The organism is Macrococcus equipercicus (assembly GCF_004359525.2).
Classification (GTDB): Bacteria; Bacillota; Bacilli; order Staphylococcales; family Staphylococcaceae; genus Macrococcus; species Macrococcus equipercicus.
Window position 1 is genome coordinate 173015 of the sequence record NZ_SCWC02000002.1, and the last position, 56761, is coordinate 229775.

A 56761-nucleotide genomic window follows, 5' to 3' on the forward strand; every position below is an offset into this window, starting at 1 on the left:
TCAAACGAACGAAAGTGCTGATACTCGGAGCAGGCGGTGCTAGCCGGGCCATCACCTATGCACTGCAGCAGGCGGGGGCAGAAGTCACTGTCGCTAATCGCTCGCTCGACCGCTTCAGTGACTGGCCATTTACTGTGAATGCCATTCAGCTGGCGCATGTCAATGAAGTGATTGGCACTATGGATTTAATCATCAATACAACACCTATCGGTATGACCGGCTTTGCGGCAGAAGAGCTCTGTGACTTAAATCGTGCTAATAACACCGCGCACGTGGCTGATATCATTTATACGCCGGCGGTCACACCGTTTCTCGCTGAAGCCGCACGTCATCAGCTGCCAGTGATGAATGGATTAGATATGTTTGTCAATCAAGGGGCGCAGAGCTTTGAAATCTGGACGGGTGAGCCGGCTGATAGAAGTGTCATGAAAGAACGCGTTATCCAGGAACTATGAGGAGGTTACTATGTTAACAGGAAAACAGAAACGTTATTTAAGAGCAAAAGCCCATCACATTGACCCGATTTTTCAAGTCGGTAAAGGTGGTATCAACGGTAATTTAATCGACCAGCTGAACGATGCACTGGAGAAACGCGAACTGATTAAAGTGAGTGTGCTTCAGAACAATATGGACGAAAAAGAAGTGCTTGCTGAAGAGTTGGCACGACGCGTCTACGGTGAACTTGTGCAGGTCATCGGGTCAACGATCATTCTCTACAAACCGTCCCGGAACCACAAGCAGCTAGAATTACCGCGATGATTATACTTTACGGCGGATCGTTTGATCCTATTCATATCGGTCATATGATCGTTGCTCATGAAGTGTATCAGTCTTTTCGACCGGACCGGTTCATACTGATGCCTGCGCGTCAAAACCCTTTGAAAGTAAAGCGCACAGTAGCAACGAACCAGGAAAGACTGGATATGCTTAAACTGGCGGCTGCTGTTCTGGAATTCGGCGAAGTGTCTGACATGGAAATCAACCGGACGGGTGACAGCTATACGTATGATACTGTGCTTGAATTAAGCCGTTATGATGAGGATATTGCGGTCATCATCGGCACCGATCAATACGTCCAGCTTAATCGGTGGCACCGCATTGATGAACTTAAGAAGCTCTGCCGTTTTATCGTCGTCAATCGCGAGACAGAAGAAAATCAAGTAACGGCACCGGATATGTCGTTTCATATCCCGAGAATCGACATCAGCGCTACAGAAATTAGAAGAAGGCTGACTGAAGGAGCAACCGTCAAATTCTGGCTGCATCCTGAGATTGAAGCCTTTGTCCGAAAGGAACAGATCTATGAAAAAGAAAAGAGCCATTAAACTAGTAGAAGAGAAGCTGCCGAAAAAACGATTCGAACATTCTATGCGTGTTGCAGAGACAGCGGTCAAAATGGCTGATTTATTCAACGGTGACGCAGAGAAAGTAGAGCTTGCAGGCATTCTGCATGACTACGCGAAGTACGATGATTTAGCGCTCATGTATCAGCTGGTGACGAAGTATGAACTTGACCGGGAACTGCTTGCCTATAATTCTGAAATACTGCACGGACCGGTTGCTGCAGCTCTCATGAAATATGAACACGGCATAGAAGACGTAGAAGTGCTGCAGGCGATATTTAATCATACAACCGGTCGCAAGCAGATGACATTGACAGAGAAAATTATTTTTGTCGCTGACTATATCGAACCCGGACGAAATCAGCCGGGTGTCGATGAGATGAGAACAATGATATTTGACGAGAAAAAACTTGATAAAGCGATTTACGACATTTCGAAGCGGACCGTCAAATTTCTGCTTGAAAATGATAAATGCATTTATCCCAGAACAATTGAGTGTTTAAATTACTATAACTTAGAAAAATAGGAAAAGGATTGAGTGAATGGATTCAAAACAATTATTGGAAGTAGCAGCAAAAGCATGTGATGACAAACGTGCAGAAGAAATTTTAGCAATTGATGTCAAAACAATCAGCGGGATCACAGATTATTTTTTAATCTGTCATGCCAATTCAGATAGACAAGTACAGGCGATTGCCCGCGAAGTAAAAGATCAGGCCCACAAAAACGGGCTGGATGTCAACCGCCTGGAGGGCTTCAATGAAGCGCGCTGGGTACTGATTGACCTCGGTGATGTCGTCGTCCATGTCTTCCATAAAGAAGAACGGGGCTACTATAATCTGGAGCGTCTATACCGTGACGCTGAGTTCATTGAGTTTGAACAGGTAGACTAAGATGGCCTATGAAGCATTTGCGGCGTTATATGACAGGCTGATGTATGATCAGCCTTATGATAAGTGGCTGGCAGTGACCGCACCTTATTTAACTGATGCAAAGACAGTGCTCGATCTCGGCTGCGGCACCGGCAGTTTCACGACGCTGCTGCCCACGTCTCTGACCCGTGTCGGTGTTGACTTAAGTGCAGATATGCTTGCTGTCGCAGCTCAGAAGGATCCGTCAGTCAACTGGCTTGTTCAGGACATCACTGAGCTGGACCTCGGCATGACGTTTGATTTAATCACATGTTACTGTGACAGTCTGAATTATATCGCAGCGGCAGATTTGCCGGCACTGTTCAGCCGGGTGAAGGCGCATCTTGCTGAAAAAGGGACCTTTCTGTTTGATGTTCACTCACAGTGGAAGATGGCACATTTGTTTGATGGTCAGACTTACACGGATGAGACGGAGGATGTCACTTATATATGGCAGACGTTTGCCGGTGAACAAGCGGACAGTGTCTGGCATGAACTGTCGTTTTTCGTCAGAGATGACCAGGGTAAGTATGATCGCTATGATGAAACGCACTTTCAGCAGACGTTAAGTGTGCCGGATTATACACGGCTGCTTGCTGAGGCGGAATTGAAAGCAGTACGTGTGTTTGCTGACTTTCTGCCGGATGAGCCGGTCGGCAATGAACCGGAACGGCTGTTCTTCGTCGTGACACATCAATGATGAAATTAAATTTTATTTGTGACAGAAAAAAGTGAAAATGACACTTCCACCGATAATTAGGTGGAGGTGTTTTTATATGGATGATTTTCTTCTGCTGCTGCAGAAACATAAGGCCAAGCTGGGTATTATAGTGGTGCTGCTGATGGCAGGTTTTCTCATCTTCAACTTCTTTAAGAATGAGCCCGGACAGACTACGGATGAAGTCGTGAAAGTGCCGGCGCAGCCCGTGAAAGCTCTTGAACCCGTGCATGATAAGACAGTCAGTGATTCAATCATGGTGGATGTTAAAGGAGCAGTGAAATTCGCTGGTGTCTACCCCGCAAAAAAGACGCAGCGGGTGAATGATGTGATCAAGTTAGCAGTGCCGCTGAAAAATGCAGATATTCAGGCAGTGAATCTGGCGATGACATTGACCGATCAAATGGTCATCTATATTCCTGTTAAAGGAGAAGTAGCAGCGGGCAAGTATGAAATGTACCATCAGGCTGCCGGCCGTTCTGCTGCACAGCAGACAGTGAACATCAATACTGCCACGGAAGGAGAGCTGCAGGAAATTCCCGGCATCGGTCCGAAGAAAGCGCAGGACATTCTCATGTACCGCGAGCAGCACGGCGGCTTCAAGACGAAAGAGGAGCTGAAAGAGATTAAAGGTATCGGCGAGAAGACATATGTCACCCTCGAACCATTTGTCGAATTGTAATTCCCGCTGTTATTGCTTAAAATAAAAGTGATAAGGGGGAATAACAATGGAACGAATGAAATGGCAGGATTACTTTATGGCGCAGAGTCAGCTGCTGGCTTTAAGGTCAACGTGCACGAGACTGAGCGTCGGCGCGACGATTGTCAGGGAAAACCGCATTATTGCCGGCGGCTATAACGGTTCGGTGTCAGGCGATGCCCATTGTATCGATGTCGGCTGCTATGTAGAGGAAGGACATTGCATCCGCACGGTCCATGCTGAGATGAACGCCTTTTTGCAGTGCGCCAAAATGGGCGTGTCGACAGAAGGAGCAGAGCTGTATGTGACACATTTTCCTTGCCTGCACTGTACAAAATCCATCATCCAGGCAGGCGTCAAAAAAATTTACTACGCTCAGGATTATAAAAATCATCCATACGCGATAGAACTGCTGTTAAAGGCAGGCATCCAGGCTGAAAAAATTCCATTTGACGCAGAGAAAACCGCTTCATATTTTATGACTATCCAGTAAAGGGGGATACATGTGTGGCTGAATAGCGCATTAAGTGCATTGATCGGTATTCTGCTGACCGAATCTCCGGTAAGCGCATGTATCCTTGTGATAGTTCTGACTATCCATCTTTACGTTAAAAAGCAACTGATGTTTTTACTGATGTACAGTGCAGTCATCGCTGCTTTTTTGATGCTGAGCAGCAGCGGTCATACGGTCCTCAGTGACTTTGACTGGACTGATAATGAAGCCGGGTCGTACAAAGGGCCCGTGCTTTTTGAGGACGACGTTCAAGTGGACGGAGATTTACTGTCCGGTACACTGACAGCCGGAGAGAAAAAACTGCGTTTCAACTACTATATCGGCAGTGAAGAAGAACAGCGCTTCATCAAAGCACATATGCCTTATTATACGCGCTGTCCGGTTGATTTGAGGCTGCAGCGGGTACTGCCGAACACGAACGGCCTGAAGTTCAACTATGATGAGTACCTCAGCTTTCAAGGAATTCATTATACCGCCAAGGTAACGACATTTGACAGGACAAGCTGTCAGCCGCTCAAACCGGTCGGCATAGACTGGCTGAAGAAATACCGGCTGCAGCTTGCTGACTGGCTGATGACGCTGCCTCATGAACGCATGGCGTATGTCGTGGCGCTGACACTTGGTGATACACGCTATTTATCCACAGATGAATTGACAGCGCTGAAAGCACTGGGCATCTATCATCTGTATGCCATCAGCGGCTCACATGTGGCATTATTATCGGTACAGCTCTTCTACGTCCTAAAGCGACTGTATGTTCCGCTGTTATACAGCCGGATGGTAATATTGGTATTGATTCCGCTCTATGCACTGCTCACCGGCTGTTCACCTTCTGTCCTGCGTGCATCTCTGTTCATTTTTCTCTATATACTGCTGAAACCGTTCGGAATGACCCTGCTGGACAGTCTCGCGCTGTCGTTTCTGTTATTCCTGCTTTATGATATCCAGCTGATAATGGACATCGGCTTCCAGTTATCCTATATCATTTCGTTTGTGCTGATCTTTACCGGAAGGTTATTTGACGGAAAGCCGGCGCCTGCTGTTTTTATAATGACTACTTTTTTTGCGCAGATGGCGAGTCTGCCGGTCCTGCTGCTCCATTTTAACACTATTCAGTGGAGCGGTTTTATTACGAATCTGCTGTTTGTCCCGTTTTTCACTTTCCTGCTGTTCCCGTTATGTACGCTTATTCTTCTCGCAGCGATGTTTTTTCATGTTGTACCGTCAGTGCTTCTCGATATGCTGACCGTGCTCTTTAAAATCAATGATGCACTGATTGCGCTCTTTAATGGGCTGCATCTGCCGGAGACAGTCATCAGCAACCAGTGGGCTGTCTTCTATATAATGATCGCAGCTGTCGTCTGCTACGGCATATACTGCTGCTACCGCTCGACATCAGCAGGGCTGAGCGTCATGGCTTCTCTCTGCCTGCTCCTCATGTGCTGGCCCTGGCCGAAAGAGGCAGATCGTGTGACTTTTGTAGACGTCGGACAGGGCGATAGTACGATTGTCGAAAGTATGGGCAAAGTGATGGTCATTGATACCGGCGGTCAGCTGACGTTTGACAGCGCGCCGTGGAAAGAGCGGAGGAAAGCGTCTTCAACGGCTGATTTCTCGGTGATTCCGCTGTTGACTGAACGCGGCTATGACACGATTGATTACTTGCTGTTAACACATCCGGATCAGGATCATTTCGGGGAGGCGGTACAGCTGCTGCATCACTTTGACATTAATTATTTAATCATCAATCCGGTATCGTTCGGGGCGGAGAAATATAAGGAAACTTTGGCTGCGGCAGCAGAAAATCATACGAAGGTGATAGACAGCAGACGGCTGCCGGCCATGAAGCTTGGACATGCCCAGCTGCACTTGATGAATATAGATTCCTCAGCCGGAGACGAAAACGACAGCAGTATTGTGACGTTCGTCAAGCTTAAGCAGCTGACTTATTTGCTGATGGCAGATCTGCCTGCTGACAAAGAGCAGCAGATTACATCACAGCTCAGCGGCATCACGGTGAATGTACTGAAAATAGGCCATCACGGCAGCGAGACGAGTACTTCAGATGCGCTGCTCGATAGGCTGAAGCCGAACTATGCGGTGATTTCGGCCGGCCGTAACAACCGCTTCGGACATCCGCACTCAAGTGTCATCCGGCGGCTTGAGACACGGGGCATCAGTATACTGAACACCCAGCGCGACGGGAAAGTGGAGTTTGAGGACAACGCGCTCATCACAGGTAAAAAGGCCATAAAAAAAACCAGACAGTAACGTCTGGTTTCTTGCTTATTTCGGCAGTAAGTCAAAAATCTGGGCGATGATATAGATGGCCGAAAATGTACCTAAGCCAATTCCAAATGCCAGCATTGAGTCTTTAACATCGTTATTTTTAGACTGTACATCGTGTTCAAAATGATTCATTTCATCAACCTCCAATTCTTCTTTAGTATATGATAACTGGGAAAAAAAAGCTATAATGAAATTAAGATTTAATAAGGGAGCAGTTATTTTGAAAGCTATAACTTTAAACTATGGTGTCGTGCCTGAACTGGTAGCAGAAAAAACACGGGAAATCGTAGACGAACTGCTGCCTGACCAGGACGATTTTAACTTTGCCAAATATGATCTGCATGAAGTGCCGGTGCAGCAGATCATCGAAGATGCCATGACGATACCATTTTTAAGCGATTATAAAGTCATCGTCGTTAAAAACAGCTATATCTTCACCGGTGACCGGGGGAAAACAGCAGTGGAGCATTCGCTGGAGGCACTTGTTGAGTTCATCACCCGTTTCGATGGGCCGAACTATGTCATTTTTGAAGTGAATCATGACAAGCTGGATGAGCGCAAAAAAATCGTGAAATTGATGAAGCAGCAGCATCAAGTCAATAAGATCGAAGCCATGGATGAACATGCGCTCCGCCAGTGGATTAAAAAATCGCTGAACGAGCAGTTCAAAGATATCAAGCAGGATGCCCTTGATGAACTGATTCAGCTGACAGGGGCTGACTATAAACTGATCACAAATGAGCTTGAGAAGCTGCTGCTCTATGTCGGTGACGAACCGATCATCGTCCTCAGCCATGTGAAGCTGATTGTCTCGCGCAGCCTTGAGCAGAACGTCTTTCTGCTGACCGATTATATTACGACGAACCGCAAGAAAGAAGCAGTCCAGCTGCTGCATGACCTGATCAACATGAAGGAAGAGCCGATCAAACTGCTGGCACTGATCAGCGGGCAGTATAGACTGTACTACCAGACGAAAATTTTAAATCAGAAAGGGTTCAGTGAAGCGCAGATCGCTAAAAGCCTGAAAATACATCCTTACCGGGTGAAACTCGCCCTGAGAAAAGTAGGTCGCCTGGATCTCTCACATATACTAGGTATCATGGAGAAATGCACGGAAACGGATTATCAGCTGAAGTCCTCTTACATGGATAAAGTGCTGATACTTGAATTGTTTATACTGAGCATATAAAAAAGCCCCGCGAATAATCGCGGGGCTGCGTGTTATGATTAGTTAGAACGCATAACTTGTGATTTTAAACGTCCAGCTTTGTTAGCATGGATTAAGTTGTTTTTAGCAGCTTTGTCAATTTTCTTAACAGCTAAAGTCACTAATTCTTGTTTGTTATCTGTGTTGTTTTCAACAGCAGCTTTTGCGTTTTTCACAGCAGTACGCATATCGTTCTTTTGAGAGATATTAGCGTCTTGAGCTTTTTGACTTGTAGTCACGCGTTTAATAGCAGATTTAATGTTTGGCATGATGTCACCTCCTAATAATGAGTAACAGGTACAATTTGTTTGCAACAAGAAATATTTTATCAAAATTAACGCCTATATGCAATCGTTATTTTAAAATGGATTGAAGTCGTTGTTTTATCTTGCTATAATCAATTGTATTGACTAAGAAAGAAAGTTGGTTCTATAGATGAACAATGAAGCGCGCCTGAAGAGACAGGAAAAGATAAGAAACTTCTCGATTATCGCCCATATTGACCACGGCAAATCGACATTAGCAGATAGAATTCTCGAGAACACAAAATCGGTAGCAAGCCGTGAGATGAAAGCTCAGTTGCTGGATTCAATGGATCTTGAACGCGAACGCGGTATCACCATCAAGCTGAACGCCGTGCAGTTAAATTATACAGCAAAAGACGGCGAAACCTACATCTTTCATTTAATTGATACACCAGGACACGTCGATTTCACTTATGAAGTGTCACGGAGCCTGGCAGCATGTGAAGGCGCCATCCTTGTAGTAGACGCAGCACAGGGTATTGAAGCGCAGACGCTCGCCAACGTTTATCTCGCGCTGGATAACAATCTGGAATTAATCCCCGTCATCAACAAGATTGACCTGCCGGCTGCAGAACCGGAGCGGGTCAAGCAGGAGATAGAAGATGTCATCGGCCTTGATGCTTCTGATGCAGTGCTCGCTTCGGCTAAAGCCAACATCGGTATCGACGAAATACTGGAACAGATTGTCGAGCTTGTGCCGCCGCCGGAAGGCGATCCTGAAGCACCGCTTAAAGCGCTGATTTTTGACAGTGCGTTCGATGCTTACCGCGGTGTGATTTCATCCATCCGTGTTATCGACGGCACAGTTAAAGCGGGCGATAGAATCCGTATGATGGCGACCGGTAAAGAATTTGAAGTGGTGGAAGTAGGTATCAATACACCGAAGCAGCTTCCGGTCGCAGAACTGACTGTCGGTGACGTCGGTTATATCACAGCTTCCATTAAAAACGTAGCTGATTCAAGTGTCGGCGATACAATCACGCTTGCCGGCAATCCGGCAGCTGAACCGCTGCAAGGTTACAAGAAGATGAATCCGATGGTCTTCTGCGGAATCTATCCGATAGAAACAGGGCGCTATAATGATCTGCGGGAAGCGCTGGAAAAACTGCAGTTGAATGATGCGTCACTTGAATTCGAAGCGGAGACGTCACAGGCGCTCGGCTTTGGTTTCCGGGTCGGTTTCCTTGGGCTGCTGCATATGGAGATCATTCAGGAGCGTATTGAGCGCGAGTTCGGCATTGAACTCATTGCGACTGCGCCGTCTGTTATTTATAAATGCGAGATGACAGATAAGTCCGAAGTCATCGTGGATAATCCATCAAAAATGCCGGATCCGCAGAAAATAGATAAAATCTTTGAACCGTATGTTAAAGCGAGCATCATGGTGCCGAATGACTATGTCGGTTCTGTCATGGAGCTGTGCCAGAAAAAACGTGGTAATTTCCAGACGATGGACTACATGGATGACATCCGTGTCAATATCATTTATGAGATTCCGCTGTCAGAGATTGTCTTTGATTTCTTTGACCAGCTGAAATCCAATACAAAAGGTTATGCGTCATTTGACTACGAACTGATCGGCTATAAAGAGAGCCGCCTTGTCAAGATGGACATTCTGCTGAACGGTGACACTGTCGATGCACTGAGCTTTATCGTTCACCGTGACTTCGCCTACGACCGCGGTAAAGTCATCGTCGAAAAACTGAAGACATTAATTCCGAGACAGCAGTTTGAAGTGCCTGTTCAGGCAGCCATCGGGCAGAAGATTGTGGCACGGACAAATATTAAGTCCATCGGGAAGAACGTTCTTGCGAAATGTTACGGCGGTGACATCAGCCGTAAACGTAAACTGCTGGAAAAACAGAAAGCAGGTAAAGCGAAGATGAAAGCGGTCGGCTCTGTGGAAATCCCGCAGGAAGCTTTCCTTGCTGTACTGAAAATGGATGAAGAATAAACAAGCAGCTGATGACGCCTTGGTCGTTCCCCGGAGGAAACGCCGGGGCGTTTTCCTGTGAAGCTGCCTGCGAAGAGGTGAGACAATGACGAGTTTATATATTCATATTCCATTCTGCAACCGGATCTGTACTTACTGTGACTTCAACAAGTTTCTGATCAAGAATCAGCCCGTCGATGCTTATATTGACTGTCTGATCCAGGAACTGGAAGGCATTGACACTTGTACTTTTAACACATTGTTCATCGGCGGCGGTACGCCGACTGCTTTATCTGTCACTCAGCTGGAGCGGCTGTTATCTTATATAGCGGACCGGTTCACAGTGACCGATGAATGGACAATGGAGGCGAATCCGGATGAACTGACAGCCGAGAAAATTGCCGTGATGAAGCAGTACGGGGTCAACCGGCTGAGTCTCGGCGTGCAGACCTTTGATAACAATCTGCTGAAGCTGCTCGGCCGGACGCATGAGGAAAGCGACATAAAAGCGGCTGTCGATGCCGCAAAATCGTTAGGTATCCAGTCGGTCAGCATTGACTTGATGTATCATCTGCCGACCCAGACGCTGGAGCAGGTGAAGCGTGACCTTGACAAGGCACTGGCGCTTAATATCGACCATATTTCGAGCTATTCGCTTATTCTGGAGCCGAAGACGCAGTTTTATAACCAGTACCGTAAAGGGATGCTGCAGCTGCCGGATGACACGCTTGCGGCTGAGATGTATGACTATACAATCCAGCGGCTCGCACAGTCTGATTTCAGTCAGTATGAGCTCTCTAATTTCGCTAAGCCGGGTCACGAGTCCCGCCATAACAAAGTATACTGGCAGAACAGTGAATACTACGGCGCCGGTGCCGGCAGTCACGGTTACATTAACGGCGCACGCTACTTCAATATCGCACCGGTCCCGCATTACATCAAGGCCATGCAGACGACAGGCAGTGCCGTTAAAGAGACGCACCAGGTGACAGTGGAAGAGTCGATGGAAGAATTCATGTTTTTAGGGCTGCGGCTGAACAGCGGTGTCTCAAAAGCCGTGTTCGCTGCGCGGTATAATATAACGCTTGATGACGTTTTCAAGGATGTGCTTGAAGATTTAGTGGCAGATGGTCTCCTCACTGAGGACAACAACTATATAGCGCTGACACCGGCCGGTCGGATGATCGGTAACAATGTCTTTGAGAAGTTCCTGCTTTCAGTGTAAAGCAGGGATTTTTTACGTTAGAAAAAATTTTTTGATAGGATGAATGCAAAAGATTGACATACTTTGACCAATTTGATAAATTAATATTAGCACTTGAGGTTAGTGAGTGCTAACGAGGTGGAATATGCTCACGAATAGACAACAATCACTGCTTAACACTATTGTTGAAGATTTTGTTGAAAGTGGGATGCCTGTTGGATCGAAGGCCCTGATGGCGAACCATCAGCTGACGATCAGCCCGGCGACAATCCGCGCTGAAATGAAGCGGCTGGAAGCACAGGGTTTTATTGAGAAGACCCACACGTCTTCCGGAAGAAGACCATCTGTCGAAGGTTATAAGCACTACATCAGAAGTCTGCAGCAGGAACTGCATTCAGATGCGGTGATTATTCATGCGAATAATCACCGGCAGCTGGCTGAACACATGGCGGAAGAGACGCAGTATGTCTCCGTCATCACTGGTTATCACCGTAATGCAGGTCTCTCTGATATTCATCTGACAGCATTTCACAACCATCTGCTGTTAATTGTGGTCTATCAGAATGGTGACATTGATCACCAGCAGATCATATGGCAGAAGCAGCTGACGCAGGAACAGCTGACACTGCTGAATCGTTATCTTTATGAACGGCTGGATGAGCTGAACAATCTCCAGCTGGAAGACGATTTTCAGCCTGTGGACGTGCCTGTTGAACAGCAGCTCCTAAAAACCATCATTTCCTGGATCATCAGGCGGATGACGACCCGTGATCCTGTCAAGTACATCGCAGGCAGAAAGTTTATCTTTGACTCTCTACCGTCGAATGATATCGATGCGATCAAGCATACATTGACTTTTATTGATTCATCTGCGCTGATCAAGAAGCTAAATAGTATGAATGATAATTTAGTTAATGTTAAGATAGGACAGGAAATCGATGATACTCTGCAGAATGTTTCTTTAATCACGGCACCGGTCGTATCAGAAGGCTTTCTTGGCCGGCTGGCAGTCATCGGTCCCGTGCAGATGAGCTACCGCAGAGTATTCGAAGAATTAAAAGCGCTTTAGGGCGAAGGAGGAACTTACTGTGACTGAGGAACAAAAAGAGCAGTCTTTAGAAACTGCAGAAGAACAGCAGAAAGCAGAAGAGCAGAATGTCAGTCAGGCACCTGTCGATGAAGAACCGATTGATGTGGATGAAGACAACTTTGAGCAAAAAGTAGCTGAGCTTGAGCAGGCCGCTGAAGCAAGTGAAGAAAAGTATCTGCGCCTCTATGCTGAATTTGAAAACTATAAAAAAAGAACACGTGCTGAGCTGGACACCGAACGCACATACCGCTCTCAGAGCGTACTGCGTGACATCATTCCTGCTCTTGACAACATTGAACGTGCATTAAGCCAGAAAGGCGAAGATCCGGCCTTCCAAAGTCTTTACAAAGGGCTTCAGATGATTCACGAAAATCTGGTGAGCGCGCTGAAAGACCATGGTCTGGAAGAAATTGAAGCGGAGAACCAGCCGTTTGACCCGAATCTTCACCAGGCAGTGATGCAGGATAAAGATGACAGCAAAGATTCCGGTGTCGTACTGGAAGAACTGCAAAAAGGCTATAAATTAAAAGAGCGCGTGCTTCGACCATCGATGGTCAAAGTCAACGAATAGACGCATTTTTAATCAAGTAATCAATCAAAACAATTATTATGGAGGAATTTAATCATGAGTAAAGTAATTGGTATTGACTTAGGAACAACGAACTCTTGCGTATCTGTATTAGAAGGCGGCGAACCAAAAGTCATCGCGAACCCTGAAGGTAACAGAACGACACCATCAGTTGTGGCATTCAAAAATGGTGAAACTCAAGTCGGTGAAGTCGCAAAACGTCAGGCGATCACTAACCCTAACACAATCATCTCAATCAAACGTCACATGGGTACTGACTATAAAGTAGATGTTGAAGGTAAAGAATATTCACCGCAGGAAATCTCAGCGATGATTCTGCAGAACTTAAAAGCGACAGCAGAAGCATATCTCGGTGAGAAAGTGACGAAAGCAGTTATCACGGTTCCTGCTTACTTCAACGATGCAGAACGTCAGGCGACAAAAGATGCCGGTAAAATCGCAGGTCTTGAAGTAGAACGTATTATTAACGAGCCGACTGCTGCAGCACTGGCATATGGTCTTGATAAAACAGATAAAGAACAAAAAGTACTTGTCTTCGACTTAGGCGGCGGTACATTTGACGTATCTATCCTTGAACTTGGTGACGGTGTCTTTGAAGTGTTGTCTACTTCAGGTGACAATCGTCTTGGCGGGGATGATTTTGACAATGTCATCATCAATTTCCTTGTTGAAGAATTCAAGAAAGAAAACGGCTTAGATTTATCTAAAGATAAAATGGCGATGCAGCGTCTGAAAGATGCAGCTGAAAAAGCGAAAAAAGATTTATCAGGTGTTTCTTCAACTCAAATCTCATTACCATTCATCTCTGCAGGAGAAGCGGGTCCATTACACTTAGAAGTGACATTATCACGTGCGAAGTTTGAAGACTTATCTCGTGCGCTTGTAGAACGCACAATGGGACCGACACGTCAAGCGATGAAAGATGCCGGTCTGTCTAATGCGGATATCGACGAAGTCATCCTTGTCGGTGGTTCAACGCGTATTCCTGCCGTACAGGAAGCTATCAAAAAAGAATTAGGCAAAGAGCCGAATAAAGGCGTTAACCCTGATGAAGTTGTTGCGATGGGTGCAGCGATTCAAGGCGGCGTGATCACAGGTGACGTTAAAGACGTTGTATTACTTGATGTAACACCATTATCACTTGGTATTGAAACAATGGGTGGTGTGTCTACAGTCTTAATCGAACGTAACACAACAATCCCGACTTCAAAATCACAAGTATTCTCTACAGCAGCTGACAATCAGCCGGCAGTAGACATCCATGTCCTGCAGGGTGAACGTCAAATGGCGGCAGACAACAAAACGCTCGGTCGTTTCCAGTTGACTGATATTCCGCCGGCACCACGCGGCGTGCCACAAATCGAAGTGACATTTGATATCGACAAAAATGGTATCGTCAACGTTACAGCGAAAGACTTAGGCACTCAAAAAGAACAGAAGATCACTATCCAGTCTACATCAGCGTTATCAGATGAAGAGATCGAACGCATGGTGAAAGATGCAGAAGCGAATGCAGAAGCGGATAAAAAACGCCGTGAAGAAGTAGACCTTCGCAACGAAGCAGATCAATTAGTGTTCACTGTAGAAAAAACATTGAAAGACTTAGAAGACAAAGTGGATGCGTCTGAAAAAGAAAAAGCTGAAAATGCCAAAGAAGAACTTAAAAAAGCATTGGAAGGCAATGACCTTGAAGACATCAGAACTAAGAAAGATGCATTGAATGAAATCGTTCAGGCATTATCAATGAAATTATATGAACAGATGGCACAGCAGCAGGCTGAAGGCGAAGCACCACAGGATGATGTAGTGGATGCGGATTTCACTGAAGTGAAAGACGACGATAAAAAATAATAGCTGAAGTCTTTAAAAGTCAAAGTCAATTTATTGGCTTTGGCTTTTTCTTCAGTTTCCTATATGATAGATGAGATAAATGATAAAGGAGCAATCTGACGTGGCAAAACGAGACTATTATGAAGTCCTTGGTGTATCTAAAGGCGCTTCTAAAGATGAGATTAAAAAAGCATACCGTAAGTTATCCAAACAGTATCACCCGGATATTAACAAAGAAGCAGGTGCAGATGAGAAGTTCAAGGAGATTTCTGAAGCTTATGAAGTGCTGAGTGATGACAACAAGAAAGCGCAGTATGATCAGTTCGGACATGCCGGTATGGGTCAGGGTGCCGGCTTCAGCGGCGGAGATTTCGGCGGTTTCGGCGGCTTTGAAGATATTTTCAGTTCTTTCTTCGGCGGCGGCGGTGCGAGACGGAACCCGAATGCACCACAGAAAGGTAATGATCTGCAGTATCAGATGACGATTAATTTTGAAGAGGCCATCTTCGGTGCAGAGCGTGAGATCACCGTGAAAAAAGAAGTGGCCTGTGACGTCTGTGAAGGGACAGGGGCAGAACCCGGCACTTCAGTCACGACGTGTCCAACATGCCACGGCCGCGGTCAGGTCGGCGTTGAACAGAACACACCGTTCGGCAGAATCCGTACAGAGCGTCCTTGTCCTGACTGTCAGGGCACAGGTAAGAAGATTGAAGAGCCCTGCCATGAATGTCACGGCGACGGTACGATCCTGAAAAATGTGACGATCAATGTGACGATTCCAGCAGGCGTTGACAACGGCCAGCAGATCAGAGTAGCGGGTCACGGAGAACCGGGCATTAACGGCGGTCCGGCAGGTGACTTATACGTCGTCTTCCGCGTGAACAGCCACGACTTGTTTGAACGTGACGGTGATGATATCTTCCATACGCTTGACTTGACGTTCGCTCAGGCTGCGCTCGGTGATGAGATCGAAATACCGACATTATACGGTAAAGTAAGGCTGACGATTCCTGCCGGGACACAGACAGGCAGACGCTTCAGACTACGGGATAAAGGTGTCGAAAATGTCCACGGCTACGGCAAAGGCGACCAGTTTGTGACAGTCAATGTGAAGACGCCGACAAATATGACAGAACAGCAGGTTGAACTGCTGAGAGAGTTTGCTGAGATTGACGGAGAAGAGATTGACGAGCAGCACGATAATTTCTTTGATAAGACACGTCGATTCTTCAGAGGTGAATAAGATGGATTATAAAGAAGTGACAATACTGACCAATCATGAAGTGGAACCGTTCATCGCGGACATCTTGGATGAACTTGGTGCCAATGGCGTCGTGATTGAAGACAGCGCGGAAGTATCAAAAGGTAGAGTCGATAGTTACGGTGAAATATATGATCTTAACCCGGCTGACTATCCTGAGACGGGAATACGCATTAGGTGTTACTTCAGCGCGTTTGATTATAAGGAATCACTGCTTGAAGATATTAAGCAGGCTGTACTGCAGCTGCATGATATTCCTGTCACAGACTTCGCTGTTTCAGCGGCGGATATAAAGGACGATGACTGGGAGAATGAATGGAAGAGGCATTTCCATGCCTTTCGCGCTTCAGAGACGTTCACCGTTGTACCGAGCTGGGAGACTTACGATGCAGCACCGGATGAGACGGTCATTACGCTTGACCCCGGCATGGCGTTCGGTACAGGTGATCATGCGACGACGTCTATGTGCCTCAAACTGATCGAGAAGTATGTGAAACCCGGCCGGTCAGTTATTGACGTCGGCACAGGGTCCGGCATATTAAGTATTGCAGCGCACAAGCTCGGCGCATCGCCGATCCGTGCAGTCGACCTTGACAAAGTGGCAGTGCGGGTAGCGGAAGAGAATTTTGAGATCAATGGCTGTGCGGCACACATTGCAGTTGATACAGGGAACCTGCTTGCCGGAGAGACTGAGAAGCGTGATGTGATATTAGCGAATATTCTTGCGCACATCGTTGACCTCATGATTGATGACAGCTACAAGCTGCTGAACGAGAACGGCATCTTCGTCACTTCCGGTATCATCACAGAGAAGGAAGACATGATTGTCACGCACCTCGAGAAAGCAGGCTACCGCATCCTTGAGATATCCCGTGACAGCGGCTGGATTGCGGTTGCGGCTGTTAAAGAGGTGGCATAATGCAGCGGTATTTCTTAGCGGAGGACGCTGGACTGAACGAGCGTTTTACTATTCAGTCAGCTGATGATGTCCATCATATAAAGAACGTCATGCGCAGCAGTGCCGGCGATCAGATCATTGTCAACTTCCGTAACGGGGTCTATGTCTGCCGCTTGACGGCCGTTGACAGCAGCGTTGAAGTCGAGGCGACTGAAGCACTGGACATTACGACTGAGCTGCCGGTTGATGTCACGATAGCAAGCGGTCTGCTGAAAAATGATAAGTACGAGTGGATGATTCAGAAGGCGACGGAGCTCGGAGCAGCCCATTTTATTCCGTTTGTCTCCGAACGGACGATTATTAAAGTCGACCAGAAGAAGATGGAGAAGCGCCTGGAACGTTTCAATAAGATTGTCAAGGAAGCGGCAGAACAGAGCTACCGCCGGCATGTTCCGACGGTGACATTCCAGCCGGGCAGTAAAGCACTTGCTGAATTGACAGTAGATTATGATCAAGTGCTTGTTGCCTACGAAGAAGAAGCGAAGGCAGGCGAGACGAAGAAGTTTCATGCAGCACTGAAGTCGATGGCGCCGGGTACGCGCGTGCTTATTATTTTCGGTCCGGAAGGAGGCTTATCAGCGGCTGAACTGGAAATTTTCGGCGGCCGGACGATCGGGCTCGGGCCGAGAATTTTAAGAGCAGAGACGGCACCACTGTATGCCTTAAGTGCGGTCAGTTATTTTTTCGAACTGATGGTATAATCATTCCTGCCAGGAAAACTCATTGAATATTTTATGCAAAAGTGTTATTTTTAAATAATGCATATGAAGAATCAATGAAGATTTAATGAGGTGAGAAAATGTCAACAGTTGCTTTTCATACATTAGGATGTAAAGTAAACCATTATGAGACTGAAGCGATCTGGCAGTTGTTCAAGGACGACGGTTATGAACGGGTCGACTTTGAACAGAACGCGGATGTGTATGTGATCAATACATGTACGGTGACGAACACTGGAGATAAAAAAAGCCGGCAGGTCATCCGGCGTGCAATCAGACGCAATCCTGAGGCAGTCATCTGTGTGACGGGCTGTTACGCGCAGACATCTTCTGCTGAAATCATGGATATTCCAGGCGTTGATGTCGTCGTCGGAACACAGGACAGAAACAAGCTGCTGCCTTACATCGAAGAATATAAAACTGTCCGTCAGCCGATCAATGGTGTCACGAACATCATGAAAAACCGGACTTATGAAGAACTCGATGTGCCGTATTTTACGGACCGTACACGTGCCTCACTGAAGATCCAGGAAGGGTGCAACAACTTCTGTACGTTCTGCATCATCCCGTGGGCACGGGGATTGATGCGTTCGCGTGACCCTAAGGAAGTCGTCAGACAGGCGGCGCAGTTAGTGGAAGCAGGCTACCAGGAGATTGTCCTGACCGGTATTCATACGGGCGGCTACGGCGAAGACTTAAAAGATTACAACCTGGCACAGCTGCTGCGCGACCTTGAGACCATTCACGGGCTGAAACGTATCCGCATCTCGTCCATTGAGGCGAGTCAGCTGACAGATGAAGTGATCGATGTAATTGACCAGAGCAATAAAGTCGTGCGCCATCTGCATATTCCGCTGCAGTCCGGCAGTGATACCGTCTTGAAACGCATGCGCCGTAAATACACGATGGCGCATTTCTCTGAACGTCTGCAGAAGCTCCATGCGATCATGCCGGGGCTTGCAGTGACGAGTGATGTCATCGTCGGCTTCCCGGGTGAGACAGCAGAAGAATTCATGGAGACCTATGACTTCATTGAAGCCCATAAATTCTCAGAGCTTCATGTCTTCCCGTACTCTATGCGGACGGGCACGCCTGCTGCCCGCATGACCGATCAGATTGATGAAGCGGTTAAAAATGAGCGTGTGCACCGGCTCATCAGCCTGTCAGACCAGCTGGCAAAAGAATATGCGAGTCAGTTTGATGGTGAAGTGCTGGAAGTTATTCCTGAGGAAAAAGGCTCAGAGGACGGCGTCTTAATCGGCTATACTGATAATTACTTGAAAGTACAGTTTGCAGGCAGCGAGCAGCTGATCGGTGAAATCGTCAAAGTGAAGATCACAGAGGCAGGCTATCCGCTCAACTACGGACAATTTGTCAAAGTCATGCCGAAAGAACAGCAGAAAGGTGCTGTGGCGCTGATAGCTGGTAAATAAATTCACTATTGACCGCTTACTGCAGTTATATTATAATACTTGAGTACATAGAGATATCTATGATTCATTAATGTTCCGTTGATATTTGGAGGGAGGGAAATATAATGTCTAAAACAGTCGTTCGTAAAAACGAATCTATCGAAGATGCACTGCGTCGCTTCAAACGTACGGTTTCTAAAAGCGGTACGATCCAAGAAGTTCGTAAACGTGAATTCTACGAAAAACCAAGTGTTAAACGTAAAAAGAAATCAGAAGCAGCACGTAAACGTAAATTCAAATAATATTTGAACTCCCTCAAATATTATGAATAGATCTATCTCATTCGTCGTGAGGACAATCTTTGAATAACGAAACTTGCAATCAATCGATTGCAGTTGCACCCCGGCAGCTGACTATTACAGTCAGCTGCCGGGGTGTTTTGCTATGCCGGTTTTCATGCTCAATCCTTAAAGTTTTCTTAATTTTTCATCAAATGTTATTACAGCTGTGGAAGTTAATGTATAATGACAGTAAGGAGGTGGCAAAATTGGCATGGACTTTATATGATGGCACTTTGTTCATATTGATGCTCATCATGTTCACAGCAGCTGTCTGGCAGCTTTATGACAGGCTCTACTGGTCAGGCGTGCTGGCAGTTCTTGCAGCACTTGGTTTTATTATAGTGACGGCGCTTAACGGAGACCTTGAAATGCTGTCCATTATTTTGTTTCTGACAGGCATCATTCTTGTCATTATGGAGCTCTTTGTCGTAGGACTCGTGCTCGGTATTGCTGGTCTTATCATGATCGCATCAAGTTTTCTATTGATCGGTGCGGATATCGGGAAAATGTCAGTGTTTGTTGCCTCGTGTATGATTATTGCGTTAATAGAATGGGTGATTATCGTGAAGTTTTTAAGTAGAAAAGTGCCCCTGTTCAGTAAAGTCATCTTAACAGATGCTACTTCAAAGGAAGCGGGCTATACGTCCCATGATGACAGAAGTCATCTGACAGGTCAGCTCGCTGTCACCGCTACAGCGCTCAGACCATCCGGGATTATCGCTCTTGGGCAGGAGCGGATTGATGCAGTCAGTGAAGGTGCTTTTATCGGACAGCACAAAGAAGTACGTATCATTTATGTTGAAGGAACGCGTGTCGTTGTACGAGAAATTATTTAAGGAGTGGTCAAGCACATGGAACTGATTATTTTAGGGATTATTATTGTTGTTGTTTTATTTCTGCTGATGCTGCTGTTCACCTTTGTTCCTGTAGGACTATGGATATCAGCACTAGCAGCAGGCGTCAAAGTCGGGATCGGCACACTGGTCGGTATGCGTCTGCGCCGTGTATCACCGCGACGTGTCATTGATCCGTTGATTAAAGCGCATAAAGCAGGCCTTCATTTAACGACGAACCAGCTGGAATCGCATTATCTGGCAGGCGGTAATGTCGATCGCGTCGTGGATGCGATTATCGCAGCACAGCGGGCGGACATCAATCTGCCGTTTGAACGTGGGGCGGCGATTGACCTTGCTGGACGTGACGTGCTGGAAGCAGTGCAGATGTCGGTCAATCCGAAAGTCATTGAAACACCATTTATCGCCGGTGTCGCAATGAACGGTATTGAAGTGAAAGCAAAGGCAAGAATTACGGTGCGTGCTAACATTGAGCGTCTTGTCGGTGGTGCGGGTGAAGAAACAATCGTTGCCCGTGTCGGTGAAGGGATTGTCTCGACGATTGGTTCAAGCCGGTCACATACTTCCGTCCTTGAGAATCCGGATATGATCTCACAGACCGTTCTTGGCAAAGGTCTTGACTCAGGGACGGCCTTTGAAATTCTGTCGATTGATATCGCGGATGTAGATATCGGCAAGAACATCGGGGCAGATCTCCAGACAGAGCAGGCGATGGCAGATAAAAACATTGCACAGGCGAAAGCGGAAGAACGCCGTGCGATGGCCGTCGCCCAGGAGCAGGAAATGAAAGCCCGCGTCCAGGAAATGAGAGCGAAAGTCGTCGAATCAGAAGCCGAAGTACCGCTTGCGATGGCGAGAGCGCTGCAGGAAGGCAACATTGGTGTGATGGACTACTATAACTTGAAGAATATCGAATCAGATACAGGCATGAGAAATGCCATCAATAAAATGACGGATACAAACGACAATACACCGCCACAAAGAAAGTAAGGTGCTGTAAATGGAAACAGGCGTTATTTTATTTATCATCGGGATTATCTTCTCGGTCTTTCAGTCAATGAGCGAGAAGAAGCACAAGACGAAAGAAAAACCGGTAAGCACACCTCAGATCAGGACGCTGGATGACTTCAAAAGAAACGTGATTGAACGCACCCATCCAGTGGTGGAATCATCACAGCCGGTCATTCAGGCACAGGCAGAAAAACGTCCCCGCCCTGATAAGAGCAAGGAAGCCCGGATGCAGGCCATCATGGCGGATACACATCTGTCTGAAAAACAGAAGGCACAGCGGATCAGCAGTATTACTGAAGGTGATCTGACTGTCAGTTCGGAGCCGCTGCTTGATTTCTCAAAACATCATCTCGTGCAGGGCATCGTGTTGTCAGAAGTGCTGGCACCACCTAAAAGCAGAAGATAACAGTAAAGCCGGACCCAGTGACTATGGGCCCCGGCTTTTTTGTTGGATTCAAGGCAAATGTCCGCGGATTCCTGCTGACATTTGGTAAAATAGAGATAACTATTAATCGGAAAATTAATATGGATTTTTGACACAGAACGCATTAATCGTCGCTGAAGCTGTAACTGCTAGATGAAACTATTCAGCCACTATGTTAAATTTAACTTAAACTGATAATAAGGAGTTTTTGAATGCCACAGACAATCACAATAGAGAATGTTAATGAAGCACAGGCAATCCTCGGTAATGGTGATGAACACATCACTTATCTGGAAGAAGCTTTCAATGTAGAGATACATACACGGGGCGGGCAGGTGACTGTCTCGGGAGACGACAAAGATGTCGATAAAGCAGAGGCTGTCCTTCTTAACTTACTAAAGGTAGTTCAAAAAGGGATGAACATATCCTTGAAAGACGTTCAGTCAGCGGCCCAGATGGCTGATAAAGGAACCATCCACTATTTAAGTGATCTTTATGATGAAGAAATCACAAAAGATGCTTACGGTAAGTCCATCCGGGCGAAGACGATGGGGCAGCGGCTCTATATTCACGAGATGAAGAAGAGTGACCTTGTCTTCGGTATCGGGCCGGCAGGAACCGGCAAGACGTTTCTCGCGGTTGTCATGGCAGCTAAAGCTTTGCGTGCCGGTCAGGTGAAACGGATCGTGCTGACGCGTCCTGCGGTTGAAGCCGGGGAATCGCTCGGGTTTCTGCCCGGTGACTTAAAGGAGAAAGTCGATCCTTATTTACGGCCGCTCTATGACGGGCTGCATCATGTGCTCGGCGCAGAGCATACCGCACGGCTGATTGAGCGCGGCGTCATTGAAGTGGCACCGCTTGCCTATATGCGGGGCAGAACGCTTGAGGATGCGTTCGTCATTCTCGACGAGGCGCAGAATACAACGCATGCACAGATGAAGATGTTTTTGACCCGTCTTGGATTCGGTTCAAAGATGGTCATCACCGGTGATAAGACGCAGATTGACCTGCCGAAAGGTGTTAAAAGCGGCCTTGTGGAAGCGGAGCGTCGTCTGTACGATGTCCCGGGCATCGGCATGCAGACGTTCGAGTCGTCAGATGTCGTCCGTCACCCGCTGGTGAGTAAAATAATCAGAGCCTATTCGGAGGAAGAATAATGCTGACAGTAGAATTTATTGATGATGAGAATTATTTGGCTGCTGCTTATTTGCCGAAGATTGAAGAACTGCTTCAATTTGCAGCAGCTGAAGAAGGAATAGCAGAAGAAGCGGAAGTCGCTGTATCGTTTGTTTCCAGTGAAGAGATCCAGTCGATCAACGCAGAGTACAGAAATAAGGACAGCGTGACAGATGTCATCAGCTTTGCCATGGAAGAAGGAGAAGACGACTTTGAAGATCCGTCAATGATCCGTGTGCTCGGTGACATCATCATCTGTGTGGAACGGGCGAAGGAGCAGGCTGACGATTACGGTCACTCCTTTGAACGTGAAGTCGGGTTTCTGGCGCTTCACGGTCTGCTGCATTTACTAGGCTATGATCATATGACGGAAGCTGACGAAAAACAGATGTTCGGACGTCAGGATGAACTGCTGACAGCTTTCGGTCTGACGAGAGGATAGCTGATGAAGCGCTTCGTCTATCCACTGCAGGGATTCATGACTTTATTGAAGAAAGACAGAAATTTCGTGCTTCACCTGCTGACGGCCGTCCTTGTCATCATCGCAGGCAGCTGTTTCGATCTGACAAAAGTGGAATGGCTGTTCATCATAATCGCCATTTTTTCGGTGTTATTTATGGAAGTGATCAATACATCGGTTGAGTACGTCGTGGATCTCGTGACTGACGATTACCATGAGCTCGCAAAACATGCTAAAGACACAGCGAGCTTTGCTGTTGTACTGGCAAGCATGATGAGTGCTATTATCGGCTGCGTGATATTTATTCCACGCATCTTCGCATTATTAAACTAAAGGAGTAAAAGAGATGGAATTTAAACAAGAATGGCTTGAGGAAGTGCTGACTGCAAGAAGCAGGGCATATACACCGTTCTCCCATTTTAAAGTGGGGGCATACCTTGTCACAAAAGACGGCCGGGCTTTTTACGGCTGCAATGTCGAAAACGCGGCGTACGGCCCGACCATCTGTGCTGAACGCACAGCACTTGTCTCTGCGATCGCGCAGGGATACCGTCCAGGAGATTTCAAAATGATTGTTGTGGCGACAGGAGCTGACAAACCATCATCACCATGCGGCGTATGCCGGCAAGTCATGAAAGAGCTGTGCGACGATGACATGCCGGTATTGATGACGAATACAGCCGGTGATGTCATTGAAAGCACAGTGGCCGAACTTCTACCAAATGGATTTTCAGGAAAGGACTTAACGAATGACTAATGAGTTTAAATCAGGATTTGTAGCTATTATCGGCCGGCCGAATGTCGGCAAATCAACCTTTATGAACCGCGTCCTCGGTCAGAAAGTGGCGATCATGTCTGACAAGGCACAGACGACGCGTAACAAAGTGCAGGGCGTGCTGACGACAGACGACGCCCAGATTATTTTCATCGATACACCGGGCATCCATAAGCCGAAGCACGTGCTCGGCGACTATATGATGAAAGTCGCGAAGAACACACTGCGTGAAGTCGATGCGATTTTGTTCATGATCAATGTCGAAGAAAGCATCGGCCGCGGAGATGAATATATCGTCGAGATGCTGAAAAATACAAAGACACCGGTCTTTTTAGTGCTGAATAAGATTGACCTTGTCCATCCGGATCAGCTGATCACAGAAATCGAGAAATATAAAGACCTGCTGCCGTTTGCTGAAATTGTCCCGATCTCAGCGCTGCAGGGTAACAATGTCGACCGTCTTGTCGAAGTCATCAGCGGCTATCTGCCGGAAGGCCCGATGTATTATCCGAAGGACCAGATTTCTGACCATCCGGAACACTTCATAGTAGCGGAACTTATCCGTGAAAAAGTGCTTCACCTGACAAGCCAGGAGATTCCTCATGCCATCGGTGTCAACGTCGAGAAGATGCTGCGTGAATCAGAAGACCGCGTGCACGTTGAAGCGACGATATATGTCGAACGCGATTCCCAGAAAGGGATTGTTATCGGCAAGCAGGGCAAGATGCTGAAAGAAGTCGGTAAGCGTGCCCGTCAGGATATCGAAATGCTGCTCGGCTCCAAAGTCTATCTTGAACTGTGGGTGAAAGTGCAGAAGGACTGGCGCAATAAGCCGAACTTCATCAGACAGATCGGCTACCGGGAAGATGAGTATTAAGCGATGCTGAATAAAGTGAACGGTATCGTCATACGTCGTGTTGACTACGGGGATTCGCATCTCATAGTGACGTTTCTTGCCGAGCACGGCAGAAAGATACCGGTCATGGCAAGAAACGCTAAGAAATCGAAGAAGTTCGGCTACGCGCTCGATCTGTTCTATGAGAATCTATTTATTTTCTCCCAGTTCAAAGGGATGGGCACACTGAGCTCTGTTGATACGCTGAACAGCCATTATGAGATTCGGAGTGATCTGTTCAAGCTGACTTATGCGCAGTACATTGCTGAGCTGATTGATAAGGCGATGGAAGATGATGACGAAAGTAAGTTCGTCTATGAGCTGTTGAAGTTCGGGCTTGACCATATTGCGGACGGGGCGGATCCTGCTGTCATCGCACTGATCGCCAGTCTGAAATGTATGCCGCTCTATGGCTACACGCCGAACTTCACTGAGTGTCCAGTCGATCGGTCGGCAGGTCACGCGCAGTTTGCAGGTTATTCCATGAAGCTGAACAGTGTACTGACGCAGCGGGCGATGGCTGAAGATATGCATGCCGTGCCGATGAGCAACAAAAGTCTGTATTTCCTTTATCTGCTGAACAGTCTGCCGCTTGAGCAGTACAGCTCGGTGACGATCAGCGAAGAATTAGTGAGTGAGATGGAACGGCTGGTCTTCCAGCTGTATGATGAATTCATCGGAGTCTCGCTGAAATCAAGACGAATACTTGAGCAGCTGAAATAGCCCGGTCAAATAAATAAGCCTCCATTCAACTGAATGGAGGCTTATTTTTAAAATTTTACTTTTTCAGCAAGGAAGTTTTTGACTTCGCTGATCGGCATACGTACTTGTTCCATCGTATCGCGGTCGCGGACAGTCACCTGGTTGTCTTCCAGTGAATCGAAGTCGAAGGTGATGCAGTACGGTGTTCCGATTTCATCCTGACGACGGTAGCGTTTACCGATTGACTGACTTTCATCAAAATCGATATTGAAATCCGCACTTAATTCTTCGAATACTTGAAGCGCGTCTTTAGACAGCTTTTTGCTGAGCGGCAGGATGGCTGCCTTATAAGGTGCAAGTGCCGGGTGGAAACGCAGCACAGTACGTTTGTCATCGCCTTCAAGCGCTTCCTCATCGAAAGCATCACACAGGAATGCAAGTGTCACACGGTCCGCGCCAAGTGACGGCTCGATACAGAACGGGACATATTTCTCGTTCGTTTCCGGGTCGTGATAAGTGAAGTCATCGCCGGAATGCTCCATGTGTTTTTTGAGGTCGAAGTCAGTACGGCTGGCAATACCCCACAGCTCACCCCAGCCGAACGGAAATCTGTATTCGATATCTGTTGTCGCGTTAGAGTAGTGCGACAGTTCATCTTCATCGTGGTCGCGCAGACGTGTATTTTCTTCTTTGACGCCCAGCGTTTTCAGCCAGTCTGCCGCAAACGTTTTCCAGTAGTTCTGCCATTCGATTTCAGTGCCCGGCTTACAGAAGAATTCCAGCTCCATCTGTTCGAATTCACGTGTACGGAATGTGAAGTTACCCGGCGTGATTTCGTTACGGAATGATTTGCCGACCTGAGCGATACCGAACGGTAATTTTTTACGCATAGAACGCTGAACATTTTTGTAGTTGACGAAAATACCTTGAGCCGTCTCAGGACGAAGGAAGATTTCGTTTGTTGAAGATTCAGTGACGCCCTGGAATGTTTTGAACATCAAGTTGAACTGACGGATATCCGTATAGTCGTGGGCGCCGCATTCCGGGCAGTCGATATGATGGTCGTCAATCAGACGCTTCATCTCATCGAAGCTTAAGCCGTCTGCAATGAATGTATCGTCTTCCTGCTGCATAACGTCTTCGATCAGTTTGTCTGCTCGATGACGCGCTTTACAGTTTTTGCAGTCGATCATCGGATCGTTGAAGTTTGATAAGTGGCCGCTTGCTTCCCAAGTCCTAGGGTTCATTAAAATAGCTGCATCTAGTCCGACGTTATACGGGGACTGCTGCACAAATTTCTGCCACCATGCTTTTTTTACGTTGTTTTTCAGTTCTACACCGAGCGGGCCGTAGTCCCACGTGTTTGCCAGACCGCCGTAAATTTCACTGCCTGGAAAGACAAATCCGCGGTGTTTTGCAAGCGATACTACTGTATCCATGTTTGTCATTGATAATTCCTCCTTATGATTAAAGCGGATAAAAAAAGTCCCAAGGCATTATGCCTTGGGACGAGTATATTACCCGCGGTTCCACCCAAATTAGTGTTTCCACTCATCTTTGAATATTAACATAATCAGGCCATTTAAGTGTTAAGCTCTCACCGTCCTTAACTCGCTTATTATGAATATATCATGATTTAAATGGAGAGACAATCATTTAAATCAATTATTTGTGTCACAAAGCTTTAAGGCGTATAATAAATTTATCTAACTATGTCCAAGGGGTGTTCACCATCGAATTGAATCAAAGACAGGAAAAGATTCTGCAAATAGTCAAGAACAATGGCCCCATTACAGGAGAGAAGATAGCAGAGCGGTTAAATTTAACGCGGGCGACATTAAGACCGGATCTCGCGATTTTGACGATGGCCGGATACTTGGATGCAAGACCCCGGGTCGGTTATTTCTACACCGGTAAATCAAGTACGCAGCTGCTGTCTGCATCCATCAGAAAGTTCCAGGTCAAAGACTTTCAGTCGATACCGAGTGTGATCAATGAAGATGTATCGGCCTATGATGCGATTTGTGCGATGTTTCTTGAGGACGTCGGGACATTGTTTGTCATCAATAAGAAGAATCAGCTGGTCGGTGTCTGTTCCCGTAAAGATCTGCTCCGTGCTTCCATGGGCGGCCAGGACATTCATGCCGTGCCGGTTCACGTGATTATGAGCCGTATGCCTAATCTGTCGGTCGTGACGCCTGATGACCTGCTCGTCTATGCGGCTAACCTGCTCATTGAGAAGCAGATTGATTCACTGCCGGTGGTAAAGAAAAAAGGCTCCAGCTATGAAGTGACCGGACGTATTACGAAGACTACTATAACGCGTGCGTTTGTCGCACTAATTGAAGATGAATAGGAGTATTACTCATGGATGAAATCAGATTAATCATTGCTTCGGATTCTGTCGGAGAGACAGCTGAACTTGTAACGAAAGCCTGTACTTCGCAATTCAACCAGCTTGGTAATGCCCTTGAGACAATCCGTCTTCCTTACATTGAAACACCTGAGAATATAGACGAAGTGATTGCCATTGCACGTGAACAGCGTTCTATCGTGATATATACGCTCGTCAGACCGGATATCCGCAAGTATATGAAAGAGCAGCTTGAACAGTACGGGCTGAAGCATGTCGATATCATGGGGCCGCTCATGGCTGAACTGACAAATGAACTGAATGAGTCGCCGCTCAATGAGCCGGGAGTTGTCCATAAGCTTGATGAAGATTATTTCAAGAAGATAGAGGCGATTGAGTTCGCTGTTAAATATGACGACGGCCGTGATCCGAGAGGGCTGCCTAAAGCGGACATCGTGCTGATTGGTGTATCGCGTACTTCTAAGACACCGCTCAGTCAGTATCTTGCCCATAAACGCTTTAAGGTGATGAACGTGCCGCTTGTGCCGGAAGTAGATCCACCTGACCAGCTGTTTGAAATTGATGCGGCAAAGTGCATCGCCCTGAAAATTGATCCGACCAAGCTGAATGCTATCCGTAAAGCGCGGCTGACTCAGCTCGGTCTGAATGATGATGCCAATTACGCGCAGGACCGGCGGATTCTTGAGGAGCTTGAGTATTTCGAGAAAATCGTCAGCCGCATCGGCTGTCCGGTCATCGATGTGTCAAATAAAGCCATCGAAGAGACGGCTAATGAAATCATCAAGATCATTACGACCAATAACAGATACGATTACTAAGAGGTGTTAGTTTGCAGTTAGATCAAGACCTTATTAACGAAATACGTGAAAAGAATGACATTCTTGACGTAGTCAGCCAATATGTGAAGCTAGAAAAAAGGGGACGTAACTATATCGGTTTATGTCCCTTTCATGATGAAAAGACGCCATCCTTTTCAGTATCAGTCGATAAGCAAATCTGTCATTGCTTCGGCTGCAAAAAAGGCGGGAATGTCTTTCAGTTTATGGAGCAGATTGAAAATATCTCATTTGTGGAAGCTGTCAGAAGACTCGGTGAAAATGTCGGCGTCCAAATAGCACAGCGTGAACCGGTCGTCTATGCCAATGATAATATGAAGATGATTGAAATGCATGAACTGCTGCGCGATTATTATCATTACGTGCTGAAAGCGATTGAGGAGGCAGAGCCTGCGCTGCAGTATTTATATGACCGGGGCTTTACAGATGAAATCATCAACCGCGAGAAGATCGGCTACAGCCCGAATATCAGTCATTTTGCGCATGACTTTCTGGAGAAACGCGGGTTTGACAAGGCGCTTGCCTACGAGGCCGGACTGTTATCGAGAAATGAAGAAAATTTCAGCTACTATGACCGCTTCCGTGACCGGATCATGTTTCCGATCAACAATGCCCAGGGACATACGGTCGGTTTTTCCGGGAGAACGTATAAGAATGAGGAACCGAAATATTTAAACAGCCCGGAAACCCCGGTCTTCCAGAAACGACAGCTCCTTTATCATCTGGATGTCGCGCGCAAAGCAATCAGACAGCAGGATGAAGTCATTCTGCTGGAAGGTTTTATGGACGTCATCAAAGTGACGGAAGCGGGTCTGACCAATACGATTGCGACGATGGGGACAGCGCTCAGTAAAGAACATGTGCTGCAGCTGAAGAAGCTTGCCGGCAATGTCACATTGATGTTTGACGGAGATACGGCGGGACAGAAGGCGACGATGAGCGTCGGCGAGAATTTACTGAACGAAGGGATCAGCACCTTTGTCGTACCAGTGAAGAAAGACCGGGACCCGGATGAAATGATCAATGACATGGGCAAAGAGGCCTTTTTAAGTTATGTCATGCACAATAAGCTGTCTTTCGTCAGTTACAAGCTGAAGGAAATGTCAAAGCAGGTGGCTTCCAACGACCTTGTCTTTGATCAGCGGCTGAAAGAAGTGACGAATGACATCGCACGTATTAAATCACCGGCTCTGAGGAAAAAAGTATTGCACGAGGCTAGTGAATTGTTTAAAGTAGATTTTGACAGTCTCAATTTTGAAGTCAGTAAATATATTCCTCAGTCAGCGCCACAGTTCACTCCAGGCCCAAGAATCGTTACGTATTCCAAGCCTGAAAGAGCGGAACGGTTGGTGCTTAAACATTTTTTTAAGGATAAATATTTGTTCAACAAAATGACAGGTTATATTACAGCTGAACATTTCAAAAAGCAGGAACATCAGGAGATATTTATTGCTTTAACAGGGTATTATGAAAGCAGCGACTATTTTAACGTCAGTCAGTTTTTATCGTTCGTTCCGGCCCATTGTCAAAGCGATATTATTTCAATTGATGAAATCATCATCAACCAGGACCCGTCAGTCGAGGAGATAGAGGACTATATTTATGTCATCCGTCATGAACAGGAGGAACTGCGCAGTCTGAGTCACTTGAAGCAGTCGCTGTCTGAAGCGATTGCAGAAAGTAATGAAGCTGAGCGAGACCGGTTGATGAAGGCGATCATTGACTATAACAGACAGAAAAAACTGAAGTAACTCAGGAGGTAATGCTTAGTGGCTAAAAAGAAAGAGAGCATCACAGCAAATAACAACGAAGGACTGTTGACCGTCGATCAGGTCAAAGCACAGTTGATTGAAACAGGAAAAAAGAATGGTCAGTTAAGCCATGAGGAAATTGCGGACCGTCTGCAGAATTTTGAGATGGATGCAGACCAGATGGATGAATTTTTCGAAGCGATCGCTGAAAATGATATTACATTGATCAATGAAAAAGATGCACAAGATACTGATGACAAAATCAATCTGAATGATTTGTCAGCACCTCCCGGCGTTAAAATCAACGACCCTGTGCGGATGTATTTAAAAGAGATCGGCCGTGTCAACTTGCTCAGCGCTGCTGAAGAAATTGAACTTGCGAAGCGGATAGAGCAGGGTGATGAAGTGGCAAAAGCGCGGCTTGCTGAAGCGAACTTACGTCTAGTTGTCAGCATCGCAAAACGCTACGTCGGCCGCGGCATGCTGTTTCTCGACTTGATTCAGGAAGGGAATATGGGCCTGATCAAAGCGGTTGAGAAGTTTGACTTCAACAAAGGGTTTAAATTCTCCACTTATGCAACGTGGTGGATCCGTCAGGCGATCACACGTGCGATCGCTGACCAGGCGCGGACGATTCGTATTCCTGTCCACATGGTGGAGACCATCAACAAGTTGATCCGCGTACAGCGCCAGCTGCTGCAGGATCTAGGCCGTGATCCGAGCCCTGAGGAAATCGGTGAGGAAATGGACCTGCCGGCAGAGAAAGTGCGGGAAATTCTTAAGATTGCCCAGGAGCCGGTATCACTTGAAACGCCGATCGGGGAAGAAGATGACAGTCATTTAGGGGACTTCATCGAAGACCAGGATGCCCAGAGTCCGGCAGATCACGCTGCTTATGAACTGCTGAAAGAGCAGCTGGAAGATGTCCTCGATACATTGACAGACCGTGAGGAGAATGTCCTGCGACTTCGTTTCGGTTTAGACGATGGTCGTACACGGACGCTGGAAGAAGTAGGAAAGGTCTTTGGTGTGACACGTGAACGTATCCGCCAGATTGAAGCGAAAGCCCTCCGTAAATTAAGACACCCATCCAGAAGCAAACGTCTGAAGGATTTCATGGATTAATTTATTGATTAAAATCTTGAAAACACTTTGACATTGCTAGTATTTAATATAAAATAGAAATGTATATGGTGAATTTAAAGGGAGGTATATTTAATGAATCGCAATCCAGTCATTCCATTTATTCTTATCCTGCTTATGGGTGTAGGCCTGGTGTTCTTCTTGTCAGCTCACGGTGCGAACAAAGCAGCGGAGAATAAAGACGAAGGTACTAAAACAGCGCAGAAATTTGATGCTGCGTCGTTTGCTAAAGACAACTGTACTTCATGTCATGGTCAAAACCTTGAAGGTGCAATGGGACCTAAACTTGCAGGAAACAAAAAACCTGCAGATGAGATGAAAAAAATTATCCGTAACGGTAAAGGCCCGATGCCTGCACATGATGAATCTGTAATCGCTGATAAAGATTTGGATACACTTGTGAAATACTTAAAAGACGGCGCGAAATAATAAATGAAAAATCTTTTGCTGAGGCAAAGGATTTTTTTTTGAAAGGAAACCATTATGCTGAGTAAACGTTTAGAACAAGTAGCGGCCTATGTAACAGGCACGACGATGGCAGATATCGGATCAGACCATGCTTATCTGCCGATTGCATTAGTAGCGGACGGCAAAGTCACAAGTGCTGTAGCCGGAGAAGTGGTCGACGGCCCGTTTCAGGCTGCAGTCAACAATGTCAGAGCACACGGACTGACGCATAAGATTGCTGTGAGAAAAGGATCAGGACTTGAAGTGATTGCAGACGGTGAAGTAGATTCAATCACCATCTGCGGCATGGGTGGACCGCTGATTGCTGACATCCTGTTAAGCGGCATGAACAAGCTGAACAGTGCACCACGACTGATTCTACAGAGCAATATCCATACAGCAAGTGTCAGAGCAGCATTAATCAAGCTCGGTTATACGATCACGGCTGAAGAGATCATCAAAGAGAAGCGTCATATATATGAGATTGTCGTAGCCGACAAGCAGCAGCCGATGACACTGACAGCGGCAGAGCTCAAATTCGGCCCACTGTTGATGGCAGAGCGTTCTCCGCTGTTCCTTGAAAAATGGACGCGGGAATACAACCACCTGCAGCGTGTAAAGGAAAGTATTAAAGACAATCCAGAACAGACAGAGCGGCTCAAGGAAATCGAGCAGCAGCTTATCATGTTTAAAGAGGTGATCGGATGAAAATCAATGAACTGATGCAGCTGATTGACCGGGAAATCCCGCTTAGTAAGGCAGATTCGTGGGATAATGTCGGACTGCTGATCGGCGATAAAGAGTCGGCAATCACGACTATTATGACGACGCTCGACTGCACGCTTGAAGTGGTGGAAGAAGCCGTACAGCAACAGTGTAACACCATTATCTGCCATCATCCGCTCATCTTCAGCGGCATTAAAAACATTACGAATCAAGGTTATGGTGCTGTGATTCAGCAGCTGATCAAAAATAGTATCAATCTGATTGCACTGCATACGAATCTGGATGCCCATCCGCAAGGCGTCAGTGCGATGATCGCTGATAAGCTTGATCTTATAAATCAGGACATTCTTATGCCTCAGCTGAGTGCTATGGCTAAATTACAGCTGTTTGTACCTGAATCCCATGTGATGCAGGTTAAAGCAGCATTGAGTGAAGCAGGCGCCGGACAGATCGGTGATTACAGCGACTGCTTCTTCCAGCTGGAAGGCACAGGTCAGTTCAAGCCGGACGCCAGTGCTCATCCTTATACGGGAGAAGTCGGAAAGCTGGAAATTGTCGATGAGATTAAGCTTGAATGCGTCTTTGAGCCGCGTTTAAGACGTCAGGTGGAGGCAGCTTTAATAGCCAGCCATCCTTATGAGGAGCCGGCTTACGACATATATGAGTTTCTAGTGAAAGATATGTTTGGCACGGGCATTAAAGCAGAGCTGAAGCAGCCGGTTCAGATCGGGAACTGGTTGAAAGAGGTGAAGTCGAAGCTTAAGGTGGACACTGTCCGTCTGATCGGCAGCCCTGATCAGGAAATCCGCACAGTCGGTATTATCGGCGGCGCGGGCATGGATTATGTCCCGGCTGTCAGACAGTCAGGTGTGGATGTCTTTTTGACAGGTGATATCAAGTACCACGAGGCGCATGACTTATTGATGAATGGTCTGCCGGCTGTTGATATTCAGCACTATGCGGAGAGTGTGGTGAAAGAGGGACTGAAATCATTGCTGGAGAGCTTTGACCTTGATGTACCTGTCATCAGTTCAACTGTGGATACGAATCCATTTAAAGCTTATTGACCGCATAATAAATAGACACCGGACAAGAAAATCTCGTTCGGTGTCTTTATATTGGACGGAATTGTTATAGCACATCCACTGGCTTTGGATTTTTGATTTTCGGCAGTATTTTATCAACCGCGACTGCAGAGCGCTCAGGGACAGGCAGCGGATCGGCAGGGTCGAATGACTTCACGTAGTCAATCACTTCCTTGACAATCGGGGTCGGTGTAGAGGCGCCGGCTGTTATCGCAACCGTTGATTTACCGGTAAGCCATTCCAGCTTCAGCTCACTGATGTCAGAAATGCGGTAGGCCTCTGTATGCGCAATTTCTTTCGAGACCTGAGCAAGGCGGTTGGAGTTGTTGCTCTTTGGATCGCCGACGACAATCAGGACATCAGCCTGACCCGCCTGCTCAGCAACTGCTTCCTGTCTCACTTGTGTCGCCAGGCAGATCTCTTTATGAACTTCAATGTGCGGGAATTTTTGTTCGAGCGATTCCATGAGATGGAGGACGTCCCACTGTGACATCGTCGTCTGGTTGGTGACGATCAGCCTGCCGTCTGCGAGTGCAGCAGGCAGCGCATCGATATCATTCTGATTCTCCACTAAATGGACGATCTCAGGGGCAACGCCGACCGCACCTTCAGGTTCCGGATGGCCTTTCTTGCCGATATAGATGACGTGGTAGCCTTCTGCTTTTTTCTGACGGATGAGCGTATGTGTGTTCTCGACATCCGGACAGGTCGCATCAATGCAGACCAGCCCTTTCTCCTTGGCACGGCGCTTCACTTCAGGAGAAACACCGTGCGCTGTGAAGATCACGGTCCCTTCATCAATCTGTTCCAGTATGTCCAGCCGGTTAGGGCCGTCAAGCGTGATGATGCCATCGCTCTCAAAAGCGTCGGTCACATGCTTGTTATGGACGATCATACCGAGTATATATATGGGACGCGGCAGCGTCTGGTCGAGTGATGCATTGCGTGCGATGACCATCGCATCGACGACACCGTAACAATAGCCGCGGGGTGTAATTTTTACGATTTCCATGTTATAGCCTCCTGTCTTTATCAGTATATCAAATTTAACATAGTTCCCTCTATTAATTAAGCTGCTTTCTTTATGGCCCGGTTTCCTATATAATACATGAGATGAACAAATAAAGGAGGACAACAATGGCTAAACATCCATTTGAAAATTTCGAACTTTCATCTGAAATGATTGCAGCGGTGAAAGATTTGAATTTTAATCAGCCGACTGAAGTCCAGAGACGAGTAATTCCTAAACTAACAAGAGGTATTAACCTGATTGGACAATCGCAGACGGGCACAGGGAAATCACATTCTTTCCTGCTGCCGCTGATTGATAAGATTGACCCGGCACTGCACGAACCACAGATCATTATTCTTGCGCCGACAAGAGAACTGGCCAAGCAGCTGTATGAGGCAGCTGCGCATTTAGTATCATTTAAAAAGAACATCAAAGTAGGTCTTTACATCGGCGGCACTGACAAGCAGAAAGATATATTAAAATCCAAGGTGGAACCGCAGCTCATCGTCGGCACGCCGAACCGTATCAATGATATGGCGGCTGAAAATGCACTGAAGCTGCATCTGGCTAAATCCATCGTCATTGACGAAGCCGATTTAATGATTGACCTCGGCTTCATGCCTGCCGTCGATACGATTGCCTCACGCCTCGGCGAAGATGCGCAGCTGGCTGTCTTCTCGGCAACCATTCCGAAGGCCCTGCATCCTTTCCTGAACAAATATTTGGCACAGCCTGAATTCGTTCAGATCGATCCGGCAGAACGCACGAACAAAAACATCGAATTCTATCTGATTCCGACGAAGAGCAATGACAGAAAAGAAAAACTATTTGAAGTGATGCAGACGATCAACCCATATTTATGCATCATCTTCGCCAACAGCCGCGAGCATGCAGATGAAGTGCTCGGTTTTCTGGCGGACAAAGGCGTCAAGGCCGGTATCATTCACGGCGGGCTTGCACCTCGTGAACGGACACAGCAGATGAAACGCATCAAGCAGCTCGACTTCCAGTATGTTGTAGCGAGCGACCTGGCGTCACGCGGGATTGATATTGAAGGTGTCAGCCACGTCATCAACTATGAGATCTCTAAAGATGTAGACTTCTTCACACACCGCGTCGGCCGTACAGGCCGCGGCAGCTATCAAGGGACGGCGATCACGCTCTACACGCCTGATGAAGAAGATTTGATCAATCAGATCACAGCGAAGGGCTTTACTTTTATCCACGCTGACGTGAAAGCTGGAGAAATCAAGGAAATCAAGGACCGCACGCAGCGTGCCGGCCGTAAAAAGCAGGAAGACAACATCGAGCAGTCGTTAAAACATAAAGTGAAATCAAAGAAAAAAGTGAAGCCGGGCTATAAGCGTAAGTTCAGATATGAGCTTGACCAACTGAAGCGCAATGAGAAAAAAGCCCACGCGAAACGGACGAACAGAGAAGCAAGAAAGAAATAGGAGTGAAGGCAATGCTGATAGGTTCACATGTATCGATGAGTGGAAAGAAGATGCTGCTTGCTGCATCAGAAGAAGCAGCGTCCTACGGCTCTTCAACATTCATGATCTATACAGGCGCACCGCAGAATACAAGACGTAAACCGATAGAGGAGCTGAATATTGAGGCGGGCTTCGCTCATATGAAGGCTAACAACTTATCCAATATAGTCGTCCATGCGCCTTATATCATCAATATCGCCAATACTGTCAAACCGGAAGTGTTTGAACTGGGTGTTGAGTTTCTGCAGAAAGAGATTATCAGAACCGAAGCACTTGGAGCGCGTGACATCGTGCTGCATCCGGGTGCACACGTCGGGGCAGGCGAAGAGGCAGGCATTAAAAAGATCATCGAAGGTCTGAATGAAGTGCTGAGTAACGACAACAGCGTCAGAGTTGCACTTGAAACGATGGCCGGTAAAGGGTCGGAATGCGGCAAGACGTTTGAAGAATTAGCCGAGATCATCAGCGGTGTCAAAAACAATGATCGTCTGTCGGTCTGCTTTGATACATGCCATGTGCATGATGCGGGTTATGATCTGATCAATGATTTTGATGGTGTGCTGGATGAGTTTGATAAAGTGGTCGGTGTCGACAGAATTAAAGTGCTGCATGTCAACGACAGCAAAAATGTGCAGGGTGCAAGAAAAGATAGACATGAAAATTTCGGTTTCGGTGAAATCGGTTTTGATGCGCTGCATTATATCGTCCATCATGAAGCCTTTAAAGAGATTCCAAAGATTTTGGAGACACCTTATGTCGGCATGGACAAGAAAGACAAGAAAGCCCCTTACAAGTTTGAAATCGAAATGATTAAAGGTGGCCGGTTCGATCCGGACCTTCAGACTAAAATAATGAACCAATAAACGCAGGGATGAGTTGTCATCCTTGCGTTTTCATTACGATTTACATTATGATAGATGAGTTAAAAGTTTAAAGAGGTGGACGATGGAACCTATATTTGAAATTAAAAATGTCAATTATCGTTATCCTGACAAAGTGGCGCTGAAAGATATCAATATTAAGATTTATCCCGGAAGCTTCACGGCGATCGTCGGACCGAATGGTTCAGGCAAATCTACGCTGCTGAAACTGATTCTTGGTATCCTTCAGCTGCAGACAGGAACTATTTTAGTGAATGGACAGCGGCTCACCAACCAGCTGTCCGACAAAATCGGCTATGTCTCACAGAAAGCGAATGCCGGCAACACAGGATTTCCGGCGACCGTGAGAGAAGTGATCACAAGCGGCCTTACTCAGGAGAAGAAACTGTTCCAGCGTTTCACGGCACAGGACCGTGAACGTGTGATCCGGTTAATGGAGCGCCTGCATATCATCCATTTACAGCACAAAAATATTTCACAGCTGTCCGGCGGCCAGCAGCAGCGCGTCTTCATCGCAAGAGCGCTGATCTCAAATCCGTCGATTCTGATTCTTGATGAACCGACCGTCGGCATTGATGCGAAGCATGTCGCAGAATTTTATCAGCTGCTCACTCAGCTGAAAAATGAGGGCATCACGATACTGCTTGTCACACACGACATCGGTATCGTGGCAGACACGGCGACGAGCGTCGTCTGTCTGAATCAGCATCTGCATTTCCATGGGACCATCCAGCAGTTCAAATCACTGGACCAGGTTGAGATCTCAAAAATTTATGGTCATCCGGTTCAGTTTGTGGACCATAACCATCAAAGGGAGTGCTGCCAATGATCGATGCATTGATTCAGTTTGACTTTATGAGATACAGTGTTATATGCGGTATGCTGATTGGTATACTGGCGCCCTTAATCGGCACCTTTATTGTGGTCAGACGGCTGTCGCTGATCGCCGATGCACTCAGTCATGTCACGCTCGGCGGCATATCATTCGGCATGCTGCTGACGAAACTCGTGCCTGCCATCGTCATCAGCCCGGTCTGGTCAGGCATTGCTTTCTCGATAATCGGTGCGCTCTTGATCGAGCGGCTGAGAACGGTATACAAGCATTACGAGGAACTTGCGATACCGATCATCATGTCACTCGGGATCGGACTGAGTGTTGTCTTCATTTCACTTGCTGACGGCTTTAATCAGGATTTATTCGGCTACTTGTTCGGCAGCATCAGCGCCGTCACTTTCAGTGATCTGCTGACCATTGCAGCGATTTTCTTAATCGTCGTGTGCTTTGTCGTTTTGTTTTACAAAGAGCTGTTTGTGCTGTCGTTTGACGAGGAGTATGCGCAGATTATCGGTGTGCCGAGACTGCTGCATATTCTGTTCATGCTGGTCGTAGCACTTGTCATCTCGGCATCGATGCGAGTCGTCGGTATTCTGCTGGTCAGCAGTCTGATCACGCTGCCTGTAGCGAGCGCCATGCGCTTTGCAAGAGGGTACAAGGCGCTGATGCTCTGGAGTGTGATATTCGGCGAGGCAGCTGTCATTGCCGGGCTGATACTTGCGTTCTATATGAACATATCACCGGGCGGTATTATTGTGCTGCTGCTGATTGTGATTCTGCTCGGCAGTATCATCTACCAGAAAAGAAGGGAAGGAGGTCTTGTCAATGAAGATTGATGAAGCCATCCAAGTATTAAAAGATAAAGGCTATAAATATACGGATAAACGAAGAGACATGGTTACTATACTGAAGGACGAAGACAAGTATTTGAGTGCCAAACAGATTCAGCTGGCAATGAATGATAAATATCCCGGCATTTCATTCGATACGGTGTACCGCAATCTGCATACATTCAACGAGCTGCATATCGTGGAGACAACGGAATGGGCAGGTGAGAAGAAGTTCAGACTGGCATGCACGAATCATCATCACCATCATTTTATCTGTGAGTCATGCGGCGACACAAAAGTCATCGAGCATTGCCCGATGGCGGTATTTCAAGAAGAGATACCGGACGTTGAAATCCGCTCCCACAAAATTGAACTGTACGGATTATGCGAGAAATGTAAATAAAGACCTGGAGGAAAACCTCCAGGTCTTTATTTATGCTAACTGGGCTTTAAGTATGGCATCAACCTGCTGCCATGATGTCACACGATAGACACCGTCCGGCAGTTCAGCCTGATTATAAGGCGTGTCAAAAAGGATGACAGGAATGTTAAGTGCCTTGTTGATATTTATGGCATTGTCAAGCTTATCTTCCAGAAACGCATCAACTTCCAGTCGTCTCGCAGCGGCGATCTTGTCGTGATTGCCAGTCAGCTCGATATGGTGATAAGGAATATCATGCGAGATGAACCACTGCTCAGTAATATCATCAAGATAGTCATAACGGGCACTGATAAAGAACAGGTCATGACATTCGGCCCAGCTTCTGAGCACGGGCGCTGCGCCTTCTGCAATCGGTGAGTTGATGTAAATCTCTTCCTGGTGCGCCATGAACCAGTCATACATTTCTTCTGCAGATTTACCGAGGACAATGCCGAGATCGTAGGCCGTGATATCTTCATAACGTAGATTTTGATCAAAGGACTGCTGCAGATACGGAACGAGTGCAGTAGGACACGTTACTGTCCCATCGATATCAATGCCTAATCTATAACGAGCCACTTGCAGCCTCTTGAGCCGCTGCTTCTAATTTCAGCGCTTCCTGTTTACGGAAATATTCTTCAGCGAGCTTATCGATCTCAATTTTCAGTTCTTCTACCATCGTTTCCTCAGGAACTTTTCTGACTGTCTTGCCTTTCATAAATAACAGACCTTCACCACGGGCACCGGCGATACCGATATCCGCTTCCCGGGCTTCACCCGGACCATTCACGGCACAGCCGAGCACTGCCACTTTAAGGGGTGCTTTAATCGTTGAGATATATTCTTCGACCTCATTGGCGATAGAGATCAAATCAATTTCGATACGGCCGCATGTCGGGCAGGAGATTAACGTCGCAGCATTACTTGATAGACCGAATGTTTTCAGCAGTTCACGTGCGACTTTTACTTCTTCGACCGGGTCAGCTGATAACGAAATACGAAGCGTATTACCGATACCGAGACTCATGATGGCGCCAAGGCCGGCTGCTGATTTAACTGTACCGGCAAACAATGTACCGCTTTCAGTGATACCAAGATGAAGTGGATAGTCAAAAGCCTGCGCCGCCTTCGTATAGGCTTCAATAGCAAGATTGACATCACTTGCTTTCATGGAGACGATAATATCATGGAAATCAAGGTCTTCCAGAATTTTGATATGATGAAGCGCACTTTCGACCATACCGTCAGCTGTCGGATAACCGTATTTCTTGATGATGTGTTTTTCAAGTGAACCGGCATTGACACCAATACGGATAGGAATGCCTTTTGCCTTGCATGCTTTCACGACTTCCTCGACTTTTTCGCGGCGGCCGATGTTGCCTGGATTGATACGGATTTTGTCAGCGCCGCCTTCAATGGCAAGCAGTGCAAGTTTGTAGTCGAAATGGATATCAACGACCAGCGGAATATTGATGCGTTTTTTGATTTCCGGAATAGCAAGTGCATCTTCTTCTTTCGGACATGCCACACGGACGACTTGACAGCCGGCTTCTTCAAGGCGAAGAATCTCAGCGACGGTCGCTTCGACGTCATGCGTCTTTGTCGTCGTCATACTTTGGATGATCAGTTCGTTATTTCCTCCAATAGTCAGATTTCCGACTTTTACTGGACGGGTGTTACTTCTATGGGTAATTTCTGGCATGAAATGATGGCTCCTTCTTGGATTATATTATTTGCCTGTCTTTTTTCGTGGTAAATACCAGCCGGCAATACTAACAAGTAAAATCATTATACACCAAGACAAAGGATTGAATAAAGCATTCGGAACTAAAAGGTTCATATACTGAACGAGTGCAGGCACCGTCAGTAAAAAGGCTGTGATTTTGAACCAGTTCATGAACCGCGATTTGCGACGGGCGATGCTTGCTAAACCATGTGCAGCTAAACTGACACATGATACCTTGATGATGGTGATGGTCAGCTGGACGATGATAAGGACGAGAGCGATCAGCAGGAAATAGAAAAATGATGACTGGGTATAAATCTTCATCTGCTTGATCATCGACGTTTTATCATCCATCATATTCAGGCTGCTGTAAGTAATAGGAGCAATCGACTGAATATACAGCTTATCTTTTGTGAATGTCACAATATCTGATGACCGGCCTGAGCGCTGTTCGGTGAACGTAATAGTGCCTCCTTTCAGCGGAATGGTCTGCTCACGGTCATCCGGCAGCTCCAGCTGATGATCCACCATTTGAAAATCAGGGATATCACGCTCTTTTTCCTGAACAAGCTGGGAAAACGATGAAATGGACAAGTAGCTGTTTGTAAGACCGGGCGCTGACATTAAAAGTGAGATGAGCAGCAGATGCAGGAATACATATCTGAGCGGAGTCGTTCTATATAAAGGATATTTTTTCGGTGTCAATAATCGATTGAGTGCGATTGTATATTTGTTCATTGATTGTCCCTCCATCATGCACTGTATCATAATCCGGCATGGCTATCTATTTTTTTCGGATAAAAAAGCAAACTAGTTGAGCCGCGTGCAAAAGGTTGTTAAAATTAAAAAGTAAACAATTCAGAGGAGGATGAACAATTATGGCATTTGAATTACCAAAGTTACCTTATGCTTATGATGCTTTAGAACCACATATCGACAAAGAAACGATGGAGATCCATCATACAAAGCATCACAACACTTACGTCACTAACTTGAACGCAGCGTTAGCTGGAACAGAGTTTGAAAGCCAATCAATCGAAGAACTGATGACTAATATTAATTCAGTACCTGAAGACAAACAGACAGCTGTACGCAATAACGGCGGCGGTCACTACAATCACTCATTATTCTGGCAGCTATTGTCAAAAGATGGTGGCGCACCTACAGGTGAAGTAGCTGAAGCGATCAATGCGAAGTTCGGTTCATTCGAAGCATTCCAGCAGGCATTTGCTGATGCTGCGACTAAACGTTTCGGTTCTGGCTGGGCATGGTTAGTCGTTAACAATGGTGAGCTTGAAGTAGTTTCTACTCCTAATCAGGACAACCCGCTGATGGAAGGCAAGACTCCTATTTTAGGTCTCGATGTCTGGGAGCATGCTTACTACTTAAACTATCAGAACAAACGTCCTGACTACATTAACGCATTCTGGAATGTAGTGAACTGGGATAAAGTCAACGAATTATATGCAGCAGCAAAATAATTAAGCAGGAGGCTACGGCCTCTTTTTTTTATGGCTGCAACAGTAGAAATCAGCCGACGTTTCATATATGATAAGTAAATAACGTGTGAAAAGAGGTTCAACTGTTGAGACGATTGAAACAGGAAACAAACGAACTGAAGCAGAAGCGGCTGACGGACCGCAGAATCAATGTCATCTTTATTGCTGTGATGGCGCTATTGACTGTGCTGGTGCTCAGACTCGGTTATTTGCAGATAGCTAATGGTGAATCCTATAAAAAAGCAGTGGATAACAACGAAAATATTGAAGTGAACGAATCAGTGCCACGCGGAAGGATTTATGACCGCAACGGAAAATTACTAGTCGATAATGTGTCAAAAAAATCTATCACTTACACACGCGGTCGGATGACCACAACGAAAGAAATGCTCGATACAGCGAAGAAACTGGCTGAATATATTCAAATGCCGACTGATGCATTGACGACGAGAGATAAGCAGGATTATTTCATACTCACCCGCAAAGAAGAAGTCAATCAGCTGATGGCTAAAAACTATAAGATGTTTGAGCAGGGCATGATGACGCAGGATGAATTCGATGCAGCCCTGTATAAGAAACTCACTCCGAAATATACGGCTCAGTTGTCTCCTGAAGAACGGGAAGTGGCAGCTATATACCGGGAAATGTCATCGGGAAGTCAGCTCAGCCCGCAGACCATTAAAAATAATCATGTGACCGAAAAGGAATACGCCCTTGTCTCGCAAAACCTGTCAAAAATGCCCGGCATTGATACATCGATGGACTGGGACAGAAAGTATATATACGGTAAAACGCTGAAAACGATGTTCGGCCAGGTGTCATCGAAAGAAGAAGGACTGCCGAAAGACCTGGTGGATTACTATCTGGCTAAAGGTTATTCAAGAAATGACCGGGTCGGCCAGAGCTACCTTGAGTTTCAATATGAGAACGTACTGCGCGGCAAGAAAAAGAAAATGCGCTACATCACTGATAAATCCGGCAAGATCATTAATACGAAAGTTATTGATGAAGGATCGCGCGGGAATGATTTAATACTGACCATCGACATCGACCTGCAGAAAAAAGTTGAGGCGTTTGTCGATAAGCATATTGCTATTTTACGGTCACAAGGTGCTAAAGATATGGATAAAGTGCTTGTAGTTGTGCAGGACCCGAACAATGGTGACATTCTTGCCCTGGCAGGCAGACAGATCGATAAAAACGGCAGAATTACGGATTATCATTACGGAACATTCACTTCGCAGTATGCAGTCGGCTCTTCTGTCAAAGGGGCGACACTGCTGACAGGCTACAAAACGGGCGCCATATCCGTCGGTGAGAAAATGATTGATGAACCGCTGAAGTTTCAAGGTGGACTGACTAAACATTCTTATTTCAACCAGAACAGTAAAGTGCTGATTTCTGATAAAGAAGCGTTAATGCATTCATCAAACGTCTATATGTTTAAAACAGCTTTGAAGATAGCGGGCGCCGCTTATAAGGATAATATGCAGCTGCCGTCAGATATTACTGAAGCAGGACTGAAGCTCCGCAAAGGAATGAATCAGTTCGGTCTTGGCGTCAAGACAGGAATTGACCTGCCGAATGAAGTGGCAGGACAGACCGGCGTGCTGAAAGATAACCCGGGGAATTACTTGGATCTTGCAATCGGTCAGTATGATACGTATACGCCGCTGCAGCTGTCTCAGTATATTTCTACAATCGCTAATAACGGCTATCGCATCCAGTCGCATTTAGTAAAAGAAATCAGAGAACCTTCAAAGACAGATCGGTTAGGAGCCGTGAAAAAAGTATTTGCCGGAAAAGTGCTTAACCGCATCACTAACTCACAGAAAGAGATTGATGAAGTGAAAGCCGGGTTTGACATGGTATTTAATCGGGTAGAAGGTACTGGATATGCAAGTTTCAACAATACCGTCGTGAGATCAGCCGGTAAAACAGGAACCGCCGAAGTCTTCCAGGATGGTGAATCAAGAGTTAACTCTACTTATATCGGTTATGCTCCGGAAAAAAATCCGCAGATGAGCTTCTCGATTATTTATACGAATCAGCCGGTACCACCGCCGTGGCTGCCAGGCGGAGATCTTGGTCGTGATATCATCAATGCTTATTTTCAGGACCAGGCTCATAAGACAGCGACCCCATAATATGTTTAATACAATCTACAGTTTAGAGCGTAAAGCGCCCCGTTTGTTTGGGACGCTTTTTTCTTTACACAAAATTTACATTACTTTCATTTTTAATTAACAATGGTCATGTAAAGTAAGTGTTGTAAGAAAACGATATATATTTTCTGTCTACATACGGGAGGAAACTTGAAAATGAAAAAATGGCAATTAGTAGGTTCTACAACTGTATTAGGTACTGCATTATTTTTAGGAGCTTGTGGTGGCGCAGGTCAGAGCAGCAAAACTGAAGATAAAAAGGCGGACAGCAGCGATACAAAATCTACTGAAACTAAAAGCGTTAAAGGCGAAGTAAACGGCGACGGCTCAACAACTGTTGCACCGATCATTGAAAAAATCAATGAAGAGTTCAAAGCTGAATATCCAGATGTAACAGTATCTGTCGGTACATCAGGTACAGGCGGTGGTTTCGAAAAATTCATCGCTGGCGAAACAGACTTCTCTAACGCATCTCGTGAAATTAAAGACGAAGAAAAAGCAGCACTTAAAAAAGCAAACATTGATTATACAGAATTCAAACTTGCAACTGACGGTTTAACTGTTGCAGTAAATAAAGACAACAACTTCGTTGACTATTTAACATTCGACGAACTAGCTAAAATCTACAGCGGTAAAGCGAAGACTTGGAAAGACGTACGCAGTGACTTCCCTGCTGAAGAAATCAAAGCTTTCTCTCCTGACCAGTCTCACGGTACTTATGACTTCTTCAGTGAAGCAGTATTAGACAAAGGTGAGATCAAAGCTGAGAAAAATGCTGATACAAACGTCATCGTTTCTTCAGTAAAAGACAACAAAAATGGTATCGGATTCTTCGGCTACAACTTCTACCAAGAAAACAAAGACAGCTTAAAAGCGGTTAAAATTCAAGGTAAAGAAGAAAAAACACCTGTTGAAGCTACAGAAGCAACAGTTAAAGATGGAACTTATCCACTTAGCCGACCATTATTCATCTACGCTAAAAATGATTCGCTGAAAAAGAACGACGCTTTTAAAGAGTTCATTAAATACACTTTAGAAAAAGCACCTAAAGCATCTAAAGATTCAGGCTATGTGCCATTAGAAGATGCAGAATATAAAGAAGATATGAAAAAACTTGATGCAGTAAAATAAGTAAATTCATTGATATGATGAGGGGCGAACTCGTTCGTCCCTTTTTTAAAATGAAGGAGTCTAAACATGAAGGATAAAATTTCAGTACAGCAAATGATTCAGCAGAATCAGGGGAAGGGCTCAAGGGGTTTTGTTGAAAGGCTGATCCCGGCCATCCTTCTGATTATCGCATCTGTATCTATTTTAACGACAATAGGTATTTTGATTACTTTATTAACTGAAACTGTGACTTTTTTCTCAAGAGTCTCATTTTCACAGTTCTTCCTGGAAAAAGATTGGAATGCTTTTGGCCAGCAGCCTAAATATGGAATTTATTCCTTGATCCTCGGCACATTGAAAGTAACTTTTATCGCGACTTTATTCGCAGTACCAGTCGGCCTCGGCGCAGCATTGTATTTAAGCGAATACGCCAGTGATACAACAAGAAGAATCGTGAAGCCGATTCTTGAGATTCTTGCCGGTATTCCGACAATTGTCTATGGCTTTTTTGCATTGACATTTGTAACACCGTTACTTCGGACGTTCTGGACTGATCTAGGGAGTTTCAACTCTGTCAGCCCTGGACTTGTCATAGGTATCATGGTCATTCCGATGATTGCAAGTTTAAGTGAAGACGCGATGAGCGCAGTGCCTCAGGCCATTCGAGAAGGCGCGCTCGGTCTCGGTTCAACAAAACTGGAAGTCGCTTTGAAAGTTGTTTTTCCAGCTGCTTTATCTGGTATTCTCGCTTCGATCGTTCTTGCGATTTCGCGGGCAATCGGTGAGACGATGATTGTCGCTTTAGCAGCAGGGAGCAGCCCCGATTCATCGCTCAGCCTGACGAATTCCATTCAGACGATGACTGGATTCATTGTCCAGGTAGCCACAGGAGACGCCACATTCGGCACCGATATTTATTATAGTATTTATGCAGTCGGTTTCACATTGTTCGTCTTCACGTTAATTATGAACTTTATTTCGCAATGGGTGACACGCCGCTTTAGAGAGGAGTATTAATATGCAGTTAATTGATCAGAAGAAAGTTGAATCCAACCTCTCAGGCAGGCTGTCGAAGAACAACATCATTAAAGGTGTGTTCTTCCTGTGCACCATGATCGGCTTAATTGTGCTGGCTATTCTGCTTTACGATATCATCCGTAAAGGTGCCGGCTGGCTGACACCTGCATTCTTTGAGAACTTTTCATCGACCACACCCGAGAAAGCCGGAATTAAAGGTGCATTGATCGGTACGTTATGGCTGATGATGACTATTGCGCCTATCGCTGTAGTTCTCGGAGTAGGTACAGCCATCTATATGGAAGAATACTCAAAAGACAACTGGTTCACCAGATTTGTCAGAATCAATATCTCTAACTTAGCGGGCGTGCCTTCTGTCGTATTCGGACTGCTTGGACTGACCTTGTTTGTCCGCGGGGCAGGGATTGATTCGCTGTCATTAGGAAAATCAGTCATTGCTGCGGCATTGACGATGTCTCTGATGATCCTGCCGGTCATCATTGTCTCAAGTCAGGAAGCTATCCGTGCAGTGCCGGGCGCTATTAGGGAGGCGAGTCTCGGCCTTGGCGGCACAAAATGGCAGACCATTACAAATGTCGTGCTACCGGCCTCCATCCCAGGAATACTGACGGGTACTATTCTTGCTTTATCGCGTGCAATCGGTGAAACAGCACCGCTCGTCGTTATCGGGATCCCGACTATCTTCCTGAAAACACCGGATAACATTATGGACCGTTTCCAGGCACTGCCGATGCAGATCTATACATGGGCTAAACTTCCAAAACAAGAGTTCCAGTATTTATCTTCAGCAGCGATTATCGTGCTGTTGATCTTACTTATCGCCATGAACTCCATTGCGATTTATATTCGTAACAAATATCAGAAAAAATTTTAATCTCATTTTGAGAGGGGTCTTATGATGAAAGAAGCAGTTGCAACACAACCGAACGTATCAGTATCACCATCTTTGGAAAGACAGGCACCAGACCATCAGGTTAGCGATAAAATCGTTTATCAGACAAAAAATCTTGACCTATGGTATGGTGAGAACCATGCGCTGAAAAATATCAACCTCGATATTGTGGAAAATGAAGTGACAGCGATTATCGGGCCGTCCGGCTGTGGTAAATCAACGTATATCAAAACACTGAACCGAATGATTGAACTTGTACCGGGCGTCAAGACCTCAGGAGAAATCTTTTACCGCGGTGATAATATTTTTGATCGCAATTATAAAGTGGAGCATTTGAGAACGCGTGTCGGCATGGTCTTCCAGAAGCCGAATCCGTTTCCGAAATCAATTTATGACAATATCACTTATGGCCCTAGAATCCATGGCATTACCGACAAGAAGATTCTTGATGAAATCGTTGAGAAATCATTGCGCGGCGCAGCCATCTGGGATGAAACAAAAGATCGTCTCAACCAGAATGCTTATGGCTTATCAGGTGGACAGCAGCAGCGTATTTGTATTGCACGCTGTCTGGCAATTGAACCGGATGTCATCTTAATGGATGAACCGACCTCAGCACTTGACCCGATCTCAACATTAAAAGTTGAAGAACTTGTACAGGAAATCAAGAATGATTATTCCATCATCATCGTCACGCACAATATGCAGCAGGCGGCTCGTATTTCTGACAAAACAGCTTTCTTCCTGAATGGTTACGTCAATGAGTTTGATACGACCGACAAGATCTTCTCTAACCCTGCTGATGAGCAGACAGAACGCTATATCTCTGGACGTTTCGGTTGATATGAGAGAAAAATACGAAGAATCGTTAAACGATTTGATTGAGTCTGTCATCAAACTCGCCGAAGAAGTTTATCACGTGATTGAACGTTCACTTGACGTTTTAAACTGTGAAGATGTTCAGGAAGCAAGAGAGCTTATCAAACATGACCTTGTCATCAATGATATGGAGAGTGCTATCAATGAGCAGGTGATCAGCTTAATTACGAAGCAGCAGCCGATAGCGACTGATTTAAGAATCATTATGGCCAGCATTAAAATTGCTTCTGAGCTTGAACGGATGGGTGATAATGCAGGTAATCTTGCAAAAATCCGCCGCCGCGTTAAATTTGAGGACACCGTGGTATTATCCCGCCTTAAAACTATGGGGAAATTAAGCTTACTGATGCTGTATGATTTAAGAGATGCCTTCCAGCAGAAAGATGTTAATCTGACTAAAGAAGTCATCGATAGAGATCAGGACATTGATGATTTATATAAAGAGATTGTCAATACGACCTATTTAATCGATAACGACCCTTTCATATCAGGTCAGGCACATCTAGCGGCACGTTATCTCGAACGGATCGGCGACCATATTACAAATATCGCCGAAAATATTTATTACTTCATTACTGGCGACCGTTACGATAAATTTCTTAAATAACGCTGGAAATCCTGTTAAATTGGTGTTATTATTAAAAGGTCGTATGGAAACAATGAGTAAGGAGGGAATATAATGCGCGTTAACGTAACTTTAGCATGTACAGAATGTGGTGAAAGAAACTACATTACTAAGAAAAATAAACGTAATAACCCAGAACGTATCGAGATGAACAAATTCTGTTCACGTGATAACAAACAAACTTTACACCGAGAAACTAAATAATGCGTTGGCAGACACTTATGTGTCTGCTTTTTTTACATCTTTAAGCTTTACCTGTAAATCATGTATAATATGGATGAGGTGGTTGGGATGGATAAAAAAAGTATGCGGCAGGAGAAACTCAAATTTTTGAAAGAAACAGCTAAGTATAAGCAGGAAGTCCTGTTGATGAGGAAGCTGTTCCAGCTCGATGCATGGCACAAGGCATCCTCAATCGGCATAACATTAAGTATGACCCATGAAATCAATACTTATGAGATTATTAAGTTCGCCCTCGTCCAGGGGAAATCGGTCTATGTGCCGCACTGTGATTATCATCAAAAAACGATGGATTTTGTTAAATTCTCATCAATCGATGAACTGCAGGAAGACGAAAAAGGCATTTTAATGGTCACTGGAGCGCGTGACATCAATAATGAGATGGATTTATTGATTGTTCCGGGTGTGGTCTTTGACTTAAAAGGTTACCGGATTGGCTACGGCGGCGGATATTATGACCGTTTTCTTGCGGATTATAAGGGAACAGCAGTCAGCCTCGCCCTGGAAGGACAGCTGGCTGAAATCGCTCCTGAATCATTCGATGAACCCGTTCACCAGATTATCACTGAACAAAGAATATTGACTGGAGTGCGTCTATGATTAGTAATAAACAGTTGTGGCAGTCCATCTATCACATCATTAAATATTCCGGCTACGAGCTGGCCTATATCAATGAAGAAGAATCAGATGTGATTCTGCAGCATAAAACAAAGAAAGAGCTGATCCGTTTCATCAGCGACAAACAGAATGTACAGTCATTGAATTTTTTAATTGATAAGATGAAAGATAATCTCGATGTCTTTAATCAGCAGCTGGCCTTCATCCCTCAGAAAATCAGACTGGTCTTGATCAACCAGGAGCTGCCCTCTGGTGCAGAAGACAGGCTTGTTAAAGTAACGGCTGCCCAGTCGCAGGAGGACCTTGATGCACTGGATATTTCTATGTTTTACCATATGAAGACCAGTTATTTCAAAGCGAAACCGCAGTCAGTGAATACTTACCGCAGCCGCCTGTTAAAGACTGATTTCATCAATCAGGCGATGGTGAAATTTGCGCCGTTGACTTTTGCGCTGATCTTCATCAATATCGTGGTCTTTATCCTTACAATCATATGGGGACGGAGCAGTACAGGAGACGGCCTGATCGACCACGGAGGACTGACTCATTTCAACTTTGTCCATGGCGATTATTTCCGGGTGATCACTTCGATATTTCTTCATTTCAACGTGACGCATCTTCTGTTTAATATGATGTCGCTGTATATTTTCGGCAGATTGATTGAATATTTATATGGGTCTTACCGTTTTCTGCTCATCTATTTTACAGCCGGTATTTTTGGAAATTTGATCTCATTGTCTTTCGATACTTCCTCGATTTCAGCAGGGGCAAGTGGAGCCATCAGTGGTCTTCTCGGTGCATTAGTCGCATATATTATTTTTAATGGTAAGTTTAACCGGTCGTTTGTCAGGCAGACAATCATCGGAGCGATTCTGTTCCTGTTGATCAGTAATTTATTTGCTGAAGTCAATAACTATGCGCATTTCGGCGGCTTGTTCGGCGGGTTCCTGGCCGCACTTATTATAACGGTCTATCGGTTGAACCGCCGTTATTTCTACCTTGCTGCAACCGGTACGGCAGTGCTCACGATTCTGCTGTTGATAACGATCTTTTCTCAGCAGGAACAGCATATCTATAACATGAAAGCAGAGCAGCTGATAGAGCAGGGAAATTTTGAGAAGGCTGAGTCCATCTTGCAGGATACGATGGCCAATGGGTATGAGGACGATCAGACTTATATTCTCTCGGGACTGGTCAAAGCGAATAACAGCAGTCTGACAGATGCTGTAGCGGTATGGAAAAAAGGACTGAAAGAATTTCCGGATTCACCGTCCTTGAATTATCAGATGGCATTAGCAAGACGGGCACAGGATGACTATCCGGGGGCAAAGAACTATTTGAATAAAGCCATGAAATTAAGCGACAATCCTGCCTATCGGCAATTAGATCAAGAGATAAAGGTGTTTGATAATTAATATGAATTCATTTTATGATGTCCAGCAGCTGCTGAAGAAGTTTGGTCTGATTGTGTATTTTAAAGACGAACAGAATACGATAGCGATGATGAATGAGGAACTGAAGACGCTGCATGAGACGCTCTTGATTACTAACGAAGAGTATATCCAGGCAAGGTTAATTTTAAATCAAAGGAAGATGGGGAAACTATGATTATTCTAGCAGCTGATGTCGGCGGTACAACTTGTAAGCTCGGTGTAATGAATGAGGCACTGGAAATTCTCCACAAGTGGGAAATTCCGACGAATAAAGAAGAGGAAGGCCGTCATATCCTTCGCAATATTCACGAATCCTTCGCCAGGAATGCCCGTTTAAAAGGATATAGTATGGAAGATGTTAAAGGGACAGGGCTTGGCATACCTGGACCTATTGATTTTGACAACGGTGTCGTCAACGGTGCCATCAACTTGAACTGGCATGGCAGGAAAAATATTCGTGAGGCCTATGAGCAGTTAAGCGGTAAACCGGTTTTTGTTGATAACGATGCGAATGTTGCCTCGCTCGGCGAACAGGTCAGAGGAGCGGGCCGTGGTTCGAAGGATGTAGTGTGTATCACACTCGGCACAGGTGTCGGCGGCGGTATCATCAGCAATCATGAGCTTGTCCATGGATACAACGGATCAGGAGGAGAACTCGGCCATTTCAAAGTCGACTTTAAGGAGCGCTTCCAGTGCAACTGTGGTCATAAAGGCTGTTTAGAGACAGTAGCAAGCGCGACAGGGGTCGTTAACCTTGCCCATTACTACTACAAGGAACTGCGCTTCAGCACCCTTATTGAAGACGATTTAGAGGCAGGAACGCTGCAGGCTAAACAAGTGTTCGATGCGGCTAAAGCAGGCGATGAGTTTGCACTCTATATCATCCGCAAAGTGTCCAATTACATTGCCTATGCTCTGAGTGTCATCAGTGTGATGACTAATCCTGAATATATCATTATCGGCGGTGGTGTATCTAAAGCAGGTGATTTTCTGATTGACCATATTGAGGAGCGTTATCAGGAGATGACTTTCAGCCCGGCCGCTGAAGGCACTAAAATTGTCACAGCACAGCTGGGCAATGATGCAGGCATGATAGGTGCAGCAGCTTTAATCAAACAATATGTGAAGTGAGGGTTAAACATGGCTATTATAGATGTTGTCATTATACCGCTGGACGGTAAATCAATCAGCGTGAGTGAATACGTGGCAGATGTCCAGAAGATTCTGCAGGAGAAAAAGGAACAGGGACTTATTGATTTTCAGTTGACGCCGATGAGTACGCTGATTGAAGGGGACCTGCCGGTGCTGCTTAAAGTCGTGGAGGAAATTCACGAAGCACCGTTCAACAAAGGCGTGCAGCGTGTCTGCACGAATTTGAGAATCGATGACCGAAGAGATAAAAAAAGGAAGATGAATGATAAGCTGGATTCAGTCCATAAACATTTAAAATAAAAAAAGACGATGTTAATCGTCTTTTTTAGTGGTGCAAAATAGGATAGCCGTAAGTAAAGATTGTCGCTAATGCGAAGAATCCAAATGCTAATGCAGCAATCAGACCAAAGAGCATTCCTAACAAATTCTTTTGTTTGATTGCGCCGATTAAACCTGAAACGGCAAATACAGCAACAGCTAACATCAATAATGCAAAGATATTAACACCGATATGAATTTTAGTACCGAATAAATCGAATAGTTCGCCAGTATTGATAAATGGCATAGCATAACCCCCAACATAGTACTTTTATTATCACTGATTATTGTATAATTAATAGTGACATTTGTCGAGGGTAATTTTATAAGGAGGTAGTTCATAATGAAACTACATGCAATGAGTCTCGGGATGCTGGAAACCAACTGCTATATCGTCGAAAATGATGAGGAAGTGCTGGTCATTGACCCCGGTGCTGAAGCGGAGAAGATCATCAATCAGCTGGTAGCCGTCAACAAGCCGGTCGCTGGAATTTTACTGACCCATACTCATTTTGATCATATAGGTGCAGTGGATGATTTATGCAGGAAATTCGATGTTCCGGTATATGTCTCGGATAAAGAGAAGTACTGGCTGTCCAACTCAGCATTCAATGGCTCCCAAAAGTTCAGCAGATACGGTATTCCGGAAATCGTCATCAGACAGGAGCCGAAGATCATTGCGAAAGGTCAGCGCCATGTGAAATCATTCGACTTTCAAGTGATGGAGACACCGGGCCATTCTCCGGGCAGTCTGACGTACGTTTTCGATGATTTCGCTGTCGTCGGCGATACACTGTTCAATGAAGGCATCGGCCGCACCGATCTGAAAGACGGTAATCTGCAGTCGTTAATGCACAGTATCACTGAAGTGTTGTTTTCACTGGATGAAGCAACTGTCATCTATCCCGGTCATGGGCCAAAGACGACGATTGGTCATGAGATGGATCATAATCCATACGTCAACGGCTATTAAAAAACCTTCCTCGCAAAGAGGAAGGTTTTTTTATTCGTGATGTAAACCGAAAGCGGGTTCCAGCAGGAATGTTGAATAATATGTGAAACCAACGAAGCATACAACAAGGTAAGCCGCAAAGATATACATATACATTCTTTCTGATAGATTCATATATCCTAAAAGAACGAAGAAGCCTGTTTGAGCTAAAAATACAAATGCCATCATTTCCATATGGCCGACATAGAACATAACTGCGAAGATGGCAGTCCAGAATCCTAAAGTTTTGTAGACTTTATCCATTTGATGTTCTCCTCTCCAAAAACTCTTAATATCACCTATTATTATAAAGATACATCATACAGATGTAAACCTAATTTTTAATACCCATTATCTTGAAGATTATTATACAAATAAAGATAAATAAATTTACTTAGGCGTTTTTTCCCCTGTAAAAAAATTTCTGCTGAATCGTTTCGATTACTTAATTAAGGAGGGAGATATGGAGCAAATAGTTAATCAGATCATTAAAAGCAGTATTGATAGCAATGCCTCTGATATTCATTTTATTCCTTGCCGTGAGGCCGTCCAGCTGAAACAGCGTATTGACGGAGAGATGCATTTTGTGCAGACACTGGAGCTTCATCACTATGAGCGTATACTCGCTTATTTGAAGTTCGTCTCGCGGCTCGATGTTGCGGACAAAAAGAAGGCACAGAGCGGTGTTGTCGCTATCATCCATGAAGACCAGCAGTTTCATGTCAGAGTGTCTACTTTACCTCAGTCAATAGGGACAGAAGCGGCTGTGCTGAGAATTTTAAAGGCACAATTTACAAGCCGGCTCATTGACAACACTGAAATACTGTATGAAACGATGAAGCTGTCTCATGGTCTGATTTTAATCACTGGTCCAACTGGCAGCGGAAAAAGTACATTGATGTATAATCTGCTGGCGCACGCCAGACAGACGCTGAATCGGCAGATCATAACGATTGAAGACCCGGTAGAACAAATACTGGAGGATACCATTCAGATCAGTGTGAACGAGAAAGCTGAAATAACCTTCCAGAACTCGTTCAAGGCGATCCTGCGCTGCGATCCTGACATTGTGATGATCGGTGAGATCCGCGATGAGCTGACAGCGAAACAAGTCATTAATGCGAGTCTGAGTGGTCACCTAGTACTGTCAACACTGCATGCTAGTGATACGCCGGGCGCTGTAGAACGTCTCCTTGAGATGGGAATCAGGCATTCCGAACTGAAGCAGTCGGTCAAACTCATCACGAGTCAGCGGCTGATCAAATCAGGCGGGAGTCGAAAGCTCGTTATCGAAACATTGACAAATGCGCATATCCATCAGCTGCTGGCCGGTCAGCCGCTTCAGGCGTTCAATCCGCTGCTTGCACAAATACAGCAGCTGCATGATGGGCAGCTGATTACTACTGAAGAACTGGAGAAATTCCGTGTGGTCAACCAATAAGCTGAAGCACTATCAGGACGATTTCTTAATACGGATTGCAGAACTGACAAGAAGCGGTTTCACCCAATATGAGGCCGTTGAATTTCTGTTCAGTCAATATGACGGCGTGGCACCGGGCATCAAGAAGGAATGTCTGGAACTGCTGCGGCGCGGTGAATCACTCAGTGATATCATTTCACTGCTGCGCTATCCAGCCAATATTATTCTGCAGGTATACTTTGGTGAGCGATATGGCAACCTGGAAGATACGCTCGTGCAGTGCCACCAATTCAGCACAGTGAAACGCCAGAGTCTGAAGCATTTTATGAAGACGATTCAATATCCGTTCATTCTGCTCGCTATTTTCTTCACATTGATTCTTATCGTCAATCAGACAGTTCTTCCTCAGTTCCAGAACATGTATGACTCGATGGGCATTGAAATATCACAAGAACTTCAAATCCTCACTACGCTGCTTTTTATTATGCCGAAGCTGCTGCTTGGCGGGTCGGCGGTCCTTGTCATAGCGCTTATCATGTACTACGTCCTTTTTAAGCGGGCGGCTATCAGAAGGAAGCTCTGGCTCCTGAAGAAAGTGCCGGTGATCAACAGCCTTTACAGAAAATATATTACTTACCGGGTCAGTATTGAGCTGTCTTTCTTCCTCGGCAATGGCATCGCGATGATTAAAATCATTGAGATTTTCAGAAGTCAGGATAAGGACCTCGTCATGCAGCACATCGGAAACGTGATTCAGCAGGCATTGATGGCAGGCCAATCACTGCCGGAAGCGGTAGAGAGCGTCGGATTGTTCGAACAATCGATGATTAACTTTATCAGGCACGGGGAGAAGAACTCCAAACTGGATGTCGAACTCAAATATTACTCGGAATACATCTTCAAGAAATTTGAGATGCAGATACTCAAATATATTAAGTGGATTCAGCCGGTTGTCTTCTCAGCGCTCGGGCTGCTGATCATCACCCTGTATCTTGTGATCATCCTGCCCATGCTGCAGATGATGAGCGGCATACAATAAAGGAGAGAAATTAATGCTGAACTTTATCAGGAAAGGTTTTAAAAAAGTTTTCAGAAGTGATGAAGGATTTACTTTGATTGAAATGCTGCTCGTCCTGCTGGTGATTTCGGTGCTGATCATCGTCATTATACCAAATATCGCCAAACAGACCGATAATGTTC

General features: G+C 45.7%; 67 protein-coding genes (2 of these 67 cut by a window edge). 58 read left to right on the plus strand and 9 right to left on the minus strand.

Features of this window, described 5'->3' with window-relative positions:
* The 9 genes from aroE to ERX35_RS03445 all read left to right on the plus strand — a co-directional run.
* Positions 1-455, plus strand: partial view of a shikimate dehydrogenase gene (gene aroE, locus ERX35_RS03405; protein WP_149458514.1) — the 3' portion only. The gene continues 349 nt to the left of window position 1, outside the view; 455 of the gene's 804 nt are visible here — the last part of the coding sequence; its start codon lies beyond the left edge, outside the window; its stop codon occupies positions 453-455.
* Positions 456-465: 10 nt separating this feature from the next.
* Positions 466-759 (plus strand): ribosome assembly RNA-binding protein YhbY, encoded by a 294-nt coding sequence (gene yhbY, locus ERX35_RS03410; RefSeq protein WP_149458515.1) that lies wholly within the window; start codon positions 466-468, stop codon positions 757-759.
* A complete protein-coding gene (gene nadD / locus ERX35_RS03415) occupies positions 756-1325 on the plus strand; it encodes a nicotinate-nucleotide adenylyltransferase (protein ID WP_149458516.1) in 570 nt (189 codons plus the stop codon). Before yhbY ends, nadD begins: the two co-directional genes overlap by 4 nt.
* On the plus strand, positions 1303-1869 hold the full coding sequence (gene yqeK, locus ERX35_RS03420; RefSeq protein ID WP_149458517.1) for a bis(5'-nucleosyl)-tetraphosphatase (symmetrical) YqeK: 567 nt from the start codon (positions 1303-1305) through the stop codon (positions 1867-1869). Before nadD ends, yqeK begins: the two co-directional genes overlap by 23 nt.
* A gap of 16 nt (positions 1870-1885) precedes the next feature.
* Entirely contained in the window at positions 1886-2236 is a 351-nt protein-coding gene (gene rsfS, locus ERX35_RS03425; RefSeq protein WP_149458518.1) for a ribosome silencing factor, read from the plus strand.
* Between the two features lies 1 nt (position 2237).
* Complete coding sequence (locus ERX35_RS03430; protein ID WP_149458519.1) at positions 2238-2954, plus strand: class I SAM-dependent DNA methyltransferase; 717 nt, start codon at positions 2238-2240, stop codon at positions 2952-2954.
* 76 nt (positions 2955-3030) lie between these two features.
* A complete protein-coding gene (locus ERX35_RS03435; protein WP_170234522.1) occupies positions 3031-3654 on the plus strand; it encodes a helix-hairpin-helix domain-containing protein in 624 nt (207 codons plus the stop codon).
* A gap of 46 nt (positions 3655-3700) precedes the next feature.
* Positions 3701-4165 carry a ComE operon protein 2 gene (locus ERX35_RS03440; protein WP_149458521.1) on the plus strand — a complete coding sequence of 155 codons (465 nt, stop codon included), beginning with the start codon at positions 3701-3703 and terminating at the stop codon, positions 4163-4165.
* A 12-nt stretch (positions 4166-4177) separates the two neighbouring features.
* The gene (locus ERX35_RS03445; RefSeq protein WP_149458522.1) at positions 4178-6457 is read left to right on the plus strand and encodes a DNA internalization-related competence protein ComEC/Rec2; all 2280 of its coding nucleotides are present in this window, start codon (positions 4178-4180) and stop codon (positions 6455-6457) included.
* 15 nt (positions 6458-6472) lie between these two features.
* Here the strand turns inward: ERX35_RS03445 and ERX35_RS03450 are convergent, their stop codons facing one another.
* Positions 6473-6607, minus strand: a complete 135-nt coding sequence (locus ERX35_RS03450) for a YqzM family protein (protein WP_149458523.1) — start codon at positions 6605-6607, stop codon at positions 6473-6475.
* A gap of 55 nt (positions 6608-6662) precedes the next feature.
* On the opposite strand from ERX35_RS03450, the gene holA reads away from it, so the two are divergent.
* Positions 6663-7664, plus strand: coding sequence for a DNA polymerase III subunit delta (gene holA / locus ERX35_RS03455; protein WP_149458524.1), 1002 nt, complete (start codon positions 6663-6665; stop codon positions 7662-7664).
* Positions 7665-7702: 38 nt separating this feature from the next.
* On the opposite strand, the gene rpsT is transcribed toward holA, so the two are convergent.
* Positions 7703-7951 (minus strand): 30S ribosomal protein S20, encoded by a 249-nt coding sequence (rpsT, locus tag ERX35_RS03460; RefSeq protein ID WP_149458525.1) that lies wholly within the window; start codon positions 7949-7951, stop codon positions 7703-7705.
* A gap of 166 nt (positions 7952-8117) precedes the next feature.
* On the opposite strand from rpsT, the gene lepA reads away from it, so the two are divergent.
* The 19 genes from lepA (at position 8118) to recO (ending at position 25642) form a co-directional block, all read left to right on the plus strand.
* Positions 8118-9941 (plus strand): translation elongation factor 4, encoded by a 1824-nt coding sequence (gene lepA / locus ERX35_RS03465; RefSeq protein ID WP_149458526.1) that lies wholly within the window; start codon positions 8118-8120, stop codon positions 9939-9941.
* 85 nt (positions 9942-10026) lie between these two features.
* Positions 10027-11145 (plus strand): radical SAM family heme chaperone HemW, encoded by a 1119-nt coding sequence (gene hemW / locus ERX35_RS03470; RefSeq protein ID WP_149458527.1) that lies wholly within the window; start codon positions 10027-10029, stop codon positions 11143-11145.
* Between the two features lie 124 nt (positions 11146-11269).
* Positions 11270-12193: a heat-inducible transcriptional repressor HrcA gene (hrcA, locus tag ERX35_RS03475; RefSeq protein ID WP_149458528.1), complete on the plus strand. Its 924-nt coding sequence runs from the start codon at positions 11270-11272 to the stop codon at positions 12191-12193.
* 19 nt (positions 12194-12212) lie between these two features.
* A complete protein-coding gene (gene grpE / locus ERX35_RS03480; protein ID WP_149458529.1) occupies positions 12213-12785 on the plus strand; it encodes a nucleotide exchange factor GrpE in 573 nt (190 codons plus the stop codon).
* A 54-nt stretch (positions 12786-12839) separates the two neighbouring features.
* A complete protein-coding gene (dnaK, locus tag ERX35_RS03485; RefSeq protein ID WP_149458530.1) occupies positions 12840-14654 on the plus strand; it encodes a molecular chaperone DnaK in 1815 nt (604 codons plus the stop codon).
* A gap of 100 nt (positions 14655-14754) precedes the next feature.
* Complete coding sequence (dnaJ, locus tag ERX35_RS03490; RefSeq protein ID WP_149458531.1) at positions 14755-15876, plus strand: molecular chaperone DnaJ; 1122 nt, start codon at positions 14755-14757, stop codon at positions 15874-15876.
* A 1-nt stretch (position 15877) separates the two neighbouring features.
* Positions 15878-16813 carry a 50S ribosomal protein L11 methyltransferase gene (gene prmA, locus ERX35_RS03495; RefSeq protein ID WP_149458532.1) on the plus strand — a complete coding sequence of 312 codons (936 nt, stop codon included), beginning with the start codon at positions 15878-15880 and terminating at the stop codon, positions 16811-16813.
* Entirely contained in the window at positions 16813-17553 is a 741-nt protein-coding gene (locus ERX35_RS03500) for a 16S rRNA (uracil(1498)-N(3))-methyltransferase (protein WP_149458533.1), read from the plus strand. Before prmA ends, ERX35_RS03500 begins: the two co-directional genes overlap by 1 nt.
* 98 nt (positions 17554-17651) lie before the next feature.
* On the plus strand, positions 17652-19004 hold the full coding sequence (gene mtaB / locus ERX35_RS03505) for a tRNA (N(6)-L-threonylcarbamoyladenosine(37)-C(2))-methylthiotransferase MtaB (protein ID WP_149458534.1): 1353 nt from the start codon (positions 17652-17654) through the stop codon (positions 19002-19004).
* Positions 19005-19108: 104 nt separating this feature from the next.
* Positions 19109-19285 carry a 30S ribosomal protein S21 gene (rpsU, locus tag ERX35_RS03510; RefSeq protein WP_016998564.1) on the plus strand — a complete coding sequence of 59 codons (177 nt, stop codon included), beginning with the start codon at positions 19109-19111 and terminating at the stop codon, positions 19283-19285.
* Between the two features lie 245 nt (positions 19286-19530).
* Positions 19531-20160 carry an NfeD family protein gene (locus tag ERX35_RS03515; RefSeq protein ID WP_246143108.1) on the plus strand — a complete coding sequence of 210 codons (630 nt, stop codon included), beginning with the start codon at positions 19531-19533 and terminating at the stop codon, positions 20158-20160.
* Positions 20161-20181: 21 nt separating this feature from the next.
* Positions 20182-21168, plus strand: coding sequence for a flotillin-like protein FloA (floA, locus tag ERX35_RS03520; protein WP_149458844.1), 987 nt, complete (start codon positions 20182-20184; stop codon positions 21166-21168).
* Positions 21169-21178: 10 nt separating this feature from the next.
* A complete protein-coding gene (locus tag ERX35_RS03525; RefSeq protein WP_149458535.1) occupies positions 21179-21595 on the plus strand; it encodes a hypothetical protein in 417 nt (138 codons plus the stop codon).
* Positions 21596-21825: 230 nt separating this feature from the next.
* A complete protein-coding gene (locus ERX35_RS03530) occupies positions 21826-22770 on the plus strand; it encodes a PhoH family protein (RefSeq protein ID WP_149458536.1) in 945 nt (314 codons plus the stop codon).
* Positions 22770-23231, plus strand: a complete 462-nt coding sequence (ybeY, locus tag ERX35_RS03535; protein WP_149458537.1) for an rRNA maturation RNase YbeY — start codon at positions 22770-22772, stop codon at positions 23229-23231. Before ERX35_RS03530 ends, ybeY begins: the two co-directional genes overlap by 1 nt.
* A gap of 3 nt (positions 23232-23234) precedes the next feature.
* On the plus strand, positions 23235-23582 hold the full coding sequence (locus ERX35_RS03540) for a diacylglycerol kinase family protein (RefSeq protein ID WP_211359972.1): 348 nt from the start codon (positions 23235-23237) through the stop codon (positions 23580-23582).
* Positions 23583-23595: 13 nt separating this feature from the next.
* The gene (gene cdd / locus ERX35_RS03545; protein WP_149458539.1) at positions 23596-24006 is read left to right on the plus strand and encodes a cytidine deaminase; all 411 of its coding nucleotides are present in this window, start codon (positions 23596-23598) and stop codon (positions 24004-24006) included.
* Positions 23999-24901, plus strand: coding sequence for a GTPase Era (gene era / locus ERX35_RS03550; protein WP_149458540.1), 903 nt, complete (start codon positions 23999-24001; stop codon positions 24899-24901). Before cdd ends, era begins: the two co-directional genes overlap by 8 nt.
* A 3-nt stretch (positions 24902-24904) precedes the next feature.
* Entirely contained in the window at positions 24905-25642 is a 738-nt protein-coding gene (gene recO, locus ERX35_RS03555; RefSeq protein ID WP_149458541.1) for a DNA repair protein RecO, read from the plus strand.
* Positions 25643-25689: 47 nt separating this feature from the next.
* Here recO and ERX35_RS03560 read toward each other — a convergent pair whose 3' ends face one another.
* Positions 25690-27069 carry a glycine--tRNA ligase gene (locus ERX35_RS03560; RefSeq protein WP_149458542.1) on the minus strand — a complete coding sequence of 460 codons (1380 nt, stop codon included), beginning with the start codon at positions 27067-27069 and terminating at the stop codon, positions 25690-25692.
* Positions 27070-27344: 275 nt separating this feature from the next.
* Between ERX35_RS03560 and ccpN the strand changes: the two genes are divergently transcribed.
* The 7 genes from ccpN to ERX35_RS03595 all read left to right on the plus strand — a co-directional run bounded on the left by ccpN (position 27345) and on the right by ERX35_RS03595 (position 33965).
* A complete protein-coding gene (gene ccpN, locus ERX35_RS03565) occupies positions 27345-27977 on the plus strand; it encodes a transcriptional regulator CcpN (RefSeq protein ID WP_149458543.1) in 633 nt (210 codons plus the stop codon).
* 11 nt (positions 27978-27988) lie between these two features.
* A complete protein-coding gene (locus ERX35_RS03570) occupies positions 27989-28813 on the plus strand; it encodes a pyruvate, water dikinase regulatory protein (RefSeq protein ID WP_149458544.1) in 825 nt (274 codons plus the stop codon).
* 11 nt (positions 28814-28824) lie between these two features.
* On the plus strand, positions 28825-30582 hold the full coding sequence (gene dnaG / locus ERX35_RS03575) for a DNA primase (protein ID WP_149458545.1): 1758 nt from the start codon (positions 28825-28827) through the stop codon (positions 30580-30582).
* An 18-nt stretch (positions 30583-30600) separates the two neighbouring features.
* Positions 30601-31707, plus strand: coding sequence for an RNA polymerase sigma factor RpoD (gene rpoD, locus ERX35_RS03580; RefSeq protein WP_149458546.1), 1107 nt, complete (start codon positions 30601-30603; stop codon positions 31705-31707).
* A 93-nt stretch (positions 31708-31800) separates the two neighbouring features.
* The gene (locus tag ERX35_RS03585; RefSeq protein ID WP_149458547.1) at positions 31801-32154 is read left to right on the plus strand and encodes a c-type cytochrome; all 354 of its coding nucleotides are present in this window, start codon (positions 31801-31803) and stop codon (positions 32152-32154) included.
* A 54-nt stretch (positions 32155-32208) separates the two neighbouring features.
* Positions 32209-32880 carry a tRNA (adenine(22)-N(1))-methyltransferase gene (locus tag ERX35_RS03590; RefSeq protein ID WP_149458548.1) on the plus strand — a complete coding sequence of 224 codons (672 nt, stop codon included), beginning with the start codon at positions 32209-32211 and terminating at the stop codon, positions 32878-32880.
* A complete protein-coding gene (locus ERX35_RS03595) occupies positions 32877-33965 on the plus strand; it encodes a Nif3-like dinuclear metal center hexameric protein (RefSeq protein ID WP_149458549.1) in 1089 nt (362 codons plus the stop codon). The genes ERX35_RS03590 and ERX35_RS03595 overlap by 4 nt, the downstream gene beginning before the upstream one ends.
* Before the next feature lie 64 nt (positions 33966-34029).
* Here the strand turns inward: ERX35_RS03595 and ERX35_RS03600 are convergent, their stop codons facing one another.
* Positions 34030-34995 (minus strand): 4-hydroxy-3-methylbut-2-enyl diphosphate reductase, encoded by a 966-nt coding sequence (locus ERX35_RS03600; protein ID WP_149458550.1) that lies wholly within the window; start codon positions 34993-34995, stop codon positions 34030-34032.
* A 125-nt stretch (positions 34996-35120) separates the two neighbouring features.
* On the opposite strand from ERX35_RS03600, the gene ERX35_RS03605 reads away from it, so the two are divergent.
* From ERX35_RS03605 to ERX35_RS03625, 5 genes are all read left to right on the plus strand, one after another.
* Positions 35121-36449, plus strand: coding sequence for a DEAD/DEAH box helicase (locus ERX35_RS03605; protein WP_149458551.1), 1329 nt, complete (start codon positions 35121-35123; stop codon positions 36447-36449).
* An 11-nt stretch (positions 36450-36460) separates the two neighbouring features.
* A complete protein-coding gene (locus tag ERX35_RS03610; protein WP_149458552.1) occupies positions 36461-37351 on the plus strand; it encodes a deoxyribonuclease IV in 891 nt (296 codons plus the stop codon).
* A gap of 82 nt (positions 37352-37433) precedes the next feature.
* Positions 37434-38198, plus strand: coding sequence for a metal ABC transporter ATP-binding protein (locus ERX35_RS03615; RefSeq protein WP_149458553.1), 765 nt, complete (start codon positions 37434-37436; stop codon positions 38196-38198).
* The gene (locus tag ERX35_RS03620; RefSeq protein ID WP_149458554.1) at positions 38195-39040 is read left to right on the plus strand and encodes a metal ABC transporter permease; all 846 of its coding nucleotides are present in this window, start codon (positions 38195-38197) and stop codon (positions 39038-39040) included. Before ERX35_RS03615 ends, ERX35_RS03620 begins: the two co-directional genes overlap by 4 nt.
* Entirely contained in the window at positions 39030-39437 is a 408-nt protein-coding gene (locus ERX35_RS03625; protein ID WP_149458555.1) for a Fur family transcriptional regulator, read from the plus strand. The genes ERX35_RS03620 and ERX35_RS03625 overlap by 11 nt, the downstream gene beginning before the upstream one ends.
* A 30-nt stretch (positions 39438-39467) precedes the next feature.
* Here ERX35_RS03625 and ERX35_RS03630 read toward each other — a convergent pair whose 3' ends face one another.
* From ERX35_RS03630 to ERX35_RS03640, 3 genes are read right to left on the minus strand one after another with little or no spacing between them, the layout of a single operon-like run.
* A complete protein-coding gene (locus ERX35_RS03630; protein ID WP_170234524.1) occupies positions 39468-40034 on the minus strand; it encodes a 5' nucleotidase, NT5C type in 567 nt (188 codons plus the stop codon).
* Positions 40021-41148: a flavodoxin-dependent (E)-4-hydroxy-3-methylbut-2-enyl-diphosphate synthase gene (ispG, locus tag ERX35_RS03635; protein WP_246143121.1), complete on the minus strand. Its 1128-nt coding sequence runs from the start codon at positions 41146-41148 to the stop codon at positions 40021-40023. The genes ERX35_RS03630 and ispG overlap by 14 nt, the downstream gene beginning before the upstream one ends.
* Positions 41149-41184: 36 nt before the next feature.
* The gene (locus ERX35_RS03640) at positions 41185-41919 is read right to left on the minus strand and encodes a DUF1189 family protein (RefSeq protein ID WP_170234525.1); all 735 of its coding nucleotides are present in this window, start codon (positions 41917-41919) and stop codon (positions 41185-41187) included.
* Positions 41920-42059: 140 nt separating this feature from the next.
* Here ERX35_RS03640 and ERX35_RS03645 point away from each other — a divergent pair, with 140 nt between their 5' ends.
* From ERX35_RS03645 to ERX35_RS03705, 13 genes are all read left to right on the plus strand, one after another.
* Positions 42060-42662 (plus strand): superoxide dismutase, encoded by a 603-nt coding sequence (locus tag ERX35_RS03645; RefSeq protein ID WP_149458559.1) that lies wholly within the window; start codon positions 42060-42062, stop codon positions 42660-42662.
* Between the two features lie 101 nt (positions 42663-42763).
* Positions 42764-44827 (plus strand): peptidoglycan D,D-transpeptidase FtsI family protein, encoded by a 2064-nt coding sequence (locus ERX35_RS03650; protein ID WP_149458560.1) that lies wholly within the window; start codon positions 42764-42766, stop codon positions 44825-44827.
* Positions 44828-45001: 174 nt separating this feature from the next.
* The gene (locus tag ERX35_RS03655) at positions 45002-45976 is read left to right on the plus strand and encodes a phosphate ABC transporter substrate-binding protein PstS family protein (RefSeq protein ID WP_149458561.1); all 975 of its coding nucleotides are present in this window, start codon (positions 45002-45004) and stop codon (positions 45974-45976) included.
* 93 nt (positions 45977-46069) lie between these two features.
* Positions 46070-46972: a phosphate ABC transporter permease subunit PstC gene (gene pstC / locus ERX35_RS03660; protein ID WP_425463253.1), complete on the plus strand. Its 903-nt coding sequence runs from the start codon at positions 46070-46072 to the stop codon at positions 46970-46972.
* Position 46973: 1 nt separating this feature from the next.
* Positions 46974-47867, plus strand: coding sequence for a phosphate ABC transporter permease PstA (pstA, locus tag ERX35_RS03665; RefSeq protein WP_149458563.1), 894 nt, complete (start codon positions 46974-46976; stop codon positions 47865-47867).
* 24 nt (positions 47868-47891) lie between these two features.
* Positions 47892-48728, plus strand: coding sequence for a phosphate ABC transporter ATP-binding protein PstB (gene pstB, locus ERX35_RS03670; protein WP_149458564.1), 837 nt, complete (start codon positions 47892-47894; stop codon positions 48726-48728).
* A 1-nt stretch (position 48729) separates the two neighbouring features.
* Complete coding sequence (gene phoU / locus ERX35_RS03675) at positions 48730-49371, plus strand: phosphate signaling complex protein PhoU (protein ID WP_246143109.1); 642 nt, start codon at positions 48730-48732, stop codon at positions 49369-49371.
* Between the two features lie 72 nt (positions 49372-49443).
* Positions 49444-49593 (plus strand): 50S ribosomal protein L33, encoded by a 150-nt coding sequence (gene rpmG / locus ERX35_RS03680; RefSeq protein WP_133442739.1) that lies wholly within the window; start codon positions 49444-49446, stop codon positions 49591-49593.
* A gap of 87 nt (positions 49594-49680) precedes the next feature.
* Positions 49681-50229, plus strand: coding sequence for a 5-formyltetrahydrofolate cyclo-ligase (locus ERX35_RS03685; protein WP_170234527.1), 549 nt, complete (start codon positions 49681-49683; stop codon positions 50227-50229).
* Entirely contained in the window at positions 50226-51662 is a 1437-nt protein-coding gene (locus ERX35_RS03690; RefSeq protein WP_149458567.1) for a rhomboid family protein, read from the plus strand. Before ERX35_RS03685 ends, ERX35_RS03690 begins: the two co-directional genes overlap by 4 nt.
* Position 51663: 1 nt before the next feature.
* On the plus strand, positions 51664-51855 hold the full coding sequence (locus tag ERX35_RS03695) for a YqgQ family protein (protein ID WP_149458568.1): 192 nt from the start codon (positions 51664-51666) through the stop codon (positions 51853-51855).
* The gene (locus tag ERX35_RS03700; protein WP_149458569.1) at positions 51852-52811 is read left to right on the plus strand and encodes an ROK family glucokinase; all 960 of its coding nucleotides are present in this window, start codon (positions 51852-51854) and stop codon (positions 52809-52811) included. The genes ERX35_RS03695 and ERX35_RS03700 overlap by 4 nt, the downstream gene beginning before the upstream one ends.
* Before the next feature lie 9 nt (positions 52812-52820).
* Entirely contained in the window at positions 52821-53132 is a 312-nt protein-coding gene (locus ERX35_RS03705) for an MTH1187 family thiamine-binding protein (RefSeq protein WP_149458570.1), read from the plus strand.
* Positions 53133-53157: 25 nt separating this feature from the next.
* On the opposite strand, the gene ERX35_RS03710 is transcribed toward ERX35_RS03705, so the two are convergent.
* Positions 53158-53397, minus strand: coding sequence for a DUF2759 family protein (locus ERX35_RS03710; RefSeq protein ID WP_149458571.1), 240 nt, complete (start codon positions 53395-53397; stop codon positions 53158-53160).
* Between the two features lie 96 nt (positions 53398-53493).
* Between ERX35_RS03710 and ERX35_RS03715 the strand changes: the two genes are divergently transcribed.
* The gene (locus ERX35_RS03715; RefSeq protein WP_149458572.1) at positions 53494-54123 is read left to right on the plus strand and encodes an MBL fold metallo-hydrolase; all 630 of its coding nucleotides are present in this window, start codon (positions 53494-53496) and stop codon (positions 54121-54123) included.
* 30 nt (positions 54124-54153) lie between these two features.
* On the opposite strand, the gene ERX35_RS03720 is transcribed toward ERX35_RS03715, so the two are convergent.
* The gene (locus tag ERX35_RS03720; RefSeq protein ID WP_149458573.1) at positions 54154-54405 is read right to left on the minus strand and encodes a DUF2626 domain-containing protein; all 252 of its coding nucleotides are present in this window, start codon (positions 54403-54405) and stop codon (positions 54154-54156) included.
* A 199-nt stretch (positions 54406-54604) separates the two neighbouring features.
* Between ERX35_RS03720 and comGA the strand changes: the two genes are divergently transcribed.
* The 3 genes in view from comGA to comGC are tightly spaced (at most 13 nt apart) and all read left to right on the plus strand, a layout consistent with a single transcriptional unit that may run on beyond the window.
* Positions 54605-55582, plus strand: a complete 978-nt coding sequence (gene comGA, locus ERX35_RS03725) for a competence type IV pilus ATPase ComGA (protein ID WP_149458574.1) — start codon at positions 54605-54607, stop codon at positions 55580-55582.
* Positions 55566-56600 carry a competence type IV pilus assembly protein ComGB gene (gene comGB, locus ERX35_RS03730; protein WP_149458575.1) on the plus strand — a complete coding sequence of 345 codons (1035 nt, stop codon included), beginning with the start codon at positions 55566-55568 and terminating at the stop codon, positions 56598-56600. Before comGA ends, comGB begins: the two co-directional genes overlap by 17 nt.
* 13 nt (positions 56601-56613) lie before the next feature.
* On the plus strand, positions 56614-56761 hold the 5' portion of the coding sequence (gene comGC / locus ERX35_RS03735; RefSeq protein WP_149458576.1) for a competence type IV pilus major pilin ComGC. Its footprint extends 188 nt past the window's final position; 148 of the gene's 336 nt are visible here — the first part of the coding sequence; it begins with the start codon at positions 56614-56616; the stop codon falls past the right edge of the window.

Coding starts and splice junctions, on each gene's coding strand:
- yhbY (WP_149458515.1), top strand. CDS start 466: ATGTTAACAGGAAAACAGAAACGTTATTTAAGAGCAAAAGCCCATCAC.
- nadD (WP_149458516.1), top strand. CDS start 756: ATGATTATACTTTACGGCGGATCGTTTGATCCTATTCATATCGGTCAT.
- yqeK (WP_149458517.1), top strand. CDS start 1,303: ATGAAAAAGAAAAGAGCCATTAAACTAGTAGAAGAGAAGCTGCCGAAA.
- rsfS (WP_149458518.1), top strand. CDS start 1,886: ATGGATTCAAAACAATTATTGGAAGTAGCAGCAAAAGCATGTGATGAC.
- ERX35_RS03430 (WP_149458519.1), top strand. CDS start 2,238: ATGGCCTATGAAGCATTTGCGGCGTTATATGACAGGCTGATGTATGAT.
- ERX35_RS03435 (WP_170234522.1), top strand. CDS start 3,031: ATGGATGATTTTCTTCTGCTGCTGCAGAAACATAAGGCCAAGCTGGGT.
- ERX35_RS03440 (WP_149458521.1), top strand. CDS start 3,701: ATGGAACGAATGAAATGGCAGGATTACTTTATGGCGCAGAGTCAGCTG.
- ERX35_RS03450 (WP_149458523.1), bottom strand. CDS start 6,607: ATGAATCATTTTGAACACGATGTACAGTCTAAAAATAACGATGTTAAA.
- holA (WP_149458524.1), top strand. CDS start 6,663: ATGAAATTAAGATTTAATAAGGGAGCAGTTATTTTGAAAGCTATAACT.
- rpsT (WP_149458525.1), bottom strand. CDS start 7,951: ATGCCAAACATTAAATCTGCTATTAAACGCGTGACTACAAGTCAAAAA.
- lepA (WP_149458526.1), top strand. CDS start 8,118: ATGAACAATGAAGCGCGCCTGAAGAGACAGGAAAAGATAAGAAACTTC.
- hemW (WP_149458527.1), top strand. CDS start 10,027: ATGACGAGTTTATATATTCATATTCCATTCTGCAACCGGATCTGTACT.
- hrcA (WP_149458528.1), top strand. CDS start 11,270: ATGCTCACGAATAGACAACAATCACTGCTTAACACTATTGTTGAAGAT.
- dnaK (WP_149458530.1), top strand. CDS start 12,840: ATGAGTAAAGTAATTGGTATTGACTTAGGAACAACGAACTCTTGCGTA.
- prmA (WP_149458532.1), top strand. CDS start 15,878: ATGGATTATAAAGAAGTGACAATACTGACCAATCATGAAGTGGAACCG.
- ERX35_RS03500 (WP_149458533.1), top strand. CDS start 16,813: ATGCAGCGGTATTTCTTAGCGGAGGACGCTGGACTGAACGAGCGTTTT.
- mtaB (WP_149458534.1), top strand. CDS start 17,652: ATGTCAACAGTTGCTTTTCATACATTAGGATGTAAAGTAAACCATTAT.
- rpsU (WP_016998564.1), top strand. CDS start 19,109: ATGTCTAAAACAGTCGTTCGTAAAAACGAATCTATCGAAGATGCACTG.
- ERX35_RS03525 (WP_149458535.1), top strand. CDS start 21,179: ATGGAAACAGGCGTTATTTTATTTATCATCGGGATTATCTTCTCGGTC.
- ERX35_RS03530 (WP_149458536.1), top strand. CDS start 21,826: ATGCCACAGACAATCACAATAGAGAATGTTAATGAAGCACAGGCAATC.
- ybeY (WP_149458537.1), top strand. CDS start 22,770: ATGCTGACAGTAGAATTTATTGATGATGAGAATTATTTGGCTGCTGCT.
- ERX35_RS03540 (WP_211359972.1), top strand. CDS start 23,235: ATGAAGCGCTTCGTCTATCCACTGCAGGGATTCATGACTTTATTGAAG.
- cdd (WP_149458539.1), top strand. CDS start 23,596: ATGGAATTTAAACAAGAATGGCTTGAGGAAGTGCTGACTGCAAGAAGC.
- era (WP_149458540.1), top strand. CDS start 23,999: ATGACTAATGAGTTTAAATCAGGATTTGTAGCTATTATCGGCCGGCCG.
- recO (WP_149458541.1), top strand. CDS start 24,905: ATGCTGAATAAAGTGAACGGTATCGTCATACGTCGTGTTGACTACGGG.
- ERX35_RS03560 (WP_149458542.1), bottom strand. CDS start 27,069: ATGACAAACATGGATACAGTAGTATCGCTTGCAAAACACCGCGGATTT.
- ERX35_RS03570 (WP_149458544.1), top strand. CDS start 27,989: ATGGATGAAATCAGATTAATCATTGCTTCGGATTCTGTCGGAGAGACA.
- ERX35_RS03585 (WP_149458547.1), top strand. CDS start 31,801: ATGAATCGCAATCCAGTCATTCCATTTATTCTTATCCTGCTTATGGGT.
- ERX35_RS03590 (WP_149458548.1), top strand. CDS start 32,209: ATGCTGAGTAAACGTTTAGAACAAGTAGCGGCCTATGTAACAGGCACG.
- ERX35_RS03595 (WP_149458549.1), top strand. CDS start 32,877: ATGAAAATCAATGAACTGATGCAGCTGATTGACCGGGAAATCCCGCTT.
- ERX35_RS03600 (WP_149458550.1), bottom strand. CDS start 34,995: ATGGAAATCGTAAAAATTACACCCCGCGGCTATTGTTACGGTGTCGTC.
- ERX35_RS03605 (WP_149458551.1), top strand. CDS start 35,121: ATGGCTAAACATCCATTTGAAAATTTCGAACTTTCATCTGAAATGATT.
- ERX35_RS03610 (WP_149458552.1), top strand. CDS start 36,461: ATGCTGATAGGTTCACATGTATCGATGAGTGGAAAGAAGATGCTGCTT.
- ERX35_RS03615 (WP_149458553.1), top strand. CDS start 37,434: ATGGAACCTATATTTGAAATTAAAAATGTCAATTATCGTTATCCTGAC.
- ERX35_RS03620 (WP_149458554.1), top strand. CDS start 38,195: ATGATCGATGCATTGATTCAGTTTGACTTTATGAGATACAGTGTTATA.
- ERX35_RS03625 (WP_149458555.1), top strand. CDS start 39,030: ATGAAGATTGATGAAGCCATCCAAGTATTAAAAGATAAAGGCTATAAA.
- ERX35_RS03640 (WP_170234525.1), bottom strand. CDS start 41,919: ATGAACAAATATACAATCGCACTCAATCGATTATTGACACCGAAAAAA.
- ERX35_RS03645 (WP_149458559.1), top strand. CDS start 42,060: ATGGCATTTGAATTACCAAAGTTACCTTATGCTTATGATGCTTTAGAA.
- ERX35_RS03655 (WP_149458561.1), top strand. CDS start 45,002: ATGAAAAAATGGCAATTAGTAGGTTCTACAACTGTATTAGGTACTGCA.
- pstC (WP_425463253.1), top strand. CDS start 46,070: ATGATTCAGCAGAATCAGGGGAAGGGCTCAAGGGGTTTTGTTGAAAGG.
- pstA (WP_149458563.1), top strand. CDS start 46,974: ATGCAGTTAATTGATCAGAAGAAAGTTGAATCCAACCTCTCAGGCAGG.
- pstB (WP_149458564.1), top strand. CDS start 47,892: ATGAAAGAAGCAGTTGCAACACAACCGAACGTATCAGTATCACCATCT.
- phoU (WP_246143109.1), top strand. CDS start 48,730: ATGAGAGAAAAATACGAAGAATCGTTAAACGATTTGATTGAGTCTGTC.
- rpmG (WP_133442739.1), top strand. CDS start 49,444: ATGCGCGTTAACGTAACTTTAGCATGTACAGAATGTGGTGAAAGAAAC.
- ERX35_RS03685 (WP_170234527.1), top strand. CDS start 49,681: ATGGATAAAAAAAGTATGCGGCAGGAGAAACTCAAATTTTTGAAAGAA.
- ERX35_RS03690 (WP_149458567.1), top strand. CDS start 50,226: ATGATTAGTAATAAACAGTTGTGGCAGTCCATCTATCACATCATTAAA.
- ERX35_RS03695 (WP_149458568.1), top strand. CDS start 51,664: ATGAATTCATTTTATGATGTCCAGCAGCTGCTGAAGAAGTTTGGTCTG.
- ERX35_RS03700 (WP_149458569.1), top strand. CDS start 51,852: ATGATTATTCTAGCAGCTGATGTCGGCGGTACAACTTGTAAGCTCGGT.
- ERX35_RS03705 (WP_149458570.1), top strand. CDS start 52,821: ATGGCTATTATAGATGTTGTCATTATACCGCTGGACGGTAAATCAATC.
- ERX35_RS03710 (WP_149458571.1), bottom strand. CDS start 53,397: ATGCCATTTATCAATACTGGCGAACTATTCGATTTATTCGGTACTAAA.
- ERX35_RS03715 (WP_149458572.1), top strand. CDS start 53,494: ATGAAACTACATGCAATGAGTCTCGGGATGCTGGAAACCAACTGCTAT.
- ERX35_RS03720 (WP_149458573.1), bottom strand. CDS start 54,405: ATGGATAAAGTCTACAAAACTTTAGGATTCTGGACTGCCATCTTCGCA.
- comGA (WP_149458574.1), top strand. CDS start 54,605: ATGGAGCAAATAGTTAATCAGATCATTAAAAGCAGTATTGATAGCAAT.